Origin of the sequence: Levilactobacillus fuyuanensis, from assembly GCF_003946395.1 — a bacterium.
Taxonomy (GTDB): domain Bacteria; phylum Bacillota; class Bacilli; order Lactobacillales; family Lactobacillaceae; genus Levilactobacillus; species Levilactobacillus fuyuanensis.
Genome location: NZ_RHNZ01000016.1, coordinates 1 through 57671, shown reverse-complemented (window position 1 = coordinate 57671; position 57671 = coordinate 1). Strand labels below are relative to the sequence as shown.

General features: G+C 49.5%; 50 protein-coding genes, 18 tRNA genes and 1 other annotated feature (1 of these 69 running past the window's edge). Of the genes, 9 read left to right on the top strand and 59 right to left on the bottom strand.

What is annotated here, in order from left to right:
- From EKM73_RS09415 to EKM73_RS09285, 27 genes are all read right to left on the bottom strand, one after another.
- Positions 1-364 carry the start of a nucleotidyltransferase gene (locus EKM73_RS09415; RefSeq protein WP_125701648.1) on the bottom strand. 785 nt of this gene lie to the left of the window's left edge, so the window shows 364 of its 1149 coding nt (coding positions 1-364); the start codon lies at positions 362-364; its stop codon lies off the left edge, out of view.
- Between the two features lie 2 nt (positions 365-366).
- Positions 367-1110 carry a class I SAM-dependent DNA methyltransferase gene (locus EKM73_RS09410; RefSeq protein WP_125701647.1) on the bottom strand — a complete coding sequence of 248 codons (744 nt, stop codon included), beginning with the start codon at positions 1108-1110 and terminating at the stop codon, positions 367-369.
- Positions 1107-1469 (bottom strand): ribosome silencing factor, encoded by a 363-nt coding sequence (gene rsfS, locus EKM73_RS09405; protein ID WP_020090095.1) that lies wholly within the window; start codon positions 1467-1469, stop codon positions 1107-1109. Before rsfS ends, EKM73_RS09410 begins: the two co-directional genes overlap by 4 nt.
- Positions 1470-1812: 343 nt before the next feature.
- Positions 1813-2415, bottom strand: a complete 603-nt coding sequence (gene yqeK / locus EKM73_RS09400) for a bis(5'-nucleosyl)-tetraphosphatase (symmetrical) YqeK (protein ID WP_125701646.1) — start codon at positions 2413-2415, stop codon at positions 1813-1815.
- On the bottom strand, positions 2408-3040 hold the full coding sequence (locus EKM73_RS09395; RefSeq protein WP_125701645.1) for a nicotinate-nucleotide adenylyltransferase: 633 nt from the start codon (positions 3038-3040) through the stop codon (positions 2408-2410). Before EKM73_RS09395 ends, yqeK begins: the two co-directional genes overlap by 8 nt.
- 14 nt (positions 3041-3054) lie before the next feature.
- Positions 3055-3378: a ribosome assembly RNA-binding protein YhbY gene (gene yhbY, locus EKM73_RS09390; RefSeq protein ID WP_125701644.1), complete on the bottom strand. Its 324-nt coding sequence runs from the start codon at positions 3376-3378 to the stop codon at positions 3055-3057.
- Positions 3379-3382: 4 nt separating this feature from the next.
- Entirely contained in the window at positions 3383-4525 is a 1143-nt protein-coding gene (gene yqeH / locus EKM73_RS09385) for a ribosome biogenesis GTPase YqeH (RefSeq protein ID WP_125701643.1), read from the bottom strand.
- Entirely contained in the window at positions 4506-5048 is a 543-nt protein-coding gene (locus EKM73_RS09380; RefSeq protein ID WP_125701642.1) for a YqeG family HAD IIIA-type phosphatase, read from the bottom strand. Before EKM73_RS09380 ends, yqeH begins: the two co-directional genes overlap by 20 nt.
- A gap of 862 nt (positions 5049-5910) precedes the next feature.
- Positions 5911-6270 carry a 50S ribosomal protein L20 gene (gene rplT / locus EKM73_RS09375; protein ID WP_020090101.1) on the bottom strand — a complete coding sequence of 120 codons (360 nt, stop codon included), beginning with the start codon at positions 6268-6270 and terminating at the stop codon, positions 5911-5913.
- A gap of 78 nt (positions 6271-6348) precedes the next feature.
- Positions 6349-6543 (bottom strand): 50S ribosomal protein L35, encoded by a 195-nt coding sequence (rpmI, locus tag EKM73_RS09370; protein ID WP_020090102.1) that lies wholly within the window; start codon positions 6541-6543, stop codon positions 6349-6351.
- A gap of 54 nt (positions 6544-6597) precedes the next feature.
- On the bottom strand, positions 6598-7098 hold the full coding sequence (gene infC, locus EKM73_RS09365; protein WP_164508908.1) for a translation initiation factor IF-3: 501 nt from the start codon (positions 7096-7098) through the stop codon (positions 6598-6600).
- 536 nt (positions 7099-7634) lie between these two features.
- Complete coding sequence (locus EKM73_RS09360; RefSeq protein WP_125701641.1) at positions 7635-9107, bottom strand: MDR family MFS transporter; 1473 nt, start codon at positions 9105-9107, stop codon at positions 7635-7637.
- Positions 9108-9328: 221 nt separating this feature from the next.
- Positions 9329-11272: a threonine--tRNA ligase gene (gene thrS, locus EKM73_RS09355; protein ID WP_125701640.1), complete on the bottom strand. Its 1944-nt coding sequence runs from the start codon at positions 11270-11272 to the stop codon at positions 9329-9331.
- Between the two features lie 777 nt (positions 11273-12049).
- Positions 12050-12976, bottom strand: a complete 927-nt coding sequence (gene dnaI, locus EKM73_RS09350) for a primosomal protein DnaI (protein ID WP_125701639.1) — start codon at positions 12974-12976, stop codon at positions 12050-12052.
- Positions 12977-12979: 3 nt separating this feature from the next.
- Entirely contained in the window at positions 12980-14359 is a 1380-nt protein-coding gene (locus EKM73_RS09345) for a replication initiation and membrane attachment family protein (protein WP_125701638.1), read from the bottom strand.
- Between the two features lie 3 nt (positions 14360-14362).
- On the bottom strand, positions 14363-14863 hold the full coding sequence (gene nrdR / locus EKM73_RS09340) for a transcriptional regulator NrdR (RefSeq protein ID WP_020090109.1): 501 nt from the start codon (positions 14861-14863) through the stop codon (positions 14363-14365).
- A gap of 405 nt (positions 14864-15268) precedes the next feature.
- A complete protein-coding gene (gene coaE / locus EKM73_RS09335; protein ID WP_125701637.1) occupies positions 15269-15904 on the bottom strand; it encodes a dephospho-CoA kinase in 636 nt (211 codons plus the stop codon).
- A complete protein-coding gene (mutM, locus tag EKM73_RS09330; RefSeq protein WP_125701636.1) occupies positions 15897-16757 on the bottom strand; it encodes a bifunctional DNA-formamidopyrimidine glycosylase/DNA-(apurinic or apyrimidinic site) lyase in 861 nt (286 codons plus the stop codon). Before mutM ends, coaE begins: the two co-directional genes overlap by 8 nt.
- Positions 16758-16778: 21 nt before the next feature.
- Complete coding sequence (gene polA / locus EKM73_RS09325; protein WP_125701635.1) at positions 16779-19442, bottom strand: DNA polymerase I; 2664 nt, start codon at positions 19440-19442, stop codon at positions 16779-16781.
- Between the two features lie 750 nt (positions 19443-20192).
- The gene (locus EKM73_RS09320; protein ID WP_125701634.1) at positions 20193-20897 is read right to left on the bottom strand and encodes a Bax inhibitor-1/YccA family protein; all 705 of its coding nucleotides are present in this window, start codon (positions 20895-20897) and stop codon (positions 20193-20195) included.
- A 199-nt stretch (positions 20898-21096) separates the two neighbouring features.
- Complete coding sequence (gene pnuC, locus EKM73_RS09315; protein WP_125701633.1) at positions 21097-21822, bottom strand: nicotinamide riboside transporter PnuC; 726 nt, start codon at positions 21820-21822, stop codon at positions 21097-21099.
- Positions 21823-21869: 47 nt separating this feature from the next.
- Entirely contained in the window at positions 21870-22595 is a 726-nt protein-coding gene (locus EKM73_RS09310; protein ID WP_125701632.1) for a nucleoside phosphorylase, read from the bottom strand.
- A gap of 2 nt (positions 22596-22597) precedes the next feature.
- Positions 22598-23152, bottom strand: a complete 555-nt coding sequence (locus EKM73_RS09305) for a Crp/Fnr family transcriptional regulator (RefSeq protein WP_164508907.1) — start codon at positions 23150-23152, stop codon at positions 22598-22600.
- 1361 nt (positions 23153-24513) lie between these two features.
- A complete protein-coding gene (gene murC, locus EKM73_RS09300; RefSeq protein WP_125701630.1) occupies positions 24514-25845 on the bottom strand; it encodes a UDP-N-acetylmuramate--L-alanine ligase in 1332 nt (443 codons plus the stop codon).
- Positions 25846-26008: 163 nt separating this feature from the next.
- Positions 26009-29110, bottom strand: coding sequence for a DNA translocase FtsK (locus tag EKM73_RS09295; protein ID WP_125701629.1), 3102 nt, complete (start codon positions 29108-29110; stop codon positions 26009-26011).
- A 322-nt stretch (positions 29111-29432) separates the two neighbouring features.
- On the bottom strand, positions 29433-30083 hold the full coding sequence (gene ytpR / locus EKM73_RS09290) for a YtpR family tRNA-binding protein (protein ID WP_125701628.1): 651 nt from the start codon (positions 30081-30083) through the stop codon (positions 29433-29435).
- A gap of 20 nt (positions 30084-30103) precedes the next feature.
- Positions 30104-30436, bottom strand: coding sequence for a thioredoxin family protein (locus tag EKM73_RS09285; protein ID WP_020089720.1), 333 nt, complete (start codon positions 30434-30436; stop codon positions 30104-30106).
- Positions 30437-30791: 355 nt separating this feature from the next.
- Between EKM73_RS09285 and EKM73_RS09280 the strand changes: the two genes are divergently transcribed.
- Positions 30792-31118 carry a PepSY domain-containing protein gene (locus EKM73_RS09280; protein ID WP_020089721.1) on the top strand — a complete coding sequence of 109 codons (327 nt, stop codon included), beginning with the start codon at positions 30792-30794 and terminating at the stop codon, positions 31116-31118.
- 383 nt (positions 31119-31501) lie between these two features.
- Here EKM73_RS09280 and EKM73_RS09275 read toward each other — a convergent pair whose 3' ends face one another.
- Entirely contained in the window at positions 31502-31999 is a 498-nt protein-coding gene (locus EKM73_RS09275; RefSeq protein ID WP_125701627.1) for a universal stress protein, read from the bottom strand.
- A gap of 33 nt (positions 32000-32032) precedes the next feature.
- Positions 32033-33433, bottom strand: a complete 1401-nt coding sequence (gene pepV / locus EKM73_RS09270; RefSeq protein ID WP_125701626.1) for a dipeptidase PepV — start codon at positions 33431-33433, stop codon at positions 32033-32035.
- A gap of 148 nt (positions 33434-33581) precedes the next feature.
- Between pepV and EKM73_RS09265 the strand changes: the two genes are divergently transcribed.
- Positions 33582-34412, top strand: a complete 831-nt coding sequence (locus EKM73_RS09265) for an NAD(P)H-hydrate dehydratase (protein ID WP_125701625.1) — start codon at positions 33582-33584, stop codon at positions 34410-34412.
- 164 nt (positions 34413-34576) lie between these two features.
- Positions 34577-34909, top strand: a complete 333-nt coding sequence (locus EKM73_RS09260; protein WP_125701624.1) for a nuclear transport factor 2 family protein — start codon at positions 34577-34579, stop codon at positions 34907-34909.
- Between the two features lie 694 nt (positions 34910-35603).
- Here EKM73_RS09260 and EKM73_RS09255 read toward each other — a convergent pair.
- On the bottom strand, positions 35604-36308 hold the full coding sequence (locus tag EKM73_RS09255; RefSeq protein WP_125701623.1) for a pseudouridine synthase domain-containing protein: 705 nt from the start codon (positions 36306-36308) through the stop codon (positions 35604-35606).
- Between the two features lie 11 nt (positions 36309-36319).
- The gene (locus tag EKM73_RS09250) at positions 36320-37963 is read right to left on the bottom strand and encodes a putative polysaccharide biosynthesis protein (RefSeq protein WP_125701622.1); all 1644 of its coding nucleotides are present in this window, start codon (positions 37961-37963) and stop codon (positions 36320-36322) included.
- A gap of 225 nt (positions 37964-38188) precedes the next feature.
- Here EKM73_RS09250 and EKM73_RS09245 point away from each other — a divergent pair, with 225 nt between their 5' ends.
- Both EKM73_RS09245 and EKM73_RS09240 read left to right on the top strand, forming a co-directional pair.
- The gene (locus EKM73_RS09245) at positions 38189-38512 is read left to right on the top strand and encodes a hypothetical protein (protein WP_020089732.1); all 324 of its coding nucleotides are present in this window, start codon (positions 38189-38191) and stop codon (positions 38510-38512) included.
- Between the two features lie 541 nt (positions 38513-39053).
- Positions 39054-39818, top strand: a complete 765-nt coding sequence (locus EKM73_RS09240) for a flavodoxin family protein (RefSeq protein WP_125701621.1) — start codon at positions 39054-39056, stop codon at positions 39816-39818.
- A 97-nt stretch (positions 39819-39915) separates the two neighbouring features.
- On the opposite strand, the gene EKM73_RS09235 is transcribed toward EKM73_RS09240, so the two are convergent.
- The 3 genes from EKM73_RS09235 to leuS all read right to left on the bottom strand — a co-directional run bounded on the left by EKM73_RS09235 (position 39916) and on the right by leuS (position 44003).
- A complete protein-coding gene (locus tag EKM73_RS09235) occupies positions 39916-40587 on the bottom strand; it encodes an ATP-binding cassette domain-containing protein (protein WP_125701620.1) in 672 nt (223 codons plus the stop codon).
- Between the two features lie 10 nt (positions 40588-40597).
- The gene (locus EKM73_RS09230) at positions 40598-41392 is read right to left on the bottom strand and encodes a hypothetical protein (protein WP_225421364.1); all 795 of its coding nucleotides are present in this window, start codon (positions 41390-41392) and stop codon (positions 40598-40600) included.
- Positions 41393-41573: 181 nt separating this feature from the next.
- Complete coding sequence (leuS, locus tag EKM73_RS09225; RefSeq protein ID WP_125701618.1) at positions 41574-44003, bottom strand: leucine--tRNA ligase; 2430 nt, start codon at positions 44001-44003, stop codon at positions 41574-41576.
- Positions 44004-44071: 68 nt separating this feature from the next.
- Positions 44072-44271, bottom strand: a binding site (T-box leader).
- A gap of 279 nt (positions 44272-44550) precedes the next feature.
- Here leuS and EKM73_RS09220 point away from each other — a divergent pair.
- Together EKM73_RS09220 and EKM73_RS09215 are read left to right on the top strand one after the other, a co-directional pair.
- Positions 44551-45189: a phosphatase PAP2 family protein gene (locus EKM73_RS09220; RefSeq protein ID WP_125701617.1), complete on the top strand. Its 639-nt coding sequence runs from the start codon at positions 44551-44553 to the stop codon at positions 45187-45189.
- The gene (locus EKM73_RS09215; RefSeq protein WP_125701616.1) at positions 45189-45755 is read left to right on the top strand and encodes a class I SAM-dependent methyltransferase; all 567 of its coding nucleotides are present in this window, start codon (positions 45189-45191) and stop codon (positions 45753-45755) included. The genes EKM73_RS09220 and EKM73_RS09215 overlap by 1 nt, the downstream gene beginning before the upstream one ends.
- A gap of 238 nt (positions 45756-45993) precedes the next feature.
- On the opposite strand, the gene EKM73_RS09210 is transcribed toward EKM73_RS09215, so the two are convergent.
- From EKM73_RS09210 to EKM73_RS09180, 7 genes are all read right to left on the bottom strand, one after another.
- On the bottom strand, positions 45994-47322 hold the full coding sequence (locus EKM73_RS09210) for a glycosyltransferase family 2 protein (RefSeq protein WP_125701615.1): 1329 nt from the start codon (positions 47320-47322) through the stop codon (positions 45994-45996).
- A 14-nt stretch (positions 47323-47336) separates the two neighbouring features.
- Positions 47337-47846: a hypothetical protein gene (locus tag EKM73_RS09205; RefSeq protein WP_125701614.1), complete on the bottom strand. Its 510-nt coding sequence runs from the start codon at positions 47844-47846 to the stop codon at positions 47337-47339.
- A 1-nt stretch (position 47847) separates the two neighbouring features.
- A complete protein-coding gene (locus EKM73_RS09200; RefSeq protein ID WP_125701613.1) occupies positions 47848-48651 on the bottom strand; it encodes an EAL domain-containing protein in 804 nt (267 codons plus the stop codon).
- 219 nt (positions 48652-48870) lie between these two features.
- Complete coding sequence (locus EKM73_RS09195) at positions 48871-51240, bottom strand: L-type lectin family protein (RefSeq protein WP_125701612.1); 2370 nt, start codon at positions 51238-51240, stop codon at positions 48871-48873.
- A 481-nt stretch (positions 51241-51721) separates the two neighbouring features.
- Positions 51722-52450 carry an adaptor protein MecA gene (locus EKM73_RS09190; protein ID WP_125701611.1) on the bottom strand — a complete coding sequence of 243 codons (729 nt, stop codon included), beginning with the start codon at positions 52448-52450 and terminating at the stop codon, positions 51722-51724.
- 147 nt (positions 52451-52597) lie between these two features.
- The gene (spxA, locus tag EKM73_RS09185) at positions 52598-53005 is read right to left on the bottom strand and encodes a transcriptional regulator SpxA (RefSeq protein ID WP_020089744.1); all 408 of its coding nucleotides are present in this window, start codon (positions 53003-53005) and stop codon (positions 52598-52600) included.
- A 200-nt stretch (positions 53006-53205) separates the two neighbouring features.
- Complete coding sequence (locus tag EKM73_RS09180) at positions 53206-53946, bottom strand: MBL fold metallo-hydrolase (RefSeq protein ID WP_125701610.1); 741 nt, start codon at positions 53944-53946, stop codon at positions 53206-53208.
- A 126-nt stretch (positions 53947-54072) separates the two neighbouring features.
- Between EKM73_RS09180 and EKM73_RS09175 the strand changes: the two genes are divergently transcribed.
- Together EKM73_RS09175 and EKM73_RS09170 are read left to right on the top strand one after the other, a co-directional pair.
- Positions 54073-54585 (top strand): antibiotic biosynthesis monooxygenase family protein, encoded by a 513-nt coding sequence (locus tag EKM73_RS09175; protein ID WP_125701609.1) that lies wholly within the window; start codon positions 54073-54075, stop codon positions 54583-54585.
- 92 nt (positions 54586-54677) lie between these two features.
- Positions 54678-55895 (top strand): DUF2075 domain-containing protein, encoded by a 1218-nt coding sequence (locus EKM73_RS09170; RefSeq protein WP_125701608.1) that lies wholly within the window; start codon positions 54678-54680, stop codon positions 55893-55895.
- A gap of 103 nt (positions 55896-55998) precedes the next feature.
- Here the strand turns inward: EKM73_RS09170 and EKM73_RS09165 are convergent.
- The 18 genes from EKM73_RS09165 to EKM73_RS09080 all read right to left on the bottom strand — a co-directional run bounded on the left by EKM73_RS09165 (position 55999) and on the right by EKM73_RS09080 (position 57669).
- Positions 55999-56072: transfer RNA gene (locus EKM73_RS09165), tRNA-Asp, on the bottom strand.
- Between the two features lie 5 nt (positions 56073-56077).
- A tRNA-Met gene (locus tag EKM73_RS09160) sits at positions 56078-56151 on the bottom strand.
- A gap of 20 nt (positions 56152-56171) precedes the next feature.
- Positions 56172-56244 (bottom strand) — tRNA-Glu (locus tag EKM73_RS09155).
- 10 nt (positions 56245-56254) lie between these two features.
- Positions 56255-56342, bottom strand: a tRNA-Ser gene (locus EKM73_RS09150).
- Between the two features lie 4 nt (positions 56343-56346).
- Positions 56347-56421: transfer RNA gene (locus EKM73_RS09145), tRNA-Ile, on the bottom strand.
- Between the two features lie 6 nt (positions 56422-56427).
- A tRNA-Gly gene (locus tag EKM73_RS09140) sits at positions 56428-56498 on the bottom strand.
- A gap of 21 nt (positions 56499-56519) precedes the next feature.
- Positions 56520-56592 (bottom strand) — tRNA-Phe (locus EKM73_RS09135).
- Between the two features lie 53 nt (positions 56593-56645).
- Positions 56646-56719 (bottom strand) — tRNA-Asp (locus tag EKM73_RS09130).
- 2 nt (positions 56720-56721) lie between these two features.
- Positions 56722-56795 (bottom strand) — tRNA-Met (locus tag EKM73_RS09125).
- A gap of 18 nt (positions 56796-56813) precedes the next feature.
- Positions 56814-56903, bottom strand: a tRNA-Ser gene (locus EKM73_RS09120).
- Between the two features lie 29 nt (positions 56904-56932).
- Positions 56933-57006 (bottom strand) — tRNA-Ile (locus tag EKM73_RS09115).
- Positions 57007-57020: 14 nt separating this feature from the next.
- Positions 57021-57094: transfer RNA gene (locus EKM73_RS09110), tRNA-Met, on the bottom strand.
- 28 nt (positions 57095-57122) lie between these two features.
- Positions 57123-57196, bottom strand: a tRNA-Pro gene (locus EKM73_RS09105).
- Positions 57197-57202: 6 nt separating this feature from the next.
- Positions 57203-57276 (bottom strand) — tRNA-Arg (locus EKM73_RS09100).
- Between the two features lie 44 nt (positions 57277-57320).
- A tRNA-Gly gene (locus EKM73_RS09095) sits at positions 57321-57392 on the bottom strand.
- Between the two features lie 9 nt (positions 57393-57401).
- Positions 57402-57474: transfer RNA gene (locus EKM73_RS09090), tRNA-Thr, on the bottom strand.
- 46 nt (positions 57475-57520) lie between these two features.
- Positions 57521-57593, bottom strand: a tRNA-Lys gene (locus EKM73_RS09085).
- Positions 57594-57596: 3 nt separating this feature from the next.
- Positions 57597-57669 (bottom strand) — tRNA-Val (locus EKM73_RS09080).
- Positions 57670-57671: the final 2 nt, after the last annotated feature.

Sequence of the window (57671 nt, the reverse complement as noted above, 5' to 3'; positions counted from 1 at the left end):
GATCACTGGGCAAATGCGCCATCAATTGATCATAATCCATCTCAGGATGTTCACTGCCAAAGACCAGCCAGCGGCAGCCCATGGCCGCCAAAAGACTGACTCCACCGCTCGCAAACAGATGCGCCGGCTGGACGGCACTTGCCGTGGGCAGCTCAACCACGAGATCCACGCCACCCGCAATGGCGGCCTGTGCACGTTGCCACTTGTCCATGAGCGCGGGTTCTCCGCGTTGAACCCAGTTACCGCTCATAGCCGCAACAACGACATCGGCCCCAGTCATTTCTCTGGCTTGGACCACCTGGTAGGCATGGCCGTTATGAAATGGATTATATTCCGCAATGATGCCCACAGCTTGTAGCGCCATGCCTATGCCTCCCGTGTTACCTCAAAGAACCAACGCGTGGTGTCCGCCGCAACTTCGGCCTCGCCAAAGTCGGCGCTGACCCGTTGCAACGTTAACCCAGCGGCCTTCAACGCTGCTTGATAGTCCGCTAACGCATACGTCCGCTCATGATGGAGTTCCGTAACTTTATGGTAGTCACCGGTCGTTTCATTTTGCGTAAAGAAGGTCAAATCGTGTTCAGCCGCGTGTTCTTCGTCCTCGATACCATAGCTGGTCCAGATAAAGGCCCGCGTGTCATCGACGTAATTATACATGTAGCCCGGATAAACGTCATCCGTTTGGTGTGGCGTAATCACATCAAATAAGAACTTACCGCCCACCGTCAAGTGGTCGTGGACCTGCCGAAAGGCCGCCGTAACAGCGTCCAGGTCGGGAAGATAACAGAAGGAATCTGCAAAGCAGGTCACCGTCTGGTATTCCCCAATCATCGTCAGGTCGAGCATGTCACCCGCCATGAGTGGCATCGTCACATCGGCCTCCTGAGCATGCTTAGCGGCCAGCGCCAACATTTCCTCAGAGAGATCCAATCCACTAACTTGGTAGCCGCGCTGGGCCAATAAGACCCCTAAGCGGCCACTCCCACAGGCCAGGTCGAGTAACTCGCCGTCTGCGGGACTGACACGCTGTGCGACAAAATCCAGCCACTGGTCGTACATGGCTGGATCGAACAATTCGTCGTAAAGCTCAGCAAAGGACTGATAAATCATGCTTCAGCCTCTACCCATTCGGTCAAATCAACTTCAGGGGCATCGGACCACAGCTTTTCCAAGTTGTAGTGACTACGTTGTTCCTTCTGGAAGACGTGAACGATCACGTCGCCTAAGTCGATTAAGATCCAGTTGGCACTGTTCTTACCTTCAACGTCCTTGATGGTAACGCCGTTGGCACTAACTTGGTCTTCAACCTCATCAACGATGGCTTGGACTTGCCGACTTGAGTTGGCGTCCACAATCAGGAAGTAGTCAGCCATTAAGCTGACCTTCCGCATATCTAAAGCGGTCATGTCTTCTGCCCGCTTGCTTTCTGCAGCCTTGACTGCAATTTCTAAGACTTGTTTGCTATCCATGCAAGTGCTCCTCTCGAATTTTGGTGCATCGATTCTATTTCGTATTTTAAATCTAATTTTTAATCAGGCAACGTTGTTGTTAGCAGCGCCTTACCAGGTGGTGAAAATAAACCGGAACGCGGCAGGCGGACGTCCCGAGCCAAAGTGCGGTCTCCGGACTTGGCTTTGAACCTCAAAACCAAGTTTCAAAGCTACCAATTCTCTAAGCGGCTAACACCGCTAAGAGAATTCCTGCGGCTGAGTTTATTTTCACCACCCTCACGGCTTACGTGAGCGTGTATTCTCAAACCACTATCTAAACGTAAACAATCGTCCAAAATACAAACAATCATTTCCAACATGCCTATTTTTGATACCGTGGTACCCAAGCATTATAAGTTTCTAACGATTTAGGGTACACAGGCAAGCCATTTTCGACCAAATACTGCAGAGTGTGTTGTGCCTGATAGGCAACACCCGTCCCGAGGTCTTTAGCCGTAATCTTTCTGGCTTCATCGACGCCTGGAAAGTCCCGTGCGGGTTCCAGGTAGTCGGCCATGTAGACCACTTGCTCCAGCGGCGTCATGTAGACGTCCCCGGTCGTGTGATGACGCACGGCATTTAAGATATCTTCGTCGTAAATGTGTAGCTCCCGCTTGATCAACTCCGCGCCCACAAGGCCATGCCAGATGGCATTGCCATAGTTGAGCAACTCTGTATCCAATTGATAGGCCTTGATGGCGGCAATGAAGTCGACATCGGGTCGCTGCTTAGCGTAATCGTGAATCAAACCAGCAATGCTGGCCTTCTCCGCGTCCACGCCATTCTTAGCAGCCAATTCTAGAGCGGTTTGTTCAACCCGTAAGACGTGTTGGAATCGCTTTGGCCGCAATTGGTCTGAAATCCGGTCAATTAATTCCTGCCGCGTGCCGGGAAAAATGTTTTCTTTATAAGTTAGCTCAGTCACGGTATAACAGATGCTCCTTTATATAGAGGTCCACCATGGTCGGTACCAGGTAACGAACCGACTGTCCCCGGCGGATTTGATCACGAATCATGGTCGAACTGATGCCAATGTTGGGCACGTCCACCCACAGTACGGGATACGGTGATTCACGGGTGAAGCCTTGGCGGCAGACACCCACGAACTGCACCATCTTAATCAGGTCATTGATGCGGTACCATTTCGGCAAATAGGCCACCATGTCACCACCAATGATGAAATAATACTGATTCTCCGGATGTTGTTGTATCAGCTGTAACATCGTATCGTAGGAATAACTCTTCCCGCCACGTTGAACCTCAGTGAGTTCCAAATCGAACCGGGGGTTATCCTTGATAGCTGCCTTGACCATTGCGACGCGGTCGGCAGCCGGAATCGCCAGTTTCTTATCAACGTGAGGCGGTTCAGCATCGGGCATAAATAAAACCTTATCAAGTCCCAATTGGGTGGCGACTTGATCGGCAATTACCAGGTGACCCAAGTGTGGCGGATTAAACGTTCCCCCAAGAATGCCAATTCGGCGTTTCTTAGCGGTCGCCGCCATCTGGGTAGCCACCTGCGTACTCGTTTGTTCTGAGATTTTTACCACGACTGCCAGACCTCCTACATATTTTCAACGACTGACGAAATTCTTTGGTTTTCTTCATTCGTAGCGGGACGGTAAAGAACCAGTACCCGACCGATCGTTTGAACGACTTGAATGTCCGTTCCCTGTTCGATAAAGGTCTTGGTCTCTTCAACCGTGGCTTCCGCACTCTGTTGGAGATTAATCTTAATTAATTCGCGATTCTCTAAGGCGCCGGTCAATTGTTCCAACCAGGCCTGCGTTAAGCCATTCTTACCCACAGAAAATAAGGGGTGCATGGCGTGTGCGTGAGCACGTAAATATCTCTTTTGTTTCCCTCGTAACACGTTGTTTTCCTCCATCTTTTTAAATCATTGCGCGCCGGACCAATACGCCGACGCCTGCAGGTGCCCAACCGGTAACATTGACGCCGGCCGGAACGGTGATCCAACCTAGGCCTTCAAAGACCAGGTCGCTCTTCACAGTTGTTTTAAATTCATGTGGAACCAGTGCTGGAAAATCGTCTTTATTTTCAGGTTGTGGTGGCGTCAACAGTTGTCCTAATTGGCGCGTGTAGAAGTCATCCGCATTTTCCAGCTTAGTCCGATGAATATATAAGTTGTTTTCAAAGTAAGCAATGAAACCACTCTTCGGCCCGTTATTGTAGTCAAACCGCGCAATCCCGCCAAAGAACAACGTTTGTTGGTCGTTCAATTGGTAAGTCTTCGGCTTGATCTGCTTTTGGGGTGCCACAAGCTTGAGGTCCTTGCCGTCCAAGAAGTGGGCCATCTGTTCGTTTTGAATGATCCCAGGGGTGTCGACCAAGACGTGGTCATCATCCAAAGGCAATTCAATCTTATCCAGCGTTGTACCAGGGAAACGGGACGTGGTGATCAGGTCCTTGACCCCGGTATTCTGCCGAATAATTTGGTTGATCAACGTGGACTTCCCAACGTTGGTCACCCCAACAACGTAAACGTCCCGATCGCCGCGGTACTTGTTGATCAATTCCAACAATTGGTCCACGGACTGGTTCGTCTTAGCACTCAACAAAGTCACGTCAATTGGCCGCAAACCTTGTTCATTAGCCCGTTGCCGAATCCAGTCTTTGAGCTTGCTACGTTTCAAAGAGCTAGGCAAAAGGTCTTCCTTGTTACCCACCAGTAAGATTGGGTTCTCACCCACGAACCGGTGCAGCCCAGGAATCACACTGCCGTTGAAATCAAAGATGTCCACAACGTAGACAATCAGCGCGTTGGCGTCTTGAATTTGGGTCAACAAATTCAGGAAGTCGTCATCGGTCAAGCCAACGGGCACAATTTCATTGTAGTGCCGCAGCCGGAAGCACCGTTGACAGTAGACTTCCTCTTTTTCCATACCCTTTTCTAAAGCCGACTGGGGCGTGTAACCCGGTGCCGTCTTGTCTGTTGTTTGAATCTCTGCCCCACACCCAATACAGTGCAAAGCTTCACCGTCAACTAAAACGGGTTCAGTGTGTTTTTCGTTCATTAAGATCCTCCTGCCAAGTTAATTCTGGATAGTCATGTCGCAAACGCCACATGACAACCTTTTCCAATAAGCGGTTTCCCTTCGTGACCCAGGCGTCCGACGTTAAAATCGGCTTCACCAGGACACTCCGGACCCCACTACGATGTGCAGACCAAACATCCGTTAAGAGTTGGTCGCCCACCATAATTGCTTCCTCTCGTCGTAAATGCCAACGATGAAGTGCCCGACGAATCCCCCAAGTCAGAGGTTTTAACGCCCGGTGTACATAAGGTAAGTTAAAAGGTGCAACGGCTCGGTCAACCCGCGCGCGGCTATTGTTGGACACCACAATGACCTGAATGCCGGCCATTTCTAACATCGTTAGCCAATGCCGTAATTCAGGTGTCCCATCAGGGTTGTTCCAAGCAATTAAGGTGTTATCCAGATCGGTCATCACGGCTTTAATCCCGTGAGCTCTTAACTGATCCGGTGTCAAATCGTATATATTTGTAACCATCCACGTTGGCTTGAATGCGGAAACCATGCGGGTGACTGCCCCCCTTCGTCCGTTTGCCGATATCGGCTGTCTAGCATTTCATTATACGCAATTTTCGCAAAATTTGCTACTCGTAACGACTGAGAATGCGAAACGTTTTTAACGGAAATTTTGCTAATTTTACGAACGCCCGTGTGGCGCCGTGAAAATGACACAACGACTGATTGATTATTTCGAGTACTGGTCGTTGCTGACGACATTCCGTGGTACGGGGTTGTCGTCAGTAGGATTAGTTACGGTCGTTGGTAGTTTTTGGTGCGGTTGGTTGGCAAGTATGCTGAGAGAGCAAGACTGGCCTTTAGTGGCCAGTCTTGCTTGGAAAGCCGAGTGATTCCTATCCAGTGCCTGTCTATGATGTCCAGACAAGTTTAGACCATTGGACTTTCTCTCGCCTTTATATCCGGAAACTTGCAGCCTCGGAAACGTGTTCAGTCGGGCAGGTCCCTGCGCTTAACCCAGATAAGCACCGACTCGGCTCCGCCAAGCTGGCACTTATCTACGTTAATGCTCAGGACCTACCGCCCTTCTTCACACTCTGATCTGAAACGAGTTCCGCAAGGCAGGTTCTTCCGCTTAGAAAGCTAAGTCCTCCTGTCCGGCAAGGCTGTTACTGATTACTCTGGTTTAGAGAACTAAACTCACTCTCGCCAAGATGCTCGGAAATATGCGGCCTCTGAAACGAGCTACGCAAGCCAGATTCTTCCGCTTAGCAAAATAAGCGACTCCTGTCCGGCGAGGCCGAACAGAAGCCCCTTATTTCCCTAATGCTCAGAATCTAAGCGGCTTGCTTCACTCTCTTAATAAAAAAGAACCCCGCAAAATGCGAAGTCCCTTTCTCTCATTAACTGAATTAAGCAGCCAATGCAGTCTTAGCTTGTTCAGCCAAGGCAGTGAATGCAGCAGCATCGTTAACTGCCAAATCAGCTAACATTTTACGGTTAACATCGATGTTGGCTAACTTCAAACCGTGCATCAACTTGCTGTAGCTCAGACCGTTCATCCGTGCTGCGGCGTTGATCCGGGCGATCCAGATCTTACGGAAGTTACGCTTAGTAGCTTTCCGGTCACGGAAGGCGTATTGACGACCCTTCATGACTTGGTCCTTAGCAACCTTAAATAAACGGTGCTTTGAACCACGGTAACCCTTAGCTAACTTTAAAACCTTCTTGCGACGTGCGCGTGTAACAGTACCGCCTTTAACTCGTGGCATAATCTTTTCCTCCTAAATCAATTCAAACATTATGTCGACATTTCGTCGACCCGAAAAATATGTGACCAGCTTACTTGATTACTTTTGAAGTAATTGACGGTAAGTGTTGATCGTCGTTTCGTTCATCATCCGGGTACCACGAAGGTTCCGGCGTTGCTTCTTGGTCTTACCGTGGAAACGGTGAGACGTGTAAGCATTGGCACTCTTGATACCGCCCTTAGCAGTTACTTTGAAACGCTTAGCTGCGGCGCGGTTAGTCTTCATCTTTGGCATAATACGAAATTTCCTCCTTAAATCGGCAGCTTGATGCTACCCAATCAATTCACACTATTTCTCTGCGATGGGCGAAAGCATTAGAAACATGCTCCGACCGTCCATCTTTGGCCGTTGTACAACTGTTGCGACGTCTGCCGTTTCAGCTGCCATGCGATTAAGCACTTCGCGACCAATGTCTTTATGGGTAATTGCCCGACCCTTAAACCGGATTGAAACCCGAACTTTTTCACCCTTAGCCAAGAACTTTTTAGCATTCTTCAGCTTGGTGTTGAAGTCGTTGGTATCAATGGTAGGACTCAAGCGAACTTCCTTGACACTGACCACTTTTTGATTCTTACGTGCTTCGCGTTGCTTCTTTTGCAACTCAAAACGGTACTTCCCATAGTCCATGATCCGGGCTACTGGTGGCTTAGCTTTCGGTGCAACCAGAACTAAATCGAGGTTAGCGTCTTCGGCGATCTGTAAGGCTTCGCTCTTGGTCTTAATGCCCAATTGCTCGCCGTCTCCAGCGATAAGCCGTACTTCACGTGTTCGAATTCCCTCGTTGACAATCGTGTCGTTTGCTATGGTAATCCACCTCCAAAATAATCTCGAGAACTGCAGAATCTCACTCACAAAAAATGCGGGAACCTTTGATGATAATCAAACGGCTCCCGCAAGAAATCCAACTAAAATAATCGGATTAACGTGCATATCCAGCCCAGCAGCGTAAGCCACAGGGCGAGAAGCGGAAGCCTCTGCTTAATTTCTCAACTTAACCATCATACCAGCTACCCGGTTTCATGTCAACGGTTGTTTGGTAAAAAACAATCGTTTCCCTTTACATGCGCTGTATCTGGCGCTTCGCCTGCGGCTGGCAAGCATTCCGCTCCCTGTGGGGACCGCTTGCAGACTTGTCAGTCTTCCAGCTCGCCTTTGAGCCGAAAGCCCTCGTCTCAAAGGTCGTCCCGTGTCCTAAGCCGGGAAGTATCCCCGACTAAGGACACCGACACAGGGTGCTCCACGCCTGCCCTCCTCCGGCTACGCTAATATAGCGAGCAGCAAAGATCATTTACCACACAAGCCAACGCCATTAAACGTCGATTATCCTAATCTGCCCCCAGTATCTCATCACTATGATCCAAACGATTGATAATAAACGTCAGAATCACAATCAGGAAGCCAATCATATAGACCCAATGTAGACCATTGTACAGTACCTGACGTAGCGCTGGCAATAGCCGCGTTGGCAGGCCACTGGCCGTCTGCGGATTGATCAATCGGTTCATCATCGCCATGCTGGTACCAGGATGATGCTGCAGGCTCTGTTGCATCCCCGTGTTGAGGATAATTCCGAAGATGGAGACCATCAGCGTCTGGCCAATCGTCCGGCCCAACGTGTTAAATGACGTCGCCACCCCGACGTTTTCTGCCGAGACTAAACGTTGTGAGGTCAACGTGGTGGCCGTCAGTGCAATCCCAAAGCCAAACCCGTTGATTGCCGTGATCACGAAGAACCAGCCAAACGGTGCCTCCATTGGCAACAGTGCCAACGCAAGACCCGCTACCAGAATAAACGAGAGACTGAAATAGAGAATTCGCCGCGGCGTCCACCTTGCGAGAAAGTACCCCGTGGTAAACGCCCCAATGACCCACAGCAAGGAGTTGGGCGTCAGCGCCAGTCCGGCCACCGAGGCCGATACGCCGTGGATCCCCTGACCCCAGGTCGGCACGTAAACGGTCAAGGCCATCAGGTACCCGTTAATCAGCGCTGCAATCGCATTTTGTACGATAAATGGCCGATTCTTGAAGAGCTCCAGTGAAATGATCGGATCCACCGCACGTTGCTCACGCCGGATAAACAGCCATAGGCTCAGGCCACTAATGACCAGTCCGCCGACAAAGCCCCACCACCTGATAGGTTGGCTACTGAGCACCTGAAAGCTCAACATTAAGCTCAACAGGCACAGCATCAGCCAAAAGCTCCCGAGATAGTCGATACTCTCCGTACGTAACCGCTTGGGTTCGTGTAAATATAATTGGAATAATACCATGGTAATTAACCCAATCGGCACGTTGATGAAGAAGATCCAATGCCAGCTTAGCTTATCGATAATGATGCCACCCAGTAAGGGTGCCAGTACTGCGGCAATCCCCCAGGCAGAGTTCGTGATGCCGAGAATCTTCGCCCGCTTTTCCATCGAATAGATATCGGCAATGATTGTCATCGAAACTGGTAACAGCGCGCCCGCACCAATTCCTTGAATCGCTCGCCAAAAGATCAGCACTGGCATACTATTCGCCAGCCCACTCATGGCAGAACCGACGATAAAGACGCCTAGGCCAAACTGCATGACCGGCTTCCGTCCAATCACATCAGCTAACTTGCCATAAATCGGGGTGACCATCGCCGTTGCCAGCAGATAGATTGAAAACACCCAGTTCATTAACGCCACACCATGCAGGTTCCCCACAATCGTCGGTAGCGCTGTCGACACAATAGTCCCCTCAATCGCGCTCACAAACGTTGCCACATAAATGGCAATCGTCACGGCAAGCACATTGGTTTTGGGTTGTGACATATCCAAAACATCTCCCTCTCGAATCCGAAAACCGATTCAACTTCTTCTATATTAGGTAATTATTTATGTGGCCTAATGCCCCGTGTATCAGGCCAGCCTACTTAACACGCTACCACTTTTCCCTCGGTATCGCTAGACTAAAAAACGGGGCCACCATTTCTGGCGACCCCGTTCCTTCTATTCTCTGGTTATGCGCCAGAAACTTAATTTAAAAGTTAAAGCTAGTTTTCTTCGCGACTGTATGAAGCGATGTCACTCAGAATTTCCTTGACGAAGGCGTCACTGCTCATGGAATTGCTGTCGTCTTCCCCGTACTTCCGGACAGAGACAGTGCCATTAGCCATTTCGTCTTCACCAACAACCAACGTGTATGGAATCTTGTGGGTTTGGGCATCCCGAATCAGGTAACCCATCTTTTCACCACGCTTGTCGACGTTGACCCGCACATCAGCGGCCTTTAATTCAGCAGCTAGCTTGTCGGCGTAAGCACCATGCTTTTCTTCGGAAACAGGAATGATGGTCACTTGCTTAGGAGCCAACCAAGTTGGGAAGGCACCCTTGTAGATTTCAGTCAGGTAAGCGGTGAACCGTTCCATCGTTGAAACCAAACCACGGTGAATCATCACTGGACGATGTTCTTCACCATCGGCACCGACGTAGTGTAAGTCGAAACGTTCTGGCAACATGAAGTCCAATTGGATGGTTGAGAGCGTTTCTTCGTTCCCAAGGGCCGTCTTGGTTTGGACGTCCAACTTAGGACCGTAGAAGGCAGCTTCCCCTTCGGCTTCAACGTAAGGCAAGCCAAGGTCATCCATGGCACCCTTTAACATCTTTTGTGCGTTGTTCCACATTTCATCGTCATCAAAGTACTTTTCAGTGTTCTTAGGGTCACGGTAGCTTAACCGGAACGTGTAGTCCTTGATATCGAAGTCTTTGTAAACCTTGACCATTAAGTCCAGGATACTCTTGAATTCGTCTTGGATTTGTTCTGGGGCAACGAACGTGTGACCATCGTTCAAGGTCATTTCACGAACCCGTTGCAGACCACTCAGGGCACCGGACTTTTCGTAACGGTGCATCATCCCTAATTCAGCGATCCGTAATGGGAGTTCACGGTAAGAACGGATGTGGTGGTTGTAAATTTGAATATGGCTAGGGCAGTTCATTGGCCGTAATTCAAGTTGTTCGCCATCACCCATGTCCATTGGTGGGAACATGTCTTCACGGTAGTGTGCCCAGTGACCGGATTGCTTGTAGAGATCCAGGTTAGCTAAGACTGGCGTGTAAACGTGTTGGTAACCGTTAGCAACTTCCTTGTCGATGATGTAACGTTCAATCGTACGACGGATGGTAGCCCCATTTGGCATCCAGTATGGTAAGCCGGCACCGACTTTAGGATCAACGAAGAACAAGTCCAGTTGGTTCCCGATAACTCGGTGGTCACGTTCGCGGGCTTCTTGGCGCTTAGCTAAGTCAGCGTCTAAGTCAGCTTGCTTGTAGAAGGCCGTCCCGTAGATCCGTTGGAGCATTGGATTTGAGGACTTGCCTTGCCAGTAAGCACCAGCAACGGAAAGTAACTTGAACTTCTTCACGTCACCCGTGTTAGCTAATTGGGCGCCGTCACTTAAGATTTCGTGGTCGCCAATCTTCAAGAAGTTAACTTGGTCGCCGTCAACGGCCTTGATCAGGTCAGTCGTGTAAGGATCGTCCTTGGCCTTAGCCAAAGCGTCATCCTCGCTGACAGCGATGCGTTCGATAGCAGCCTTGTCAGCAATCAGCTTTTCAACGATTACGGCAATGGCGTCTAATTCGTCAACACTAACTTGTTGGTCATCCTTGTCGGTATCCACGTAGAAGCCATCTTCGTCGGCACTAACTTCGCCCAAACGAATAGCTGGGAATTCTTTCTTCAAAGCGATCCGTACCAAGGCAGCCGTCGTGTTCCGGAGAACAGTCAAGCCATCTTCGTCGCTCTTCGTGACGATTTCGATGCTACCGTCATGTGCGATTGGGGTCAAGTTGTCGATCAATTCGCCGTCCAACTTGGCTGCAACAGCCTTTTTGCCTAAACTAATTGAAATTGACTTTGCAACGTCTTCTGGCGTAGTGCCAGCAGCGAATTCTTTAACGTTGCCATCTGGAAATTTAAGTGAAATACTTGCCATAATTTTCAATCTCCCTTATTGATTTTGGGTCGGACTACGAAAAAAATCCCCAGTGCCAAAGAAGGCACTGGGGACGTCATTAACGTGGTTCCACCCGATATTTTTCACGAGACTGATCCCGTGAACTCTAATCGTCGATAACGGAACGGACCGGCCAGAAATTTCCTTCCGACAGCTTAGGAAAGCGGTAATGCTGGCGGGCGCTAAGTCGGCTTCCAAGCTAGGCCAACTCTTCCTGTGAACGTCGCCGCGAGCACCATGTCTTTCGTCATAGCTCGTGTGGTTTCATTGACTATTAAACACTTGCGACCAAATATTGTCAAGCAGTGTTGGGAAAAAATTATCAGTTAGCAATCTGTCCGAGGTTGACTCCGCCTCCGGGATGGTGAAAATGGACTGTGACGCTGTGGGCGGACGGCTAAAGCCATAGAGCGGTCTTTAGCCGTGCTTTTAAGCCACTAAGAACACGTCTTAAAGGCACCAATTCTCTAACCGGCCAACCTCACCGGTAAGAGAATTCCCACGGCTGAGTCCATTTTCACCATCCCTGCGGCTCATACTTGCCAAGTCGCTAACCATTGTTTTAATCCCTCCGCCTGACAAATTAGTCATCATGATAAGTCATACGTAATTCTGGTAACTCACCAATAAATTTAAGTAATACCTTAGCAAAACAGTTAGAAATAAAACCGTCCACCCGGGCTAATCCCACGTAGACGGTTCGTTTCATCTTCAAAATTATTTAGGCTTTCTAGAGTTTAAAACCATTCCGTCACCCTACTGTGGCCGTCGGTTGACGCCGACCATCGTTATCTCTCTGGCGAGGAAGCGAATCCGTTGCATCAGCCGTTGGGCCTTTAGCGGTTCGTCATCCCCCCGCGTTGAGATGCGCAGGTGTTCCTTTTCCAGTTGGGCCATGGAGAAATTGGAGCTGAAGAACGTTGGTAGTTCCTCTTGCATCCGGTATTCCAGGATAACACCCAGTACGTCGTCTCTGACCCAGGCCGACATGGCGTCCGCCCCGATGTCATCGATCATCAAGACCGGTGACTTCTTCAAGGCGTCGAGCTTTTCGGCCACCCCATTCTGGGCAATCGCGTTCTTCATTTCCACTGCGAAGCTTGGGAAATGAACCAGCGTGGTGGAGAAACCATCCGTTGCCAGTTGGTTGGCCACTGCTGCCAGTAAATAGGTCTTGCCAACGCCAAAGCTCCCTGCCAAGTATAGGGCTTGGTGGCGTCGTTTCGGATTGGCTTCGTAGGCATCCACGAAGTCCAAAGCGGCCATCAATGCCTCTGCTCGATCAGTGTCCTGGTCAAAGTTGGCCAGCGTTGCCTCCCGAATACTCTTTGGCATAGCGATTGACTTCACCCGTTGACGAAGCTGTTGTTGCGCCTGTTTTTCCAGCGTGTCCGCCGTTGGCACGTAGGCCACGTCAATCAGGTGATTGGATACGATCAACTGTGGCGCATAGCCGGTGGCGAAGGTCTCGCCACCTTTGGCTAACTTTTCCCGTTCTGAGACGAATTCATAGAGTTTCGCCGCCGAACGCGTCATGACGTCCTCGGCCAGTTCGGTCTTATTTTCCTGATAGAACTTATTGACCTCGGGATCATCGTAGACCTTGGCCATCAATTGACGGTAGTTGTCGTTCAAATGTTGTTGACTCATGAGCTTTTGCATGGTCTTGCTTAAATCTTCCATCTGCTAATCCTCCTTTCCCTTGCTCCGCGCTTCTAATCGCGCGATACGTTGCTGTAATTGCTTCTGCTGTGCTTCAGAGAGCTTAGCGGTCGTTGGTGCCTTAGCCGATCCACTCGGCTTCTTTGCCCAATCTGGTAGCGTCTCTTTAACCGTCGACTGTTGCCGCCGCGAGCGACGAGGCTTGCTCATCGCCTGCTGACGTTCTCTGATTTTTTGAATCGCCAGCTCAGGCGTCGTGACCTTGGACTTGCTCCAATCGTTAGCAATCGTGTCTAATAGGTTCTTATTCAACGTTGGCTTGTCCTCGTCCACCAAAACGTGATAGATCATCAGGTTCAGGACGGACTCAGGGAACAACTGCCGGCTCACTAGATCCCGGACAATGCGTTGCTCGCCATCCGTCACGAAGCCACCGGTGCTCTGCTTGATACCCTGCAGAAACTTCACCGGTGCCGCTGAACTGGCGACCTTGATCAAGGCTTGTTCAGCGCTGGAAGCACCCTTGGCCGTCGATGTGGCGGATGCTGGCGTACTTGCGGATGAATCAGCCGGTACGCTTACCGTCTCACCGCGGTGCTGATACCCGAAGGCCTGCGCTACAATGCGTTTGAACTGCTCCGGATTAAAAATGTTAGTTGCCAAGTCCGTGGCCTCGCCAATGTAGCGGGCCATGGTCGGTTCATCCAGCCCATAGGTGGCGTGCTCCGTCAGCAATAGTGGACGATACTTGCTGACGGCTCGCGTATCCACGAAAGAGCGCTCCAACAACTCACCCAATAGCTTAAAATCAAATTGAACCTTGTCCGCGGACAGGTCTGGTGCACTACTGGTCGCCGTTAAATTCTGCCGACTATTCGTGACCACTTCGGGAATATCCCGCAATTCATCGCCGTCCACGTGGAAGACATCCAGAAAGTTCTTGGTAATGTTTTGCTCATCATCATGCAATAGTGGTGTCACTGTATTTTCCGTGACCAACGCTTGATACAGGTCCTCACCCACGACGCCCAGCAACTGCACACTCAACAGGTCATCCTTGAAGAAGTCCTGTGGCGTGAGTGGTGCATGGAGCTCGTAAACGAAGCTGGAGAGATCGCCCTCCGTCTTTAACTGTGTCGTCAGAAGGCCGGTCGCCTCCAACCGCAGCCGGGCCGCGTACAAATGAGCCAAATCTAAACCCAGTTCCGCCAGTAAAATGGCGTGGCGCTTGTAGGTCTCGCGCTGTGGGAGCCAAAAAAGGGCCGAGAAGAGCCCCGTGGCACTCGGTCCAATGATCGGTTGGTAGAGCTGCGTTAAGGTTTGCCAACTTTGGTCGGTCAACCGATCCGCCAACCGAACCAAAAAGCCCGTCTTTGGCTGCAATTGGTGCCAGGAATCCTCCATGCCTTATTTCGCCTCGCTTTGCCGGTCTGTCCGGTCCTTAGCTTTTGCTTTATCTTTATCCATCATGTCTTTTAATTCGTTGAAGAAGACCCCGGTATCCTTGAATTGCCGGTAAACACTGGCAAAACGGATATAAGCGATCTCATCAACGTCGACCAACCGGTTCATCACGTACTCCCCAATCAGTTGACTGGAAATTTCGTTGACACCGAGTGCTCGGATCTTATTTTCAACTTCATCGACGATCTTCGTCATGACGTCCATCCCCACCGGCCGTTTTTCAGCCGAGCGAATGATACCTCGTAAGATCTTTTCGCGATTGAATTCCTCACGCGTGCCGTTCTTTTTAATTACCAACAGCGGTGTCGCTTCAACCCGCTCAAACGTCGTGAACCGAAAGCCACAGCTCTCACACTCACGACGCCGGCGGATGACACGTCCATCGTCGGTCGGTCGACTGTCGACGACCCGCGATCCATTATGATGACAGTGCGGACACTGCATTTTGGTCACCTCATTTTTTCATTGGTTACTTGATTATCTAATGTTTTACGTTGGTTTAAAATTGTCGCCTTCGGCCGCCTCCGGGACGGTGAAAATAAACCGTGACGCTGTGGGCGGACGCCTAAAGCCAAAGAGCCGTCTTTAGACTTGCCTTCAAGCCGCTAAAAACGCGTCTTAAAGGCACCAATTCTCTAACCGGCAAAACCCGCCGATAAGAGAATTCCCACGGCTTGGTTCATTTTCACCATCCCTGCGGCTAACACCGTGTTTAAACCAAACGATTATTCACAATTTTCAACTGGCTAGGCCTGTGCCATGCGACAACTGCTCACTCGAACAGCCATCGTCATGATTCCCACAGAAACAATACGATTTAAATAATTGCTTCATGAGCCATTCCACCACTTAATCCAACTCTTCAGCCAAAACCGCTGCCGATGAGCCCAAATTAGTGGTGTCAAGCCATTTTACCACTTGTTGGCGCGTTTGGGCAATCGTTCCCGCGTTATCAATGACCACATCGGCCAACGCGACCTTCTTGGCGATGGACCACTGCTGGTCCATTCTGGCCTGGGCCGCAGCTTCATCTAGACCATTGCGGGCCATCAATCGCTGACGCTGGGTCGTTGCCGAAGTTGCGACCACCATCACGTGATCCACCAGATTCACCAGATAGCCCACTTCATAAAAGGTTGGCGCATCAATGACGATACCGGTCACGTTCTGTTCCCGGTACAGTGCCAATTGGCGCCGAATTTCCGTCTGAATCAATGGGGTCGTAATGGCCTCCAACCGATGTAATTCTTCCGGCTGACTAAAGACGAGCCGGCCTAATTTTTTACGGTCAAGACTGCCGTCAGGTTGACGAAAATGGTCGCCAAAAGTCGTGCAGATTTGCCGGAGTCCCGGGGTTCCGGGCGCCACCACCTGACGGGCAATCACGTCAGCATCGATAATCTTCAATCCTGCTAGACTTAGCCAGTGACTGACGGTCGACTTACCAGTGGCGATACCGCCAGTTAGGCCCCACACCTCAGTCATCTTGCATCTCCTCCAACGCCTCGGGTGGATAAGGCTGACAGTGTGGGCAGAAGTGCGTACCACGCTGTGCGACCTTGATTTTCACAATCTCGGTACCACAGCGTTCGCAGGGTTCCCCCTCGTGGCCGTAAACGTGCAGGTGATTTTGAAAGTTCCCTGCTTCGCCAAAAGCCGTCGAGAACGTATGCACCGTCGTCCCGTGCCCCTTAATGGCCATGGCAATCTCGGCGATAATGTTTTGACGGAGCGTTCCCAATTGGTCTTTAGTCAGCGTATCGGCCGGCGTCAGCGGATTAATCTTGGATAGCCAGAGAACCTCATCCACGTAGATGTTGCCGAGCCCCGCAATCCGCGATTGGTCCAGCAAGAAGGGCTTGACCACCTTGTGTGACTTACCAAAGGTCTGCTGCATATACGCCAAAGTCAACGTCTCTGCCGTGGGTTCCGGTCCTAGCTTGCCTAGCGACGGCAGTTCGACATCCTCCGTTCCCGTCTCGACCAGTCGCATCCGGCCAAACTTACGGGTATCGTTGTACCGCAGCTCGCGGTTATCAGTCAGGTGGAAAATAACGTGCGTGTGCTTGGGAATCGGACTTTCCTCCGGCTGCACATCATACTTGCCCTCCATCCGCAGGTGCGACACCATCGTGAGGTTGCCGCTGAACCGAAAGAGCAGGTATTTCCCCCGCCGATCGATCTTTTCAATCTTGCGTCCAATCAGATCAGCCGTAAAAATCTCGGCGTCGGGCCGCACCATCTTCGCGTAGTACACGTCCACATGGTCGATGGTGGCCCCCTGGACTAAGCGGGTCAGCCCACGCCGGACCGTTTCAACTTCTGGTAATTCAGGCATACTGATTTCTCTCCTTTGCGGCTACTTGGCGTTGTACCAAGTTGGGCCGTAGTGGCTTTCAACCTTCAACGGAATCTCGAGGTCGATGGCGGAGTCCATGACGCTTGGCACTAATTTAGCTAGCGTGGCGATCTCCTCGGCGGGTGCCTCGAAGATCAGCTCATCGTGAACCTGCAGTAGCATTGTAGCTTGCATATCCTTGATGGCATCTTCCATGCGAATCATTGCAATCTTAATAATATCGGCGGCACTCCCTTGGATCGGCGTGTTCATCGCCGTCCGTTCGGCAAAGGACCGCTGGTTGAAGTTGCGTGAGTTGATGTCTGGCAAATACCGGCGACGGTGGGCAATCGTCTCAACGTAGCCCAACTCATGAGCTTGTTGCACCATCCGCTCCGTGTAGGCCTTGACGCCCGGATATTCTTCAAAGTAGGTATCGATAAAGTTCTTCGCCTGCTTACGAGAAATACCAATGTTTTGAGACAAGCCAAAGTCACTAATGCCATAGACGATCCCAAAGTTAACGGCCTTGGCCTGCCGGCGAATGTTCGGCGTAACTTCGGCATCCGGTGCCATCTTGAAGATCCGCCGAGCTGTGGCCGCGTGAATGTCTTGGCCTTCCTTGAAGGCCTCCTGCATGTTGGAATCGTGGCTCATGTGGGCAAGCACCCGCAGTTCAATCTGTGAGTAGTCAGACGAGAAGATCTGCCAACCCTCGTGCCGCGGAACAAAGGCTTTACGAATTGCACGCCCCTCTTCGCTTCGAACGGGGATATTTTGCAAGTTAGGATCGACCGAAGACAGTCGACCGGTCTGTGTCAACGTCTGCAGGTAGCGAGTGTGCACCTTCTGATCCTCGGGATGGATGACCTTCAAGAGGCCTTCCACATAGGTCGACTGAATCTTGGCAATCTTCCGGTAGCGCAAAATATTCTCTGCAATTGGCGCATCGGCCGCCAGCTTTTCCAGCACGCCGACCGCCGTGGAATAGCCGGTCTTGGTCTTTTTGATAACGGGCAAGCCCATCTTTTCAAAGAGGATGTGTCCCAGTTGCTTGGGAGAACCAATGTTAAATTCTTCGCCAGCTTCCTGGTAAATCGTCTGTTCAATTTCAGCCAATTGTTCAGTAAACTTACTGCCCATGGCTTCCAGCTCACTTGCATCCACGGTAATTCCGGCAATTTCCATCCGGGCGAGGACAAAGCTCATTGGGAGTTCAATCTCACGGTAGAGCTGTGTTTGTTCGTTTTCATCCAAGCCTTCAAAGAGCTTTGGCCGTAACTGTTCAATGGCGCGCGCCTTCCGTGCTAAATGCTTAAAGAAGACCTCATCATCGTCAGGAATGGCGCGCTTGGCACCCTTGCCGTAGATGTCCTCATCGGTCGCGACCTGATCGTACCCGTGTTCCATGGCCACGCGGCCCAGATCGTTACTGTTATCGTAAGTGTTCAGTAAGTACGAGCACAACAACAGGTCACAGTCGACACCAGCTAACGTAAGGCCTAAGCGATTCAAGCCCACGTAGGTCCGCTTGGCGTCAAAGACTTGTTTGGCCACGTCAGCGGACGTCAGAATGTCTTTCAGCGGTGCCTGTTGTAAGAGGCCGACATCGCGACTGACCCACCACTGGTCATCGTCACCGATGGCAAATCCGACAAATTCAGACGTGTGGTAATTTTCATCTGGCATTTCCAGGTAAAATTCACAACCGTCAGCGGAGAAGTCTGGCAGAGCCGCCACGTTTTCCGCAGTCAATACCGTGTAGTCGATGTCCTTGAGGCCCGGTGTCGCAGTTGGCGTCTCGCCTTCAAAGTCCATCTTGTTAAGAAATGTCCGGAAATCCATCCGTTGGTAAAAGGCAATCAAGTCTTCGCGGTTTGGTCCTTCGTAAACCAAGTCGTCAACTTTCTTTTCGACTGGCGCATCGCGATTAATTGTGGCCAGCTTCTTTGCCAACAGCGCTTGGTCGTGATCAGCCACCAGATGCTCCTTGAGCTTCTTAGCGGTGATGTCATCGATGTTTTCATAAATACCCTCGACGCTGCCGTACTTGCCGACTAAGTCGACCGCCCGCTTAGGACCCACGCCAGTCACACCAGGATAATTATCAGAGTTATCGCCTTGGAGCCCCTTGATATCAATGATCTGTTCAGGGGTCACACCCATCTTTTCCTTGACATAAGCTGGGGTGTAGCGTTCAATCTCGCTGACCCCTTTCTTGGAAATGGCAACCGTCGTATGGTCGTTGGCCAGCTGTGTAAGGTCCCGGTCACCGGTCACAATGGTCGTCGTAAACCCATTGGCTTCCGCCTGTTTAGCCAACGTGCCGATGATGTCATCGGCCTCGTAGTTCGGGAGCTCGTAAGTCTGAATGCCCCGGGCCGCCAGGAGTTCCTTGACGTAAGGAAATTGTTCGGAAAGTTCGGATGCGGTCTTGGCCCGACCGCCCTTGTAGTTGTCGTACATCTTCGTCCGGAACGTGACCTTACCGGCATCAAACGCCACCAAGACGTGTGTCGGATCCACATTCTTTAACATGGTTTCGAGCATCGTGTTGAAACCGTAAATGGCGTTGGTGTGCAGCCCTTCACTGTTGGTGAAACGCCCCAACGACGTGTATAACGCGTAAAAGGCCTTGAAGGTCACACTGTTGCCGTCGATCAATAATAATCGTTTGTCCGCCATAATTCGCTCCTCCCGAGTGGCGCCTGTTGTTGGCCACTCGCGTATTCTGCTTATATTTTACCAAAGATAGCTTAAAATCCGAAATGAAAAACTGCTTTATCACCTAATAATGCTAAAAGATTGGGTGAGAGGTGTATGCCCGCCTGCGGCTGCCAGAGATTCCGCCTGCTGTGGGGATCGCCTCCAGCCACAGAACGGGCTTCCGGCTCGATTTGAAGCCTCGCTATGGCCCACGAGTCTCCAAACTCGTCCCGTGATGGTAACTGGCAAGTCCACCAGCTACCATCACCGCCACAGCTGGCTCCATCTCTGGCCTCCTCCGGCTTACGCTGACCTCTCGCCAAAGATTCTGTTGTCATTCAAAAATAGTTAGCCCGTCTGTCCGCAATTTTTCATAATAAAATTTCATACTCAATCTAAGCTATCATCAGCAATCAGCTGTAAATTAAACTGCTTAGATCATTTTCACTTACATTTGATTTAGTAATGGTGGGAGGGTTAATGCTTGTATACTACATTAAGTATTCATATCAACATTTGGTTTGATGATAGCCTTGGCTGAATATTGGCCACCAACCAGGCAACAAGACTAACCCCATCTGCCTAAATGCCATCAATTAAGGCTTTCACTGCACTATTCCAAGAATCACCAAAACCATTTACCATATCTCAACCATCAATTGTGGAATACAAAAAGCGAAGCACCAACAATACCCAGTGCTTCGCTTTCCATTTTTGACCGATCAGCGATTAGTCTCTGCCGCCGAACAAGCCGAAGATTTGTAATAATTGTAAGAATAAGTTGACGAAGTCCAAGTAGAGTTGCAGTGCCCCGTTGACAGCAAGACCCGTCGTTGAGACTTGGTCGCCGTACTTGAGATACATCTTCTTCATCCGTTGGGTGTCCCAGGCGGTCAAAGCCGCGAAGATGATCACAGCGACGAAGGAGAAGATCAAGGCAATCAGTGAACTCTGTAAGAAGATGTTGATCAGCATAGCCACAATCAACCCAATCAAGGCTGCTGAGGCTTGCGTCCCAATCTTAGTCAAGTCACGCTTGGTCGTTACCCCAATCGCTGCCATCGTCAGGAAGACGGCGGCACTGGAAACGAACGCGCCAGCAATCGATGAATTGTTGTACATCAACGTGTAGATAGAGAAGACCGCACCGGTGACGACCGCGTAGACCATGAGGCCCACAAAGGCCACCGTTGGGCGTTTCATAGATTGTCCGCTAATCACGAATGGTAAGATGAACCACACGACGATTGGCAGGATCACCATTCCACCGTTGAGGTTTTGTAAGGCACCGCTGAACTGGGTTGCCATGAGAAAAGCCGTCACAGCAGATACCAGCACAGACAAGCCCATCCACCCGAACATCTTAGTCATGAAACCATTGAGTCCGACCTCGGTATTAATCGTTTGACGGGGTTGCTGTTCATAGTTGTTCATTGAAACGCTCCTTTTTTATCAAAACTTTCCCAGCTGAGTGCCACCCAATTGCGGCACAACTTCTGGGTTTATTAGAATACATTTTATCAAATCCACCCCTAAATACAAGTAATCTGTCGCGGACAAACCCAATAAAAAAGGGGACGACCCGCGCCGTTCCCCCTTAGCCTCTTAATTATTAAATTTATATTGCGGACAATTATTTACCGGCGCCACCTTCGTTATCGGCTTCACCTCTCGCCCAAACTCGGTTCGCGTAAATCGAGTTGAACAATAGAGCTGCTTGGAGGGCAACTTGCGACAGGTTCGCCCCCAGTGTCCCAATGCTCGTGGCCCCAATCAGAATTTGAACCGTCAGAATCCCCCAGTATAAAACGTTGGCGATGTTGACAACGATCCACAGTGACCAGTTTTCCTTGTATTTCAGAATGTAGAGCAATTGGGCAATGATGCTGACCACGAAGTTAACGGAGTCAAAGTATGGCAGCTGACCATTCAAAGCGGCTAGAACGACCCAGCCAATGGCCCATGCCACGAAGGCACCGATGAAGATCCAACGCCGCGTATTCTTCTTGAAAGAGTGTGTGGCTTCATCGTGACCCCACATGTACCAGCCGATGGGTTGAGAAATAACATAAATAATATCCATAGCAAAGGACCCATAGGCGTGGCTGATCCAGGCAACGTAGGTCATGGCCAGACACTGGATTAGACCGAAGATAAATGAAATCTTCCGACCCTTCATCCCGTAGACCAGGCACAGCACCCCGCCGACCCCGGAGATCATCCCGATAAAGCTATCTGGAACGATCGCGTAGACGACCATTTGGAGCAGAATTAAAATTGTGACGTAGATGACTTCGAACTTTTTCCAATTCGTGAAGAGCTGGTTGAACCACCAGCCATGTTGTTTGGCATTATCCATCATACATTCCCCTTTTCACTTGTTCTATGTGGTTTGACACGTGTTACTTATAATGAATCGTCACTTAAGATATTTAACGCCAACTTGATTGAATCCGTCTCGCCTTGGGCCATCAGGTCGTCCCCATTCGTTAAATCACTGACTCCCGCGGCTAAATCACCCTCATACAGAACCACGTTATTTAGGATCGACAACGTTTCCAATCCCCGTTGCCGCCCGATTACCATCATAGCACCGGATTCCATATCTGCCCCTAATATGCCCTTAGATGACCAAAATGCCTCGTTTTGTGCATTATCATCCATGTAGAAGCCATCGTGAGACCGAATAATCCCGTAGAAGGCTTCGGGCGCGTAGTAGTGTGCCAGGGCCATCAGCCGAAATGATGGGACGGCGGGATAAATGTTGGGCACGTATTTGCCAGTCAGCCCGTCATCACGGACGACCCCTTCGCCAATGATCAACTTCCCGAGGTCAATCCCGGATTGCATGGCCCCAGCGGAACCCACACGGATGACCTTCTTCACACCAACGTTGTTGAGCTCCTCAATGGCGATCCCAGTCGATGGCGCACCGATCCCAGTGGACATCACCAGAATCCGTTTGCCCTGATAAGTCCCGAGAATCGACTTGTACTCACGGTTGAAGGCCCACTCTTCGACATCGTCCAGGAACTTCTTGGTTCGTTCGACTCTGGCGGGGTCCCCCATAATGATGGCGCTATCCGTGTTGATGGTTGGTAATAATTGCGTGTGTGGTTCTGGTTCAGTCATGTCTATCCCTCATTTCTTAGAATTGTGATCAACTGTGGTAAATCCGTGACGACGATTTGAGACTTATCGACTGTGATGACGTCCAAGTCCCGAAGCTGTTTGATAATGCGATTGAGATTCCGGCTGGAGGTATCGATCTCATTGAGCAGGTTGGTCCGGGTCACGACCTGATTACGCCGTGTCGCCCAAATGAGGTACGAGATGGTTTGGTCCAACGCTGAATGCAGACTGTAACGTTCCGTCCGGTTAGTTAAGGTATAGATCTGCGCAGCCAAATTGGCAATCAATTTCTGCGAAAACTGTTGATCTTCCTTCAACCAGATTTTGAACACCTCATTGGGAATTCTGAGAACCGTCACCGGCGTCAGATTCACGACGGAGGCGCTGTACGGCTTATCCAGCAAGGCTTCCTGTTCACCGATAAACGCTCCCTTTTCGTAAATATCCAACGCGACGGCCTTCCCACCAGCCGACATCAGATAAATTTTAACCTTACCAGCAGCTAAAATATAAGTGTTGTCATACTGGGTTCCCTGATCAAACTGAAACTCATCCACCGGGTAATGCTCGATTTGAAAAGCGTTGATAATATGTAACGGGCAAGTCCGCAACAACTACTGTAGCACGGGATCCTGGGCCACCAGCGCAGCCAAATCATTCATCATCTCTCAAACAGCTCCTTACAAGATAAGATTAGCAAAATAATTCAGAAATCCCAATGACGCGGTTCTCCAAATGTATCCGCTTTCACGTGAAAATTATGTATTTTTGTGGTTTTTCCGGGACGGATGTCCTCGACAAAACATAACCGTTCTGAAACCGTATTCAACAATTACCATTTTACCGGATAATCGCATAGCAGTTGGTAAATTCCATTGGCTACTCGCACCCAATTTAGATCTAAACGCCACAATAATATTAATAGCATATCGCGATATAAATTACTACCAGCCCTGTGAAGTTGTATCTCCGACGACAAATTAATCTGTTTAAGTGCCACAACGTTTTCTAAGTTAAAACGATTTCTCGTGTTATTTTGCCAAAAGATGCGACTAAATCGCCAAAAATTACATTAGTACTAGTATAGGGCTAATTATGGTCGAGCTCGTACCTACACACCACCATACCCCTTCCCGCCTATCATACAGTCAATTGGCACCCAAAATTTTGAGCGAAAAAAAACTCCCGGATTTTGCAATCCGAGAGCCATTACCCAACAACGCGAATTGCCAGGATTTTCGAATGTACCCGACCATGGGTACACATCTACGTTCCTAATAGTACCATGAACGGCTACAATTTGAAAGATAATCATAGACATTAGTACAAATTGATCGCAGATCGCGCTCCGGCTGTCAGAGATTCCGCCTGCTGTGGGGACGCTTCAGGCTGGAAAACCACCAGTCTTCTCGCTCGATTTGAAGCCTCGAAGACCACGAGTCTCCAAAATCGCCCGTGCTGTAAACAGGCTACATTTCTGCCCTCCTCCGACTCTGATTATGTTCTACCACGGTACTGTTCTAAAACCTTGCACAATCTAAAATTTTCTGACAGATTGATAAACATTTTTGGCTAATATCGTTGTTATATCAGACTTAACAGATATTTTGGAGCATTCAATTCTCAGGAAATTAGAACCAAGCCAACCAATTTCTCGTTGATTTCAGTCGTATCGGTCTATCTTTTGGACCACCCACATGATAGCCAACAATCACACGTAAGTCGGAGGAGGCCAGGATGGCTCCAGCTATGGGCTTCGTGGCTTCAAGACGAGGTCAAAGACTGCACTTCGGCTTTGGGGCCGGTCCCCCTCTGGCAACCGCAGGCGATACGCCAGCGCCATCATAACTACCATCACCACTGGACGAAAAGAGGCACCCACCAGACCGGCGGATACCTCAACGATAAATAATTTAATTTAGTTGTTCTTTAAAGATAGGTGGCTCAGCAATTCTTCGTAAGAGCGTTCGTACTTTTGCACGTCACCGGCACCCATGAAGACGACAACGGCATCGTGGAAGTCCAATAATGGCGACATGTTGTCCACCGTCAGGATTTCGCCACCCTTAACGATCTTAGCGGCCAAGTCCTTACTGGAGACGGCGCCTTGCGTTTCACGAGCAGAACTGAAGATGTTGGTCAAGAAGACCTTGTCGGCTAAGTTCAAGCTCTTGGCGAAATCATCCATCAGAGCAATCGTCCGGCTAAAGGTGTGGGGCTGGAAGACTGCAATGATCTCCTTGTCCGGATACTTTTGCCGAGCAGCGTCCAACGTAGCCTTAATTTCAGATGGATGGTGCGCATAGTCATCAATGATGGTCATGTCGGCAAGCTTACGTTCCGTGAACCGACGCTTAACACCCTTGAAATCGGCCAATTCGTGCTTGATTTCTTCCATGTCGACCTTTTCGAAGTAGGAAACGGCGATAACGGCCAGACTGTTCAGCACGTTATGTTCACCATACAGGTGGATTTCAAAGTTCCCTAGGTTCTTGCCATCATGGTAAACGTCAAAGGTTGACCCAGTCGTTGAACGCTTGATGTTCTTGGCTTGGAAGTCGTCACGGTCGCTGGTTCCGTAGTAGTAAACGGGGACATCCGTCTTTAATTTACGCAATTCAGGATCGTCACCCCAGGCGAAGATCCCCTTCTTAACTTGGTTAGCCCAGGTTTCGAAGGCACTGTATACATCGTCGATGCCCGTGTAATAGTCGGGGTGATCGAAATCGATGTTGGTCATGATCGCGTAGTCTGGCTTAGTGGCCAAGAAGTGACGCCGGTATTCGTCGGCTTCGAAAACGAAGAAGCGCGCGTTAGGCGTTCCTTTCCCAGTCCCATCACCGATCAGGTATGAAGTAGGTGCCACGCCACTAAGGACGTGTGACAGCAGGCCAGTCGTGCTGGTCTTACCGTGGGCACCAGCAACCCCGATGCTGGTGTAACCTTCGATCAAGTGACCCAAGAATTCATGGTAACGGTAAACGGGTAAGCCCATGGCGCGGGCCTTCTTGATTTCTGGATGGTCATCCGTGAAGGAGTTCCCGGCAATCACCGTTAATCCTTCGTGAATGTTGGCTTCGTCAAAGCCCATGACATCGATACCAGCCTTTTCCAAGCCACGTTGCGTGAACGTGTACTGGGTGATATCTGACCCCTGAACCTTGAATCCCTTATCATGTAAAATCAGGGCAAGGGCACTCATCCCTGATCCTTTAATTCCGACAAAATGATAAACCGTTGCGTTATCCATTAAATGATCCTCTTTTCTACTCTGTGCGGTAAAAGCCACTTGACTTGATAAACCCGTGCGAGTGACCCTCTTTCCATTCTAGCATATCCCCCCACCCCTTAAAAGACGGAGACTGATTAAAGGGCAGTGAGGACTATTCACCTTACAATGAAGACGCGGCACCTTACTCGTGTGGCTCAGGTAAATCTTTCCCCAAGTCATCCGGTGTGAGGTAGACCTCACGCGGCTTAGACCCGTGCTGTGGTGAGACATAGTGATGTTGTTCCAAATCGTCAATCAGGTTGGCGGCGCGATTATAGCCAATCGAAAAGACCCGCTGCAACTTCGACGTCGACACGGTCTTCTCCTGAGCAATGTACTCTAAGACCTTTGGCAATAAGTCGTCCTGATTCTCTTCGGCCGTCTCGCGTTGCAGTAAGCCCTTCGGCTCAAAGGCATAATGTGGCTTACCCTGCGTCCGAACAAAATCGGTGATGGCATCGACCTCGGACTCAACGAAGGCCCCCTGCAACCGCATGGGTTGACTGGCCCCGTTGCCCAGGTACAGCATGTCCCCGCGACCCAACAGATTCTCGGCTCCAGCGGTATCCAAAATGGTCCGTGAATCGATCTGACTGGAAACCATGAAGGCAATCCGCGTTGGAATGTTGTTCTTGATGGTCCCAGTGACAATGTCGACACTCGGCCGTTGGGTGGCGACCAGAAGATGAATCCCGGCAGCCCGGGCCTTTTGTGTAATGCGGACGATGTAGTCCTGAACCTCGCTAGCCGCCATCATCATCAAGTCAGCCAATTCATCGATAATAATCACAATGTATGGCATCTTCAGGGATGGCTCGTCGTTGGCATCGGCACGGTCGTTAAACTGCTCGATGTTCCGGACGCCCGCAGCAGCCAGCTTCTCGTAACGCTGGTCCATTTCGGTAACGACCCACTTGAGAGCTGCCGCAGCGGCCTTGGGATCGGAAATAACGGGTGACAACAGGTGTGGCAAAGCATCGTACGGTGCCATTTCCACGGCCTTCGGATCGATCAACAGGAGCTTGACTTGAGCCGGTGTGGCCTTGTAGAGAATTGAGAGCAGTAAGGAGTTGATGAACACACTCTTCCCGGACCCGGTGGCCCCAGCAATCAGACCATGGGGCATCTTCCGCAGATCGGTGACCTGTGGTTGCCCAAATAAATCGACCCCGAGGGCCACCGTTAATGGCGACTCGCTCTTCTGGAAGGCCGGTGAATTCAGGATTTCAGACAACATGACTGGTCGGGACTTCAGGTTGGGAATTTCAATGCCCACCGTACTCTTCCCAGGAATTGGCGCTTCGATTCGAATATCCTTGGCGGCCAAGGCCAGCTTCAAGTCATCGTTTAAGTTCGTAATCTTATTGACCTTGACCCCGAGTGCCAGACTGATCTGGAACTGGGTGACGGTCGGCCCAACCGTCCAGTCGGTGACATGCGCGTCGACATGAAAGGCACTCAACGTTTCGTCGAGAACTTCAGCCTGGTGTTCGATCCACTCGTCGAGGGCTTCCTCGTCGGGAACGACCGGCTTTGGTAGCAGATCTACCCCAGGAAAATGATACCCACGCTCATTTTGGTCAGCCTCTTCGGTATCTGGAGCCGTATCCGGTGTCTCAGGCCGATCAAATAAGGCTAAATTGCGTTGGTCGTTACCCTCTTCTTGCATGATGTCGCCGAGTGAGTGGCCAAGACCACGCGATGGCTTGACCTTGGGTTTAGCTTGTCGTGGTGCTGAACTGGTTGGTGCGGTATCGTCTGCCGTTGCCCGGTCGAGGAGTTGATTGACCTCGGCAGGACGGCTGTCAGTATCACTAGTCGTCTGTGAGGTCGGTGCCCCTAAATCAGTCGACACCTGGGTATCCGTAGGCGCAACGTTGGTCGCTGACTGAACAACGGGCTTAATCGTCGCTTTGTCTGGCGTCGTGGCCACCGTAGCATCAGGAATCACGGCCGGATGAGCGCTATTAGATGCAGCACTTGCCGGAACCCCCGCCGCTGAACTCACGACTAAATGAGCCGTGGACCGTACAATTGCGGCGTGGCTGGCGGCGCTTTCCGGTTGGTTGGTTTCAGAATTGTTAGGAGCTGCCTCAGTTGAATTTGCGTCAGTTGAGGCCGTTTCATCAGCTGGTGCCTCACTAGCCGACGACTCATTGGCCGATGGCGCGTCAGAAGCCGTCGTGGACGTTGCCGAAGTAGCCGTCGTCTTGACTGTTCCCACGGGCAGGTAGTCCCCTACCCCATTGACGGCGGTACTGGTTGCCTGGCTGGTAGGCTCAGTCGCCGCAGTCGCTTCAACATCGGCAATTGGGGCCGTTGGGTAGAAGATTTCGGTTGGTGCCGCTTCACTCGTGAGCGTCTCAGCTTCGGAATCAGTGACGTTATCAGAGCCAAGCGAGTCTTCCGGCGTGTCGTCAGCATCATCGCTGACAATATCCGCCGTTTCTTCAGCGTCAGTAACCTGCTGATTAGTTGTTTCGCTATCAATGGTCATTGATTCAGAAGTTGTGTTTTCAGAAGTTACTTCATCAATCACTTCGCTGTCAGAAGTCATATCGTCTGACTCATCGTCAACGGCTTCATTATCGCTGTTCGTTGGGTCATCCGCACCGTCAGTCGACGCGGTTGACGCCTCAGCAACAGTTGCCGAATCATCCCCCGTGTCCGTTGGCGTTTCAAAGGTGCTAGGTTCAGCATCGGCCGCCGTAACCGACTCAGACGCCGGGGCTTCAACAGTCGACACGTCTGGTTCCACTGACACGGTTGTTTGGTCAGCCGTGGCAAGTGAATCAGTTGCGGACGCACTTTCAAATTCGGCCATATCCGCAGCCGTTCCAAACAATAGAAAACTGCTATCGTCCTTATGCAACTCCGCTACTAACCGCCGGTAACGCCGCCGTGACTCGGAAGTCGGGTGCGACCAATGCAACTGCTTAGGAATCGGAGTCATCTGAAATGGCCGATAATTCTCATCATCACTGGATTTCGGTGATGGTGTCGTCGGTCGTGAAGCAGGCATCGACTTGGCAACTGATGTTTCTCTTGTTTTAGCGGGTGCATCCTGTTTCGACGCTTGCTCACGCTTAGCCGCCCGTTCCTCACGAAGACGCAACCGATCGTTACGTTCCTGTCGTTGCTTAACGGAGCGCTGGGCGCGTTCGTTCGTCGTATCTTCTAGTTGTTCGGGATTTGGCTTTACCGCAAATTTTCGGTAAAAAGCTGGTCCATCATAGTGCTCCATGTTTCTTCCTCCTTGACGGGTACACACCGCACCTGCCGAATTTCAAGACTTTGGGAGGAGACGCCGCCTGAGTCGGCGGTTGCTTAACTCATTCCCTGATTTTTTGTCTAGCTAAAAGCTAGTTTTATAATTTATTTGATGGTATGTGTCACTAAAACTCATTTTAGCCGCCTCGCTAAAAAACGTGAAGCGGTGAGCGCATTTTGACTGCGCACTAAACCCTTTTCTGACCACCCTCCCCAAATTGGCTAAAGGCAATCTCCCCTATTGTACACAAAAAAGCAGGTTGCCGACAAGGGCAAACCCGCTTTCGTAATGTTTCTTAAGCATTTTCTTGGGCCATGAAGATTGTTTGACCCCGTTCAAAGTCGAACGGTTCCCCAACTTCATAGTCATCGGGAAGAATCAGGGCACCTGGACGTTGTGGCGCATTGGCTAAGCGCAACTCACGACCGGAACAGATCATTCCGTCACTTTCAACGCCACGTAAAGCGCCTGGCCAGATGATCAAGCCATTGGGCATCATCGCGCCAACCTTTGCGACGACAACTTTGATGTCGGCTTGCATGTTGGGCGACCCACTGACGATTTGAACGGATTGGTCATTGTCCACGACCGTTTCCGTAACCAACAAGTGGTCGGAATCTGGGTGGGGCGTTGCCGTCTTCACGTAACCGACGATGAACTTCGATTCCGTGTCAGCAACCAATTCGCCGTTGAAGCCAGCATCTTCCAATGCGGCATTCAAAGCGGCAACATCGTCAACGGTCAACATGACTTGACCGTTGCCACCGATATTAGGCAAAATCTTGGAAATTTCCAAGAAGTTGTAGCCTAAGGTCTTTTCCGTTGCGGCGTCGTAAATCCGTGCGATACCGTCACGAACGGTGTGGGCCTGTTCAGGCGTGTCTTGAGCAACGATAACAATCAAAGTGTCCCCTAATTCTTGGGGATTATAACTAGCAATTAACATGTGGGATCCTTTCCAACGGTTTAATCGGCGTTGGCTGCTAATGAATTAATAAATTCTTCAACCTCAGCCTTGGTCTTGCGGTCCTTGTTGACTAATCGACCAATTTCATCGCCATTTGAGAAGGCGATAAAACTAGGAATACCGAAGACGTTTAATTCGGCAGCCAAGTCGATGTTTTCGTCGCGGTCAACCGCGATAAACTTAAAATCGGGATATTCTGCTTCAATGTCGGGCATTGCTGGCTTAATGAAGGCGCAATCCGGGCACCAAGTAGCGGAAAAGAATAACATGGTCTTACCGTCTTTGACGACGTCTTTCAGATCAGCGGCTGACATTTTGGGTAATTGTTCCATGAGTAAGCACTCCTTTATTTAAGTTTTAAAAAATACACAAACATCATTATAGCAATGTGGCCGGGGGATTACAAAATTTTAGCTTAATCTGCTTACTTTTTGTCATTTAATTAAGAATTTTTGCCTGTAACGCCATGTTTCTTGGCTTCCAGATTAAAATCACCAATTCAATTTAAACAACTATTTTTCAAAAATTTCAAGCTTTACACCTCGCCAAACTCTGCGTATACTGGCGATAACATTATTTTCTAAAATTTTCTACCTTTTTACGGGAACTTCCTCTTAAACATTGCTATACTAAGGGCAGATAGAACGTTTACACGTCCCACAAATAAACTGCTAAGGAGGCGGTAGGATGACTGCTAGAAACGGACAATTGTATCAACTCAGCCTTACCGGGGTAGTCGGAGGCTTAATGGGCATATTCATCACGCGCTTCTTTGGTGGCGGCTCGCGCTTGAACCCCGATAATATTTTGGAGCAGGTCAAGCACCAGTTCCGCCAAGAGTCCCCCATTGAAGGGGCCTGGATTGAGAAACATGCGGTACCTTTCCAGAAATTCGCGGTTAAATCACGCGTTTATTATGGCGGCATCACGCGTTACGAAGACGACAAATTAGTGCAATACCAATTCGTCGCAGATGCCAACACTGGTAGTGTCCTGGATATCCACCGTCTGTAATTGACTACGAGCTTAAACACAAGCGGCACGTTGAAATTTCAACGTGCCGCTTTTTGAGTAAGCATTATTTTAACTGACCTATGTATCCGTGTACCAACTCACCCTAATCGGCGGTGGCCACTGCAAATCATCCGGCATAGGTTATAGAGACCGATAATCAAGAAAGAGTTAAGAAATACATAAGCCCAGTAAAATTATGCGACAAAATCGGCGAAAATTACATTAGTAATAAGTAGACGGCAAAAAAGAAGGCCAACTCAATTGAGTCAGCCTTCCAGTAAAAATTAATCATTTTAAAATTCGAACAATTAAGAACACCTGCTAGCAAGCTCACGTCTTTGACTTACAACTATCTTAGCCGGCGCAGTTGACAGCTGTGAATCCTAGATACGCTTGAACTTGGTAGAATGGTTCTGCATATCGGTGCGGACAATCAGCACGTCGGTAACGGCGTTCGTCACGACGGCACTGGCAGTGGAGCCCATCAACATCCGTTCGACCACGTTAGAGCCAATGGCCCCAATCATGATCAGATCGGCATTGTATTCCTGCGGCAAGGTCTTGGCCAGGTCAATGTTGGGGTGTCCGTAGAACACGGACGTTTCAACATGTTTGACCCCGGCCTCCTCAGCTTGCTTGCGGTACGCGTCGACGGTCTGTTCCGAACGCTGGCGGGCCTCATCCATGACTTCTTGATCCACAAAGCCGAAACCGACTTTGGTATTGTTGCCGATTCCAACGTAATCGCCACCCGTCATGATAGTAACGATAATTAAATCAGCTTCGTTTCTGACAGCAACCGCGATGGCTTTTTCAACCGCGCGTTTGGCTTGCCGGGAACCGTCCACCCCAACTAGAATTCGCTCGTAGCGTTCGGACATCTTTACCACTCCCTTGTGGGTGCTCCTCACACCCTATTTCGTCAACTCATAGGTCGCCTGCCCATAAATGGACATCGCCTTGATTAAATCATCTTCTGGTTGGAACTCGTCGGCTTGGTGCATCGTGTCTTGCGTGCCGGGGAATAATGCCCCAAAGGCCACGCCACGTTTCATCAAACGACCGTAAGTCCCACCACCGACGACTTCTGGCTGTGCGTCAGTGTCGCCGGTCTGTTGCCGGTAAACATCCATCAACGTGGTGACGATTGGGTCACTTGGATCGACGTAATGTGGTACCATTTCGCGGCCTTGCTTAATTTCAACATTCATCATGGCCGTTGCCTTTTGTAGCCCAACTAAGATTTCTGCAGCGCCAATTCCGGTTGGGTAACGGAAGTTGGTATTGATGAGGCCACCCTTATCGGCCGTAAACGTCATGATGCCGACGTTCATGGTCAGGTCACCCATCACTTCGTCGGTGAAGGCTAACCCCAACTTGTGGGCCCGAGAATCGTCATGCAACTCGTGGGCCAACAGACTCAGGAAGTCATCGGCGTCACCACCGAAGTCGTAGCTCGTCAGGAAGCTAGCCAGGTAAGTCCCAGCATTGATCCCGTTCTTGGGTTCCATTCCGTGAGCGGCCTTCCCAATGACTTCGAAATGCAAGCCAGCGGCAGCCTGTTCAACCGTCCCAGTAACCGGAGCATCGGCCAAGAACGTCTTGAAGTCGGCCATCATTTGGTCGGCATCGGGCGTTTCAACCGTAGCTTCGGCGTCCCGTGGGACCATGTTTTCCCGCAGTCCGGCTTGGAAGTCGTGTAAGGTCACGCTACCGCCGTTAGCCCCAGCAAAGTGGCTTTCGAACGTCACGTTCCCCTTTTCACCGTTGATCAGTGGGAATTCAGCATCGGGTGAGAAGCCTAACGTTGGTGCGGGTTCCAGGTCGAGGTAGTGGTGCATTCCTGTCCAGTCACTCTCTTCGTCGGTCCCAATGATGAACCGAATCTTCTTGGTTGGCTTGATGCCTTGGTCCTTCATCATCTTTAAACCGTAGTACGCAGCCAATGCAGGTCCCTTGTCATCAGAGGTCCCCCGGCCGTACAAGTTGCCGTCCTTCTTGGTCAGCGTGAAAGGGTCGGTGTGCCAGCCCTTACCACCGGGCATGGTGTCGGCGTGACCCAGAATGGCCAACGTCTCGTCACCTTCACCAAATTCAACGTAACCAACTAAATTATCGAGGTTCTTGACGGTAAAGCCGTCACGTTCAGCTAATCCTAAAAATGCGATCAGAGCTTTCGCTGGACCGGGCCCGAGTGGGTAGTCTGCGGTAGCTTTAGAATCATCTCGTGCACTGTCGATGCCGACTAAAGTCGTCAGGTCAGCGACGTAATCCTCGCGATACTGTTCAGATAACTGTTGCCAATCAATTGCCATGATTGGACCTCCTTTAATTTTTTCGGACCACAACAATGTCCAAAGTATACTTAATCTTAATTCTAGCATAACCGCGCCGAATTGTAAGCCGTTTTCCGGTACTAAAATGCTATACTGAAAGCGAAAACAATTTTGAGGAGGAATTCACATGGAAACGCTCTCGCAATCCATCTTAACCAAAACAATTCGGCAACGCCCAGCTGACAGCTATAAGGGCACTTACGGACGGGTCACCCTGGTCGGGGGCAACCGTAATTTCGGCGGTGCTATTTTGATGGCCAGTGCAGCGGCTGTATATGCCGGCGCCGGGTTGGTCACGACCATTACCGATGCCAGTAACCAGACCAGTCTGCACGCGCGGCTGCCAGAAGCCATGTTTGCCGACATGACCAATCATGAGCAAATGAAAAGTTTGGTCAGCTCGGCCGATGTTGTCGTGATTGGCCCCGGATTAGGCACCGATGAAGCCGGGTTAATGGCCTTGAACACGACCTTTGGCGCACTCAAGCCAACCCAGACGGTGGTCATCGATGGTTCAGCCATTACGTTGATTGCCCAACACAATCTGGCCTTACCGAACGCCCACCTGATCTTTACGCCGCACCAGATGGAGTGGCAACGGCTCAGCGGCATTCCAATTGCCGATCAAACCGTCGCAAACAATCAGCCGGCCGTGGCCAAGCTTAACGCAACGGTCATCGTTAAGTCTCATCGCACCCAGATCTACACGCCGACTGCGGTCTACGAAAGCCCACTCGGTACCCCCGCTCAGGCGACCGGTGGTATGGGCGATACGCTAGCCGGCATGGTCGGTGGCTTCGTTGCCCAGTTTGCCGATCACACCGATGCGGTCTTGGCCGCAGTCTACAGTCACAGCGCCATCGCCGAAGAATTAGCGGAGAAGCAGTACGTGGTCTTACCCCACCAGATTATCGACGTCCTGCCACAGTTTATGAAGGCTCATGAGGCACTGGTCTAAGCTCTCACAGTTGCCAAATCAGTCCGATTTTCAAAAATTGAAACACCCAATATGGCAAATAATTAACAGTTGTTTTTGCTTGCCAGGTACCGCCTAGTCACGCATAATTAAGACAATTTCGGGGCAACGTTATTGCTGTCCTCTAACAAAAAGGAGCACTTACTATGGATGAATTAACCTTGCCTGCTGCAATTACCGCTTTTATCACTGCAACCAACAATGCCGACAGCGACCAATTCGTCGCCCAGTTCACGTTCGATGCTGTCCTCGATGATTGGGGCACCACTTACAACGGCCCGACCGAAATTGCCAAATGGAATCAAACCGACAACATTGGCAAGCAATCCCACTTCGAACTGGAAGACTTCACGCAGGACAACGCCACGACCTGGACGGTTCAACTTAGTGTGACGGGCAACGGCTTCAACGGCACCAGCCCCTTCCGAATGACGATCAAGGACGACTTGCTGGCTCGCGTGGAAATCTTACCGGACTAACCTTCATTTCGCCTGCGGCTAGCAGGATTCCGTCTGCTATGGGGAACGGGTAAAGCCTGAGAAGCGGTCTTTACCCTCGGTTTGAAACCTCGCGAGGTTCATGCGAGTTTCCAAACACGTCCCGTCATCTAACCTGGTAAAAATCACCAGCTAAGATGACTGTCACAGCTGACTACATCCTACCTGCCTCCGGCTGCACTAACTTTTAGTCCAGATAGTTCTAACAAGTCTTCACGATCAGATATCAGTCTTGAGCTAGCGATGTTAAATCTGAAATTCTGTTACAACGAAACAATTACAAATTTGACTTCTCTAACAAGATTCAAAAAATCGGCGACAAACTCGATTAGGAGCTTGCCGCCGACTGGTTTAAGTAAGATTTAAATAAAAGAAAGGAATTCAATTACACGTTAGAAGCGGCACTGATCTCTGCTTAACACCAACGTGATAAAACAATTTGATAGTCGAGAAACCATGCTTAGCCAGAGGAGGTCAGGGACGTAGCCAGCCGTGACGATGACCTTAGCTGACGTTTTTTGTCAGGTTAGGTCATAGGACGAGCTTGGAGACGTCTGAATTTTGACGGCTTCAAGTCGAGGTCCAAGACCGCCTCACAGGCTTGGACCGGTCCCCACAGCAGGCGGAATCCCTGACAGCCGCAGGCGACGGGTTTTGAAAACCCAGCTACATCATTTTACGACTCGTGCGAAGCCGAAAGATCGGCGTCTAGCGGCCCGTTCAACGCATCGATTTCTGCCGGAAATAAGCCACGGTATGACGCGCTGGATAAATCGACCGGTAATGGTAGCGGACCGTACGCCACACGGCTCACAGGGCCATTGACGCCCTTCAGCGCCATCAACGTGGGCACCGCTACGGTCAGGTCTCGTGTCCGGACAGTAACCGTCGTTAATTGGCGAATCGTGTCCGGCACAATCTTAATATCTTCAAAAGTGATATCACCTTCCAGAATCGGCAACTGCGCCACTTCACCCGTGAGCTGAACACGCAAGGTGCTGACCCACTCCTGCAGATCAACGTCGGCTAGAAAGTGGTCGTCATCGCTAGCCAATACCAAGCCACTGGCCTCCTTAGGCAGGTCTGCCAACGCTTTGAGTGGCCGCACTTGATCTAAGGTATTTAACAGGCTGCCCAGGCTATGCGCACTGGTCGGGTCCATGCTGAGCTGAAACCCAATCGGCTTGTTGAAGACCATGTATTGCGGCTGGCGACCGGTGACGGCCATACCATCCACGCGAACCTGATCGGACTTGGCCACCGTTAACAGTGGTGAATCGACCACGTCATCATTGACCGTCACACGCTGTTGGTGCAGCAGACGTAAAATCTGCCGCGGCGTGCCCTGCCGATGCTCCGTTAAATAACGTTCAATATTCATCTCGCACCCTCCTAACGAATGTGCAACCGCCGGCGCAGACCGGCTACGCGATTACCGATGATGGCATCGGCTAACCGACTCTTCAACATCATGTAGACGTAGAAATACCCACCGAGGACAGCCGCAATTGCCGTCACCGTGAAGCTGATGATCCGACCATTGCTTCCCAGTAGACTCCCCAACATCACGACGACCCGCGCAATCGCAAAGGTCCCAATGGAGGCCAACAGAATACCGTTAGTCTTCTTGGCAATCGTGGCATAGTTGATGCCGAATTGGACGTCTAATGAGTGAATAATTAGGTAACACGTCACGAACAAGCCAATCCCGGTCGCAACCAGTGGCCCAAAGGCTCCTAAGAAATAGACCAGTGGCCATTGGACGATGAATTTCACCACGGTACCGACCGCAAAGTAATGTACGGCACGGCGGTTCTGCGAAATCCCCTGCATCAGCGCGGAAACCACCGTGTAGAGACCGAGGAGAATCGATAGATAGGATGAGAACGCCAGGATTGACGAACCCAAGGCTTCCTGCGTTTGCCCATAGAACACGATGTTTAATGGCCGCGCAACGGCTGACATCCCCAATGCTGCGGGGATCATGACGAATTCAAACATCAAGAAGGCGTTGGTCAGTTGGCCAGAAATTTCATGTTTATTGCCCCGTGTGTAGGCTTCGGACAGTAATGGGACAACCGTCACAGCCAGAGCCGAGGACAACGAAATGGTAATCATAATTAATTTATTGGCATTTACCCCGAACAGCGCGAAGAGGTCGTTCAGGTAGGCATCCGAGTAATTGCCCGCTAAATGCATGATTGGCGCGAACGTGTATTGGTCAATCAATTGGAAAATCGTGATGCCGGCCCCCAAGATGATGAATGGGACGGCCTGGGCAATGATTTCCTTATAGAGTTGCTTGGCGGGAACGACTAATTCCTCGTTACTGCCGGCAACCAAACCGCGGAAGTAGTCGCGACGTTTCCAATAGTAGACGCCCAAGACAATCAGCCCACACAGCGCCCCGATGGCAGCGGCCAACGTGGATTGTGACACGGCGGAGACCCAGTCACCCTTTAAGATGTACATGATGACAAAGGCCGTGATTAACATGTAGGCGACTCGCGCCAGTTGTTCGACAAACTGGGAAATCGCGGACGGTGCCATTTGCTGGAAGCCTTGGAAGTAGCCCCGCGTCAGACTCATTGTGGGGATAATCAGGATAGCCCAAGCCAGCGAGTGCAGCACGGGAATCAGGTTCTTATCGCCACCGGTAAATAGCGGTGCACCCAAGAACAGCAGTAAGGCAATGATCACCCCAGTTAGGATGGCGATCACTAGCCCCCGCTTATACAACCGCACACTGATACCATACTCGTTCAGCGCGTTATAGTGCGCAACCTGTTTGGCAATGGCGGAAGGCACCCCGGCAATGGCCGCAATCAGGAAGAAGCTATAGATGTTATAACCCTTCCCGTACAACGCGTTGGCTTGCAGGAAGAATGTCCCAAACCAGATGTTCCACGGAATAATATAGATTGCGCCGAGAATCCGGGAAAAGATACTTCCCGCGGTCATCCACGCCGAGCCAGCAACCATTTGGTCTTGCGCGCTCGCGGTTTGATTTCCTGTTTGATCAGACCTTGCCGACATTTGACACCCTACTTTCAATATAAAAATTCAACGTACTCCAATCTTGGCTAACTGCCAAGCTAATCAAACAAACATTATACCATAGCTTTCTGGTCGCAAATATCAGTTTTCGGTAAAGATTTGGGAATATAGGCCGTCACAATTGCAGTTTGCTTTACCGGATTCAGAGAACAGTGGTATGCTGGAGGCAGTCAAGAAACAGATTATTCAAGGAGGAATGCCATTATGACACAAGTAGCAGCTGGAGCTACTGCAGCTCCAGAAATGCAAATGTCGCCGGAAAGAGCCAAGCAAGTTGTGCGGATGACCAAAAGTATCCGCCAACATTTTCCAGAGTTAGCACAGGTTCAAGACGCGCAATTGATTTATTCTACATGGCGTAGCTTTAAGCGGATCGACCAGACCAACGATAGTGATTATCAAACGATGGCTGACGTCTTCTTCCACGAATTTGACCGTCACTTACTCAATTACCAATTCTCAAAGGCTGGCGAAGATGAAGTTGTTAAGCACCGCTTCTTCGCTATCTTAACAGAATTACTGCAATAATTAATCAAGTACCCCCGCCGACCGGTTGGTCCGCGAGGGCTTTTTGTTGTAGAAAAGAGTGCGGAGCAAGGCGCTTAGGTCCTGAGCATTAACGTCAATAAGGGAAAAATCCCGGGCCTGGATTTTTCCTTATTGGGGTTAAGCGCAGGGACCTGCCTTGCGGAGCACGTTTCGGCTATATAAAATTAGAGAGAGATCCAAATCAACATAAAATCAGAAAATCTAGATTTTTCCTTATTGAGGTTAAGCGGAACTGACTGCCTGCTGGAGCACGTTTCGGCTACATAAAATTAGAGAGAGCCCCAAACCAACATAAAATCAAAACAACGCCCTAAACCAACAAAGACCTAACGGCTAAAAATTCCCAACATATGTTTAACGACCTGTGCTCCGAACCAACCATCCCCCACCAAAAAGCTCAAATCCTAAAGCTTTCCCCACCAATGCGGTATACTAGTTACATAGTCACTGATAGCGCTACCAACCAGTTAAGTAGCGCCATCACTCCGACATCATAGATTCTAAAAGTGAGGCGATTGCTTTGCGTTACTTAGCACTATTAGGAAGTCACGAACGCCACGGCATCACGGCCGGCTACCTCCAAGCAGTCTTGGATGGCTTACCGGATTCAGCCGAGGTTGAATCGGTTTTCCTGCGTGATTACGATATTTATCCCGATACCAAGGAGAAGGCTTGCCCGGCTCTCGACGAAATTGAGGCTAAGATGGCTGCCAGCGACTTCTGGATTATCTGTGCCCCAACCTACTGGGGTGGAATGCCCGGTGTCATGAAACAGTTCTTTGACTGCATGCGATTCCGGCTGGTTCGGATGACCTCGAAGGCCGACACCCTACCCGGTAAATATAAGGATAAACATTACCTGAGTATGACGACCTGCTTCATCAGCTCAGCCGATAACTTCTTTACCGGCATCACCGACCAAACCTTTGTCACAATCGATCGCGTTTTGACCGGCGCTGGCCTGATCAAAGTCGGCGAATTTGTCGGTACCGGTACCTGGGGGACCCACGCTCCGCGGGAAAATAAGCTCGCGGAATGTCACCGTCTCTCCCAAAAGATTGCCGACCGGCCACGAAAGGATGATAATACCTTGAAACGTTACATACTGCTCTTCTTCATGATCGCTATCATGGCGTTGATCACCATGGGCCTGCAGGCTTGGTGGTTTGGCGTCTTTGCGGCCGGTAAATTCTGGCTGACGTATGCCAGCTTTGTTATTATCTTTTACGTCCTACTGGCCAGCATCCTACATTTCTTTACGTTCGTGCGGCACCGTCGTCGATAGTCAGGAGAAATTGTTGACCACTTATTCTCAATCAAATAATGCTATTAAAAAATCAACTCCCAAATGTGGCAGTTGATTTTTTTCATGACTATTTTTCCTAAGCGTCTGTCTTCAAATAAGCCTCTTCAAAACTACTCGTTCCCGTCTGTACCATCAATTCATTTGGCGTTCCACTGAACGCAATCCGCTTTCCGGCGAGCACCAAAACTTTGACATTTTCGGTGGGCAAATTACGAAAATGATGCGTTGTCATAATTACGGTCTTCCCATCGGCCGTTAGCTGCTGGATCCGATCAAGCACGCTGACCGCAACTTTGACATCCAATCCACTCTCAGGTTCATCGAACAGATACAGCTCTCGTTGTAATTGACAGACCCCTTCCAGAATAACCAATTGACGCTGTCCACCGGATAAATCGCGGAAATGACTATGCGCAATTTCTTGGAGGCTTGCCGGCAGCTGATTCTCTGAAAAGTGCTCGTCTGGCCGGTCGAGACCTACCATCATCTTCAAGGTATCCGCGACCGTGGCGGAACCCGTGAATGGCGCATCCTGCATCTGATAGGCGACCTGATGCATTGTCGGAAATCCCACAAACGGCAAATCACGACGCTCGCTGACACCGGCAATAAAATCCAATAACGTCGTCTTTCCCACGCCATTTACGCCCAATAAGATATTAATTTTACCAGTGTCAAAGACGGCCGATAGGTGCTGAAATAATTGCCGGCCATCCGGCAACTGATATGAAAAATCTTGTATTTCCATAGAGGGCCTCCTAATAGCGACTGGTATGCGACTGCAGCTTCATGTGGCGAACCGGATAGAAGCCAACCAATAAATAAAATAAGGCGACAATCGTTAAAAGTCCCACATTGACCAGCGTTGCTTGCCCCAGCATATTCAGACCCGCACTGTAAAACTGAATCATATAGGAACTTGGCATGATTATCGTTAGGACAACTCCCAATAACGAATCCAGCTGATAGGGCAGATTGATAATTAGCATTGCAAGAAAAATATATCCCATCATCAGTAGCGACATCAGGTTAACTTTAAGTGGCAGGAGCAAGACAAAATTCGTGAATCCAGCGACGATTGGAATCAACAGAAAATTCAAAAAGAAGCCACCAACCATCATCGGAATCAGAAACAGTGCGGACGGATTTAGAATTAACACAAAAATATCGAACAAAACGATTTCAGTTTGGACAAAGAGTGTTTGAACGATTAGATTGCTGTAGAAGATCAGCCGCTTATCGCCAGCGATAATGGTAAACATCTTTAAGAAATTGCTCTCTCGCATACCGACCAATCCAAATTGAAAACCGTTGAGTACGCCGACGAGAATAATATAAACCCAATACCCCAGTAGTTGAGACGCAATGTTGTGGACACCAAACGGTTGCCCCTTAGAACTCAAGTCAGCTATGACAAAGTAAATTGCTGGACAGATTAACGTGTAAAATAAAATACCCTTGTCATCCCAAGTTTGTCGCAGTTCAAATTGACTAAGTATTCGTAACTTACGCCACATGACGAAGCCCCCCACGTATAGTTGAAACGCACTCATACAGCGACTACGGTTTCTCTGATTAATTAGTTTTAATCGTTTTATAATCATATTGCAATATTTGTTCTAAGTGACTTAATCGTACCGTTTGCTGTAGATTCTGCCAATCAAACAGTGCCAGCCCCCTTCCGTTAGGAAAGTGGCTGGCACTTTATATCATTCATTTAAGATTCAATAACGACTAGTTGGCAACGATGTTAACCAATTTGCCTGGCACCACGATCACCTTACGAATGGTCTTGCCATCCGTGTGCATCTTGACCGTGTCATCAGCCAATGCTGCGGCTTCAATGTCATCCTTGGCAGCATCCTTGGCGACCTTCAAGTGGGCGCGGACCTTACCGTTGACTTGGACAACCATTTCAACCACATCTTCAACCAATTGCTTAGGGTCGTAGGTTGGCCACTTTTCGTAAGAAATCGTCTCGTCGTGACCCATCAATGACCAGAGTTCTTCAGCAATATGTGGCACGATTGGCGCGATCATCTTGACGAAACCTTCCATGTAGATCAATGGGAGACTGTCAGCCTTGTAAGCTTCGTTAACGAAGACCATCAATTGTGAGATCGCCACGTTGAAGCGCATGGCTTCAAGGTCTTCACTCACCGTCTTAACGGTCTGGTTGTAGATCTTGTCCAGCTTACCATCGTTGATCATCGTGACCCGATCACGCAGACGGTTGTTATCATCAATCAATAACCGCCATACTCGGTCTAGCCAACGACGAGAACCGTTGATGCCTTCCGTGCTCCAAGGCTTGGAAGCTTCCAATGGCCCCATGAACATTTCGTACAGCCGTAAGGTATCGGCCCCATCCTTCTCGACGATTTCGTCGGGATTGATGACGTTCCCCTTGGACTTGGACATCTTTTCGTGGTTAGTCCCCAGGATCATCCCCTGGTTAACTAACTTCTGGAAAGGTTCTTTGGTAGGAACGACACCGAGGTCGTAGAGGAACTTGTGCCAGAACCGTGCGTAGAGCAAATGCAAGACGGCATGTTCGGCCCCACCAATGTAAAGGTCAACTGGCATCCAGTACTTCAGCTTGTCGGGATCTGCAATCGCTTGGTCGTTGTGTGGATCAATGTAACGCAGGAAGTACCATGAGCTCCCAGCCCACTGTGGCATGGTGTTGGTTTCGCGCTTCCCTTTACGACCGTTCTCGTCCACAACGTTAACCCAGTCATCCAGGTTAGCCAGTGGGCTTTCACCGGTACCAGAAGGTTCGAGTTGCTTGGCTGCTGGCAGCTTCAAAGGCAATTCATCTTCAGGAACCAACGTGGTTTCGCCATCTTCCCAGTGAATAACGGGAATTGGTTCACCCCAGTAGCGTTGACGGGAGAAGATCCAGTCACGCAGGCGGAAGTTAACTTGCTTGTGGCCAGCGTCGTGTTTTTCGAGCCAGTCAATAGCGGCCTTGATGGCGGTCTTCTTGTCCATCCCATTCAGGAAGTCGGAGTTGATGTGTTCGCCATCGCCGGTGTATGCAGCCTTTTGAACGTCGGTATCGTCATCCCCCGCGATAACTTGGGTAATTGGCAGATTGAATTTCTGAGCAAATTCGTTGTCCCGGTCATCGTGAGCAGGTACGGCCATGATGGCCCCAGTCCCGTAAGATGCCAGTACGTAATCGCCAATCCAGATTGGCAACTTCTTACCACTCAGTGGGTTGATACCGTAAGCCCCGGTAAATACCCCGGTTTTGTCCTTGTTCAAGTCGGTCCGTTCGAGATCGGACTTGCTTTCAATGGCTGCCTTGTAGGCCTTTACGGCGTCGGCTTGTTCCGACGTCGTGATCTGGTCGACCAAGGCGTGCTCTGGGGCTAAGACCATGTAGGTTGCCCCAAATAACGTGTCAGGACGGGTCGTGTAGACCTCAACCTTGGTGTCTTCTTGCCCATCGACTGGGAAGAAGACGCTGGCACCTTCAGAACGACCGATCCAGTTCCGTTGCATTTCCTTGATGCTGTCAGGCCAGTCCAGGTCATCCAGGTCGTCGATCAAACGGTCTGCATAGGCCGTAATCTTCAGCACCCATTGGCGCATTGGCACGCGGTAAACGGGGTAACCCCCACGTTCCGTCTTGCCATCAATGACTTCTTCGTTGGCCACAACGGTCCCACCCATGAAGTCGGGAGCCCAGTTGACCATGATCTTGTCTTCGTAGGCTAAGCCCTTCTTGTAGAGCTGTTCGAAGATCCATTGGGTCCACTTGTAGAAGGATTCGTCGGTCGTATTGACCTCGCGACTCCAGTCATAAGAGAAGCCCAAGGAACGAATCTGCCGCTTGAAGTTCTTGATATTGTGCGCGGTAAAGTCCTTAGGATTATGCCCTGTCTTCAAAGCGTACTGTTCGGCTGGTAAACCGAAAGCGTCCCACCCCATTGGGTGCAAAACGTTGAAGCCTTGCATCCGCTTCAAACGAGCCATGATATCGGTTGCCGTGTATCCTTCAGGATGTCCAACGTGCAACCCTTGCCCAGAAGGATAAGGGAACATGTCTAAGACGTAATACTTTGGTTTCGTTTGGGTGTCAGCGGTCTTGAAAGTTTCGTTGACCCGCCAGTAATGTTGCCACTTGTGCTCAATAATTTGGTGTTTGTAAGCCAAAAATTTCGCTCCCTTTCTCAATTAACGTCGTGCCACAAAAAAAGCCCCCAGCAGCCCAAAATGGGCTCCTGCAGGGCGTCTAAGCGCGGTACCACCTACATTTCCTCGAAACAACTTCGAGGCTCATTCCGGCTGATAACGTCGCCAAACGCCCACCTTTCGGCAGAAGTGACTCGGAGATAAGTTCGTCCCTGGAGTAACGGATTTGCAGCAACCATCCGCTTTCTAAATACCCACCAGAACTACTACTTCTCGTCAACGTCTTTGAATAATCAAATTGTTTTCATCTTAGCAAACCACCTCCGGAAAAGCAAGGGCTTCACGGGATTCTTATCAGTTTTCTGATTGGAACTGGGCGACCCTCTCACCGACAGAAAGACTCGAGCTGTCGGGCGTTATCTGCCGGCCGTTCTACCTGGCCAATGTGCTATACTGAATAGGATTGATTATCGAAAAAATAATATTGCGTTTCACTTATCCAAAAGCGGTGGTCATGAATCATTCATGACACGCACTAATTTTACGACTATAAAGGAGGCGGCTCTTCATGCCACCTATTTCAAAGCTTCGCTGGCGGTTCACCATGGCCGCGGGGATTATTTTTTTACTCGATCTGATCGGTGTCGTCTATCAGCAAAGCTGGCTGGCCGCGTTTGACCATACCATCATCAGCTGGGTTCGGCAGCCATTGCCACACGGGCTGACGCAAACGATTATTACCATTACCAAATCCGGGAATCCTCGACCGGTGACCTGGATAACTCTGCTGATCATTGCTGGTCTGGTGATTGCTCGGCGATACCGCGGTGCTCTCTTCCTTGGCTGGAACGTCCTGTTCTGGGCGGGAATCGGCAACAGTATCATTAAGCACGTGGTTCGGCGTGACCGTCCCACCGTTGACCGGCTTGTAGCGGCCAGCTCCTACAGTTTTCCCAGTGGTCATTCCATTACCGCCATGCTACTGTGGGGCACAGTGATCGTCCTGATTGGCTGGTCACTGCGGCAGTACACCGGTTGGCGGTGGTTGCTCATTGGCGTGCTGAGTCTATGGATCATGATCATTGGCCTCTCACGGGTCTATGTGGGCGTCCACTACCCTAGTGATGTCGTCGCTGGCTGGTCACTGGGCTTCGTCCTGTTGACGGTCACCCAATGGTATCTAACGCGTTACGGAGATGATTTATAATGAATTTACCCAATGCTTTAACGTACAGTCACACCCTGCTCAGTGAATGTGTCGGCCCCGGTGATACCGTCGTCGATGCCACTGTGGGAAACGGCCACGACACGATTTTTCTAGCGAGTCTGGTCGGCAAAACGGGCCACGTGATTGGCTTTGATATTCAGGAGGCAGCACTCAAGGAAACCCAGACCCAGTTGACGCTGACGGGCCTGGCGCCTCAGGTCGAGCTCCATGCGACGGGGCACGAACACGTCGGGGATTACCTCACAGCTACCACGCCGGTGAGCGGGGCCATCTTCAACTTGGGTTACCTACCGGGTGGCGACAAGTCACTGATCACCCAACCGACGACGACCCTAGCCGCCGTGACGGAACTACTGAAGCACCTGCCACGTGGCGGTCGCGTCATCCTGGTCGTCTACTACGGCCATCCGGGTGGTCAGACAGAACGAAATGCCGTGGTGGACTTCTGCCAGCAGTTGCCACAGAAGGTCTATCAGGTGTTGCAATACGGCTTCATTAATCAGGTGCATAATCCCCCGTTCTTACTCGCGATTGAACGGCGATAAATATTTAAAAATGGTGCATCCCGCTTGTTTGGGGATACACCATTTTTTAATATTTTTAATCAGGTAATAACTGTTAATCAATTGTCTATTGACGACCAAAATACGTTTGTATCCTGTCCCAATACCTTTACAAACACTTTACACACGGACATCAGCAAACATGGTACACTATTTGGTATATACCAAATAGCCACGACTAAAAATCTTCTAATTGCGGCCACTTACCACACGTCTAGTCTCATTTCTTCATCGACTGACGCTTAGGACTGACCCAGGTTCCAGAACCAAATCCGAGAATAGTCTTCAATGCTGGAATAAAGGTCATGACCACAGTGATGGGATTGACCATCCAATAGAAAAGCATGTACAGTGGCGCAAAGAAGAGATATTTCATCTTAGCACCGTGGTGGTCCAGCAACAGTGCCGCCAGTAGCTGCATAAAACCGGCAAACATTTCAAACGTCACGAAAATAAACGAAATCACGATTCCATGCATCAAACGCTCGTAATTGCCCGTGAACAGGAAGTACAGCATCAACGCAATGAAGGCGAATGACGTAATCGTGAAGAAGAACGACCAGATGATCGACAACGTGGAGTCCACGAACATGGACCACTGGTAGCGGTGCTCAACCGGATGCCGCAGGAACTTTTTAATATTGGTCAGCCACACTTCGGTCCCACCCTGTGCCCACCGTTTGCGCTGATGATAGAGGTCCCGAACTGTTTCCGGCACATTCATGTGAAAAATGATGTTCGGCGCAAAACGAGGGACAGCCCCCAGCATCTGATGGTCCCAGGCGATACTAATGTCCTCGGTAGCCCGGTTCTGCCGGAAGCCACCAACGTCGATCAAGAACTCTTTCTTGTACAACGTGTTGGCCCCGCTGTAGGCATACATCGAGTCGTTAACGGCAGTCTGACTGCGTTTGATAACCCCCACGATACTGGTGAACTCCACGGTTTGAGATTTGCCTAACAGTGTCGTCCGGTTCTGAACATCCATATTGGCTGTCACAGCAGATGTATTCATATCGCGGTCTCGCATGAAGAAATTCATATACTTCATCAGTGCGTCCGGTTCTGGAATCGTATCGGCATCGTTACTGAGGATGTACTCTCCCTTGGCGAAATACATGCCGATATTGAAGGCGTGGGCCTTTCCCTTATTCTTCAGAATTTCTACCGTTCGTAACCGCGGGTATTTCTCCTGCAGGCGGGTGATAATGGCGCCGGTCTTATCGGTCGACCCATCGTTCATCACCAAGACTTCGAAATTCTCATAATTCAATTCTTCAAATAAGTAGGTAATTGTCTCCTCAATCATGACTTCTTCGTTATGTGCAGGAATCATGATTGTGACCATTGGCTGGTACTCCACGGGAATGTACCGGGCGGCAGCCGCCGTATCCCGCTTATTGGTCTTCAAAAAACGATAGGACAATGCACCGGCGAACCAAAAAAAGGACCCAACCACGGGATATAGGCACAAGATTAGCAGGAAGATATTAAAAATGGTCTTACCCACAGTTGCCCGCAGAATACTGTCAATAAAGATATTGGACACGCCAGTCACACCTCCTACTCGTCTAAGTCATTTAAATCATGTTGCTCATACAATTGATGAATCTGATCCGTATCTAGATTCTGCTCTGGTTTAACCTGGTAGTGTCGAACATGCTCTCGAAACTCCTGATCGCCGAACCGGTCGTCCATGAATTTCCCGAGCTGATCTTCACGCTTCCGTTGATTGATGGGATTAAATGTTGGCCACTGCTCGACGACCCGATCACGCTTACGGTTTTGGATGATGGTCATCCCCACCGCAAACAAAGAGACGAGGACGAAAGCAAATAAAAGGAGAATCCCAATGAACTTAATTTCAAAGATTCCCTCGCTATATGACCAGAGGTGAATAATTTTTGGATTGTAAGATGCCCAGAAGGATAGCACGGTGATGATCACGGGGACAAACACGCAGACCCAGCCGAAGAGACCAACCAGTGTTTGCCGAATCTTTAATCCCCAGTGTCCCTTCTCAAAGTATTCGTCTGAATAGAGCTGTTGTCGATTTTGTTTTTTATCACGCACGTTAACGCCTCATTCCAGGATTGCTGGGTCGGGCAAAAAGATAGCCCTGCCGCGTCTTAATCTTTAATTGATCTGCGAGTTTTTGGTCCTGCTCGTCTTCAACTCCCATTAGGATTAGCTCAATGTGGTTCTTTTGAGAGAGTTGATTCCAGAACTGCAGGTTGAGATCCAACCATTCATTGGGGTCAGTCTTACGGAAGCTACGCATGGAGCACTTCAACGAATCCACTTCGGGCAAAATCCACTCGATACTCTTCAAGTTATTCAAAGATGCCCCCACGTTATCGATCCCAAAGTGCATGCCGTACTCCCGAGCCTCACGAATCCGTTGCCGAAACAACCAGCGCTTATACTTTGGCTGATCAGCCGTAGCGGTAAACTCCACAGCCAACTTCATTGGTGCGATTCGAGACAGCGCCCAACGAACAAAGTAGCGAAAGTCTGGACTGATAATCTGGTCATACTCCAGGTTGATGGACAGCGTAATCGGCTCCTCTGGCAAGGCTTTGAAGGTATCCGTAAGCAAAAAAATTACCCGTTGTAACGGCAACGAATCTAGATTCTGTGGTAATGACCATGAATCGTCCCACTCATGTTGGCGAAGCAGGCACTCATATCCGGTGGTCTGTCCCCGAAAGTCGACCTGCTTTTGAATAAAGTAACGTAATTCAATCTCATCGTTTTCCAGATAATTGTTTGAATTTTTACGCGAATACCAATAGTAAAAAATAATAGTGAGCACGACAATCACCGCCATGACAGCAGTTGCCCACAACAAATAACTTTCCAATTGTTCTAAGCTCACGTGCTCACCTCCAACTCCTATTCTAACAAGCCAGCCATTATTCTTAAAATGATTTGCGAAGGCATAATTTACTTACTACTTAATTAGTCTGCTAAACAATTATAGCAGTCAGAAATTAAAATACCAGTGGTTTCCCACGTTAACTTTTCTTTAAGCTCAGCAACGACAATTGCACAAAAAATCCAACTTCAGCTGAAGTTGGATTTACGACACGATCTATTAATTTGTTTTTGGCGTCGTTCCCAACGTCCATGTAATCACCCCGGTATAACTACCGCTGACGGCTCCCCCATTGACCTCGAGAAGAACACCCGAATCATCCGTCCAATCACTAGCAATATTGGTTTCGGTTGGCGTACCAGTGCTCTGCGGTCCCGTCATGATTGGTGAAGAAGCCGCGTTCAGAGTTGTCACCTTATCACCATTTTTGTAGATCAGGTTACCATCCAGTGGCTGACTAGGAACGTTGGTGCTATGCATCTCATCATTATTCTTAATGTTAATGTTAGCGTTAAGCGTCCATGCCCCGGACGCTAAGGAACTGTCAACATTTAGACTCCAAGGACCATCGGAATCATCCCGAGGAATTATGGCTCCTTTTCCAGTAAGCGCAGTCTGTTTGAAGGTGATTGTCCCACTGGTGGCACCGAAGGTCACGGTCCCGCCGTGGAGCTTGGCTGTATCTTCATCACTATACCCACTATTCGCTGAGCTAGTAGCGACAACATCAACTGCTGTATCACCCGCTGGAACGCTATCTATAGAAATAGTAAAACTATAGCTCCCATCATCATTCTTCACAATAGGTATTTTGTCAGAGTCAATATCAGTTTCAGTTCCGTCTTTAGAAGTCAACCTGGCCGCAACTTTGGTATTCCCGACTGTCACATTGGTGTCACTAGCAGAAAATGTCCCGGTAATCTTAGCCGGTGTTTGTGCATTAACATTAATGTCTTTAGAATCTTTATCGATACTCATGCTAAAGGATCTTGCGTTGATTTTAAACGTCTTACTCGTAGCAGTTGCAATAGCGTTATCTCCGTTGAAGTAGGTCGTATTAGCGGTGTCTTGTGCCGATACATTTTTAGCCTTTCCTTCAAGTGTAATCACCGCTTGCTTTCGAGCATTACTTAATTCGTTTACATTAACGTCCAACTTATTATTGCTAATGCTACTCATATTGAGCGTTGAACCATCAGAACCATCGGAATAGGCGATTTGGCCTTGATCCCAATCAATATTTGCGGGAAGGTTTAAAGAGCTCTTAATACCCTTCCAAGAATTTTCACCATTTTCATAATTTAACTTATACGTCAGCTTTACACGATCGTTTCCGCCAACAGGATGCGTTGAATCAGCAGAATCTCCCGTTTTTTCATCTGTTAAATCCGTAGTTGCATTGACATTGGCCTGACCTGGAACTTGTTCAAACGCAACCAAAGCATTCTCAGTTCCTGAATTCGTCGTTTCCCCCGAAGCAGGCGCACCAGTCGTTCCAGTGAACCCCCAATATACATTTGGCTGTTCCGCTGTAACGTCAAGGTCCTTCAAAGAAATATTCTCTGTAGCAGTCCACTGTGTACTCTTGGGAGCACCAGTCGTCGCATTCTTATCATCAAAAGTATAAGTCATCTGGCCTATATCACTACCCTCAGATGGCGCCACATAATTGAGAGTGATATGATGCCAAGCCCCATCAGATATAAATTTATCATTTTTAACAGTCTCAAGCAGGCCATCATGCCTGAGTCCATAATAATTATAATTTTTTGTATCATAATGAGGCACAACAAGAAAGTCATAGCCATTTTGGACTCTCCCAGTCTGTGTTCTTGGCACATAAGTCCCCGTACTCGACGGAGAATCTGAAGCGATATGTTCGCCCCAAATTGTCTGTGGGATATCATTCTTTCCATTCGTTGGATTGTAACCAAACCCATTATAAGTATTGTTACCAGTTACATCATCCACTGTCCCAATATCAAAAGCATTGGCTGTCGTATTGGCAATAATTAGATTACTTGCCGGCATCGTTTGATTTAACCTCGTATCAAATTCAATTGCCCAACTATGCTGAATTGCTGTTTGTGCAATCGTGTTGTCACTTGACTTAGGATCAACTCCCCAAACACCTAAAGATTCTCCAGTTCCAGAAAAGGCCGAGTTACTACTATTTTGTATGGCAAAAGCCATCCCTTCCCCAGGTTTATCGTTGATATCTCCACCATTTACATAAACCCACATCGAAGCCCGTTGGTTCTGATACATATTGAAAGTCTTACCTTTTGACCAAATTGCTCCCCCGGAGTTCTGTTGTCCTAATGAAGAAACCTGAACAGCATCCCCATTCGGTCCGTCTTGAATTTGCGCAGCATTTGGAATAGTTGTCGTACTCTCCGGATTACCTATATTCGGTTGGATTGTAAAATAATTCTGATCGTCAACGTGTAGTCCCTTTGGTTCCGAAGACATTATGGAACTGATGCTTGTCGTATAAGCTTCCCCCACAACAGTATTCTCCAAAACACCAAATCCAATTCCAGCCAGCACGGCTCCTGCAACCGTTAACATTTTGCTTCTCAACTTCATTACCAAGACTCCCTTCACCCGACCCTCATCAGGTAAAACTCTTGGCGCACCCCTAGTCAACCTATGCGCCACTTGTAACTCATTCAACATTTTTATTTTAAATTATTTTGATAGGTGATGGATTTGCTAGTCTACCGCAGTTCCCAAACGATTACGGCTAGTATTACCGGTTAACTTACTAGGCTATCGGTAATCATCAACCCACAAAGTATCACTTCATATCACTAAATATAGTATACCATCAGAACGAAAAAGTTAAAGGACTAATATAAATATAATTATATAGTGATAAGTCAATAGTCGCTGTCGTATCAGTGTTTAGAGCTATTATAAATATTTTTGAATTTTAAACTTTTGACATTGCCAATCATTTATCAGCCACTTTGGGTTAATTGTAACTCTAATTCCTTAAATAACTTACCACAAACAAAAAAACGCTAAACCTCCCGACTTGCGGAAGGTCCAGCGTTCCTAATACAGACTAATCACTTAAAAAGTGGAACCGCGTGAGCTCGAGCGCACTGTGTTCCATAATCATTTTACCGTGTTCGGCCAAGACGTCCGGGGCAACCTTGGTGCTGTCACCATACTCGTACGCGACCGAGAGTTCATCCTTAATGGATTCGCGGGATGATTCATTGACGAAGAAAATCAATTCCAAATAGTAGACGCCCTTGTACTGGTACAGGTTAGACGCCGCATTTTCTAAATGCAGTACCCGTGCCAGACTAATCATGTCCTCAAACGTGTGTAACCGGACTACCCGCGTTGTCGTGGGTTGCCCGTCATCGTTCAAATAATCTTCGATGTCATTCGAGTCACTACTGGTCGTCGTTGCCTTATAATTTGAGAAGAAATCCTTTTGCCCATCCTTTTCCAACAAGTGGGCCTTGATCTGGTCCGACACTTGATCGGGGTGATTGCTGTCGACACTAGCGTCTGTGACGTTCACATCCGTAGCATCATCCTCATCCGCATTTTTACTGATAAACAATTCAAGACCATTGCGATTTGGTAGCACCTGGAAGGTGACCGCGTCGTTGTCTTGAAATTGGTGGTCAACATCGACCTCTTCCAAAATACTATAGAAGAAGCCTTCGATTTGTTTGTGGTTGCCCAATAGATCCAAGACGGTAATACCGCGTTCGCTCAGATCATCGTTGCCAATGACCACCCGAATCGTATTTTCATTGATTCGTTCCATTTCCATTGAATAACACCCCTTTCTCGTGGGTTTGGGTATTGTCCTTGTTTCTCATTCTAGCCATTTTATTTTACTTGTAAAGTAATGATAACAAAAAAACTGGACTGCAAGTAATATTCTCTCACAAATCCAGTTAGATGCAACTAATTAAGCTTATTCGTTACCATTAACTAATCGTTGGGCCCGAGCTAGCTCTAATTCCCGAACTTCGCGGGGGAGAAAACGACGAATCTCCTCTTCGTTGAAGCCGACTTGGAGTCGCTTGTCGTCCACCATGATTGGTCGACGGAGAATTCCTGGATTTTTGCGAATTAAATCGTAGAGTTGCCGCAATGGCAGGTCGTCTAAGTCGACCGTTAAATTCTGGTACACCCGCGAACGCTTAGAGACAATCTCTTCAGTGCCGTCCTCGGTCAGCCGCAGAATTGATTTAATCTGATCCACGGTTAAGGGCTCAGAGAAGATATTCTGTTCACGATACGCGATACCATGTTCTTCAAACCAAATCCGAGCCTTACGGCAAGATGTACAACTGGGTGATGTGTAGAGCGTGACTGTCATAATCTTTTCCTCCTTGCCTTGTATAAATGATTTAATAAACCTATTATACAGCATTCCAAAAGGATTTAAAGACTTTTTCAGCAATAATTTAATTAACAATATCTATCCATTTGTATATTAACGATAGAAATCGTGACGGTATGCAACGTGTATGTCGATAATTAGTTAATGTGCAATTAATTCTTAACGAATGATTAACATTAGATTTTATAAATAGACTGAGGCTTAACCACTTCAACGGGAATCCCTTCGCCAGCCGCTGCCTGTGCCTCCGCAGCCAACTGCTGAAGATCACCGGTTTGTGGCAAATGGGTCAGTAGAAGCCGCTTGACGCCGGCATTCTTGGCTAGCTCACCGGCCTGCGTAGATGTCAGGTGCCAGGCCGTGCCCTGATGATCAGCATAGAAATTAGTATCAGCTAACAAAACATCTGCCGATTTTGCCCAATCCGTGAGACCAGCAAAAGCCGCCGTATCCGCCGTAAACGCCAGTGTTGCCCCTGTCGACGTCTCAGTGATGCGTGGCGCATACGCTGGGACTGGATGATGGGTTGGGATAAAGTCGACTGTTAACGGCCCTAATTTGAGGGTCTGTGCTGGGTTATACGCTTTACCCACCGTAGAATCAGGCCAAGTTAGGCTCCCAAAGTTTAAGGGATCGGCCGTGTGTCCATAGATCGGTAAGAGCGGTTCTGCCTTATCCCCTTGAGCCAGTTGCCATTCGTACTGCAGAACACCTAAATCAGCTGTGTGATCGTGGTGGTAGTGCGTCAGTAGCACGGCATTTAATTGTAGCGGACTCAGCTGCTTTTCCAGCGCCAACAGTGCCCCACTCCCACAGTCCAACAGCAGGTGGTAATCCCCACTTGTGATCAAGTAGCTACTCGTGCCGATCCCGTTGTGCGGGTAGCCCCCGTAACAGCCTAATACAGTCAATTGCATCGAATCATCCTCTCAATTTGTTCTGTTCCTAGTGTAGCGCGCCAGCCGCAGAGTGTAAACGTTTCGCATTTGTCAGTGAGACCCTTATAATAGAAGTGAAACCAAATCAAGTCAGGAGGGATGAGCATGCTTCATCAATTATCTTTAACGTTTGGGAGTAGAGACTTACTGGATAGAATTGTGAAACGCAACCCAGACCGCCAGTTTGTTCTGTTAGCGGCCACTGGTGGGGCTAAGGATTTACAACTATTGGACGTCTCAGGCCAGTCAAGTGTCTTCACTAGCCATCTGGACTACGAAGTCAAGAGTGAACACGGTCAGCCAGATTGGCACGGCTTCTTCAGTTTCAACTACTTCACCCTGGATGTTGAAAGCGGCAAAGTCTTCGAGGGCGAGGTTAACAAACTCGCCGCTGAACCTTTACCCAACGGGATGACAGCCATGCTGGTCCTGTCGAAATTCAAGAACAGCGGTGAATACGTTCTGTTAACCATTTGGGACAGCAGTGATGCCTTCATGATCTGGCGTAGGTCCGCCAAGTTCTCACCGTTTACCAAGTATGCCACAACATTGAACAACTTCCACGCCGCCACCTATCAGATGGCCCCGCCAGAAAAACACGAGTCAACACACGCTTAACGTAAACCCTTCAGTTGCTGAAGGGTTTTTCATTCGATCAAATTTCGCGGTACAATAGTCATATTCATCCTTTTTAGAAAGTAGGCGATGGTTTGCGCAATCAGCCAACCAATGCAGCAACAGCGAAGATTTCACCCGACCTCCCGCTCACGGCGGAACAGGAACACCTCGTTCAACAGATTCTGACTTTCACGACCAATCATCTGGACACGGCAGGACCAGCCGTATTTACCATTTACGGCGATGCCGGGACTGGTAAGAGCGTCGTGTTATCCCACCTCTTCAATCGGCTTCAGGTTGCAGCGCGCACACAGGCCGATTCTCCACTCACCGGTACCAAGAATTATTTTCTAGTCAATCATCCAGAGATTCTCAAAGTGTACCGTGAGATTGCGGGCAGTCACCCCCATTTGCTAAAAAAGGACTTCCAACGACCAACCTCCCTGATTAATCAGATTGCCAAGGGGCAGATACAGCCAGACGTGTTAGTCATCGACGAAGCCCACCTGCTCTTGTCGCAGGCCGACCATTACAATAATTTTTATGGTCACAATCAGCTTAGCTCACTTCTGGCAACAGCGAAGGTGATCATTGTGGTCTTTGACGAGACCCAGGTACTACGAATGAAGAGCTTCTGGACTGAGCAGCGGTTAGCGCACCTCGTTGCCCCCTTCCCACACGCGACGTATCGACTGACCCATCAGTTCCGGATGCAGGCCAGTGACGACCTGGTCCACTGGATCAATGACTTTACGCACCAGCGTATGCGCCCATTACCTGCCAATACGGGGACCAACTATGACCTGCGCGTCTTCGATGACGCCGAACAGATGCGCCAAGCGGTCGTTCAGCGCAATGATGAAGTTGGCCTCTCCCGTATTGTTGCCACATCAGGCTATCCCTCGACACTGGATGGTGGTAAACACTACATTACGGAGGGCAACTTCCACTTACCATGGGATCAGTACAACTATACGCGTACCCCGTGGGCGGAACTACCCCAAACAATCAACGAGGTTGGCTCCATTTACACCTGTCAGGGCTTTGACTTGAACTACGTGGGCATTATCCTCGGCCCACCAGTCAGTCTAGACAGCGACGATCACTTACAGATTAATCTTGATCGGTACACGGATGTCGAGGCCTTTAAGAAACGTGACGACCTAACCGATCCAGTTGAAATCAGTCAGATCAAACAACAACTCATCTTAAACTCTATCAATGTACTGATGAAACGTGGCGTTAAGGGGCTCTACCTCTTCGCACATGACGCGCGGCTACGTCACTATCTCCGTACACATACAGCGTAACTATCGCAGAAGGCGTCGCCACCCCCATTGGGATGACGACGCCTTCTTATTTTCATTATTTAAGTAGCAAAAAAGCCTTCCCCAACAAGGAAGACTTCACTCACGGTCCGTACGAGACTCGAACTCGTGATCTCCTCCGTGACAGGGAGGCGTCCTAACCAACTAGACCAACGAACCAAATATTGCGGGAGCAGGGTTTGAACCTGCGACCTTCGGGTTATGAGCCCGACGAGCTACCAGACTGCTCCATCCCGCGATAATATTAAATTGTAACAATGACCCGTACGGGATTCGAACCCATGTTACCGCCGTGAAAGGGCGGTGTCTTAAACCACTTGACCAACGGGTCATAACTAAAACGGAGAAGGAGAGATTCGAACTCTCGCGCCGCTTCCGCGACCTATACCCTTAGCAGGGGCACCTCTTCAGCCACTTGAGTACTTCTCCATAATGGGCCTAAATGGACTCGAACCATCGACCTCACGCTTATCAGGCGTGCGCTCTAAACCAGCTGAGCTATAGGCCCATATAAAGCGGGTAACGAGAATCGAACTCGCGACAACAGCTTGGAAGGCTGTGGTTTTACCACTAAACTATACCCGCAATATAATGAGATATATTTAATGGCGCGGGACGGAATCGAACCGCCGACACATGGAGCTTCAATCCATTGCTCTACCGACTGAGCTACCGAGCCATTTTGCCATTTAGATAATTATGGTTGCTATCCTCTGCTGACGAGCATAACAACGGTCTGTACGAGACTCGAACTCGTGATCTCCTCCGTGACAGGGAGGCGTCCTAACCAACTAGACCAACAGACCAATTGCGGGAGCAGGGTTTGAACCTGCGACCTTCGGGTTATGAGCCCGACGAGCTACCAGACTGCTCCATCCCGCGATAATATTAAAGAAACAAAGGAGGATGAGAGATTCGAACTCTCGCGTGATTTTACTCACCTGACGGTTTTCAAGACCGTTCCCTTCAGCCAGACTTGGGTAATCCTCCATAAAACAATACAATAGTCCTTCTGGTAATGGACCTTGTAGGACTCGAACCTACGACCGAACGGTTATGAGCCGTTTGCTCTAACCAACTGAGCTAAAGGTCCAGTCCAAGTCCAAATCGCGGCGGGGGGGATCGAACCCTCGACCTCTCGGGTATGAACCGAACGCTCTAGCCAGCTGAGCTACACCGCGAAATGTTAAATAAAATATTCTTATTTAATCGGGAAGACAGGATTCGAACCTGCGACCCCCTGGTCCCAAACCAGGTGCTCTACCAAGCTGAGCTACTTCCCGTTAAAATGCACCCAGTAGGAGTCGAACCTACAACCTTCTGATTCGTAGTCAGACACTCTATCCAGTTGCGCTATGGGTGCAAAAAACGTTACTTACTAATGATGCTTAATACCTTTCGGTACTAAGCGGAAGACGAGATTCGAACTCGCGACCCCCACCATGGCAAGGTGATGTTCTACCACTGAACTACTTCCGCAAAATTAAATGCCGACTAGAAGATTCGAACTTCCGACCCCCTGTTTACAAGACAGGTGCTCTACCAACTGAGCTAAGTCGGCATAGTCAGTATCATGTGTATCAAATTACTCATCGTCCGAAGACGAATGAGCCGTGACAGGCTCGAACTGTCGACCCTCTGATTAAAAGTCAGATGCTCTACCAACTGAGCTAACGGCTCATATGGAGGATACAGGGCTCGAACCTGTGACCCTCTGCTTGTAAGGCAGACGCTCTCCCAACTGAGCTAATCCTCCAT

What these genes read in the sequence shown, in the direction of transcription:
- EKM73_RS09410 (WP_125701647.1), bottom strand. Translation starts at nt 1,110, where the DNA reads ATGATTTATCAGTCCTTTGCTGAGCTTTACGACGAATTGTTCGATCCA.
- rsfS (WP_020090095.1), bottom strand. Translation starts at nt 1,469, where the DNA reads ATGGATAGCAAACAAGTCTTAGAAATTGCAGTCAAGGCTGCAGAAAGC.
- yhbY (WP_125701644.1), bottom strand. Translation starts at nt 3,378, where the DNA reads ATGGAGGAAAACAACGTGTTACGAGGGAAACAAAAGAGATATTTACGT.
- yqeH (WP_125701643.1), bottom strand. Translation starts at nt 4,525, where the DNA reads ATGAACGAAAAACACACTGAACCCGTTTTAGTTGACGGTGAAGCTTTG.
- EKM73_RS09380 (WP_125701642.1), bottom strand. Translation starts at nt 5,048, where the DNA reads ATGGTTTCCGCATTCAAGCCAACGTGGATGGTTACAAATATATACGAT.
- rplT (WP_020090101.1), bottom strand. Translation starts at nt 6,270, where the DNA reads ATGCCACGAGTTAAAGGCGGTACTGTTACACGCGCACGTCGCAAGAAG.
- rpmI (WP_020090102.1), bottom strand. Translation starts at nt 6,543, where the DNA reads ATGCCAAAGATGAAGACTAACCGCGCCGCAGCTAAGCGTTTCAAAGTA.
- EKM73_RS09360 (WP_125701641.1), bottom strand. Translation starts at nt 9,107, where the DNA reads ATGTCACAACCCAAAACCAATGTGCTTGCCGTGACGATTGCCATTTAT.
- thrS (WP_125701640.1), bottom strand. Translation starts at nt 11,272, where the DNA reads ATGGCAAGTATTTCACTTAAATTTCCAGATGGCAACGTTAAAGAATTC.
- dnaI (WP_125701639.1), bottom strand. Translation starts at nt 12,976, where the DNA reads ATGGAAGATTTAAGCAAGACCATGCAAAAGCTCATGAGTCAACAACAT.
- EKM73_RS09345 (WP_125701638.1), bottom strand. Translation starts at nt 14,359, where the DNA reads ATGGAGGATTCCTGGCACCAATTGCAGCCAAAGACGGGCTTTTTGGTT.
- nrdR (WP_020090109.1), bottom strand. Translation starts at nt 14,863, where the DNA reads ATGCAGTGTCCGCACTGTCATCATAATGGATCGCGGGTCGTCGACAGT.
- coaE (WP_125701637.1), bottom strand. Translation starts at nt 15,904, where the DNA reads ATGACTGAGGTGTGGGGCCTAACTGGCGGTATCGCCACTGGTAAGTCG.
- mutM (WP_125701636.1), bottom strand. Translation starts at nt 16,757, where the DNA reads ATGCCTGAATTACCAGAAGTTGAAACGGTCCGGCGTGGGCTGACCCGC.
- polA (WP_125701635.1), bottom strand. Translation starts at nt 19,442, where the DNA reads ATGGCGGACAAACGATTATTATTGATCGACGGCAACAGTGTGACCTTC.
- EKM73_RS09320 (WP_125701634.1), bottom strand. Translation starts at nt 20,897, where the DNA reads ATGAACAACTATGAACAGCAACCCCGTCAAACGATTAATACCGAGGTC.
- pnuC (WP_125701633.1), bottom strand. Translation starts at nt 21,822, where the DNA reads ATGGATAATGCCAAACAACATGGCTGGTGGTTCAACCAGCTCTTCACG.
- EKM73_RS09310 (WP_125701632.1), bottom strand. Translation starts at nt 22,595, where the DNA reads ATGACTGAACCAGAACCACACACGCAATTATTACCAACCATCAACACG.
- murC (WP_125701630.1), bottom strand. Translation starts at nt 25,845, where the DNA reads ATGGATAACGCAACGGTTTATCATTTTGTCGGAATTAAAGGATCAGGG.
- EKM73_RS09295 (WP_125701629.1), bottom strand. Translation starts at nt 29,110, where the DNA reads ATGGAGCACTATGATGGACCAGCTTTTTACCGAAAATTTGCGGTAAAG.
- ytpR (WP_125701628.1), bottom strand. Translation starts at nt 30,083, where the DNA reads ATGTTAATTGCTAGTTATAATCCCCAAGAATTAGGGGACACTTTGATT.
- EKM73_RS09285 (WP_020089720.1), bottom strand. Translation starts at nt 30,436, where the DNA reads ATGGAACAATTACCCAAAATGTCAGCCGCTGATCTGAAAGACGTCGTC.
- EKM73_RS09280 (WP_020089721.1), top strand. Translation starts at nt 30,792, where the DNA reads ATGACTGCTAGAAACGGACAATTGTATCAACTCAGCCTTACCGGGGTA.
- EKM73_RS09275 (WP_125701627.1), bottom strand. Translation starts at nt 31,999, where the DNA reads ATGTCCGAACGCTACGAGCGAATTCTAGTTGGGGTGGACGGTTCCCGG.
- pepV (WP_125701626.1), bottom strand. Translation starts at nt 33,433, where the DNA reads ATGGCAATTGATTGGCAACAGTTATCTGAACAGTATCGCGAGGATTAC.
- EKM73_RS09265 (WP_125701625.1), top strand. Translation starts at nt 33,582, where the DNA reads ATGGAAACGCTCTCGCAATCCATCTTAACCAAAACAATTCGGCAACGC.
- EKM73_RS09260 (WP_125701624.1), top strand. Translation starts at nt 34,577, where the DNA reads ATGGATGAATTAACCTTGCCTGCTGCAATTACCGCTTTTATCACTGCA.
- EKM73_RS09255 (WP_125701623.1), bottom strand. Translation starts at nt 36,308, where the DNA reads ATGAATATTGAACGTTATTTAACGGAGCATCGGCAGGGCACGCCGCGG.
- EKM73_RS09250 (WP_125701622.1), bottom strand. Translation starts at nt 37,963, where the DNA reads ATGTCGGCAAGGTCTGATCAAACAGGAAATCAAACCGCGAGCGCGCAA.
- EKM73_RS09245 (WP_020089732.1), top strand. Translation starts at nt 38,189, where the DNA reads ATGACACAAGTAGCAGCTGGAGCTACTGCAGCTCCAGAAATGCAAATG.
- EKM73_RS09235 (WP_125701620.1), bottom strand. Translation starts at nt 40,587, where the DNA reads ATGGAAATACAAGATTTTTCATATCAGTTGCCGGATGGCCGGCAATTA.
- EKM73_RS09230 (WP_225421364.1), bottom strand. Translation starts at nt 41,392, where the DNA reads ATGAGTGCGTTTCAACTATACGTGGGGGGCTTCGTCATGTGGCGTAAG.
- EKM73_RS09220 (WP_125701617.1), top strand. Translation starts at nt 44,551, where the DNA reads ATGCCACCTATTTCAAAGCTTCGCTGGCGGTTCACCATGGCCGCGGGG.
- EKM73_RS09215 (WP_125701616.1), top strand. Translation starts at nt 45,189, where the DNA reads ATGAATTTACCCAATGCTTTAACGTACAGTCACACCCTGCTCAGTGAA.
- EKM73_RS09195 (WP_125701612.1), bottom strand. Translation starts at nt 51,240, where the DNA reads ATGAAGTTGAGAAGCAAAATGTTAACGGTTGCAGGAGCCGTGCTGGCT.
- EKM73_RS09190 (WP_125701611.1), bottom strand. Translation starts at nt 52,450, where the DNA reads ATGGAAATGGAACGAATCAATGAAAATACGATTCGGGTGGTCATTGGC.
- spxA (WP_020089744.1), bottom strand. Translation starts at nt 53,005, where the DNA reads ATGACAGTCACGCTCTACACATCACCCAGTTGTACATCTTGCCGTAAG.
- EKM73_RS09180 (WP_125701610.1), bottom strand. Translation starts at nt 53,946, where the DNA reads ATGCAATTGACTGTATTAGGCTGTTACGGGGGCTACCCGCACAACGGG.
- EKM73_RS09175 (WP_125701609.1), top strand. Translation starts at nt 54,073, where the DNA reads ATGCTTCATCAATTATCTTTAACGTTTGGGAGTAGAGACTTACTGGAT.